Source organism: Mesobacillus stamsii, from assembly GCF_030814065.1.
Lineage (GTDB): Bacteria > Bacillota > Bacilli > Bacillales > Cytobacillaceae > Mesobacillus > Mesobacillus stamsii.
This window is the reverse complement of record NZ_JAUSUN010000003.1, coordinates 115,344-173,014: the sequence shown is the minus strand read 5'-3', so window position 1 is coordinate 173,014 and position 57,671 is coordinate 115,344. Positions and strand designations below refer to the sequence as shown.

Here is a 57,671-nt window from a genome sequence, read left to right as displayed (position 1 = left end):
TTGACAGGGGTAGTCCTGACAAAGCTTGATGGCGATACCCGAGGCGGTGCAGCACTTTCTATCCGCGCTGTGACAAATACGCCGATTAAGTTTGTAGGTCTTGGAGAAAAACTGGATGCACTGGAAGCGTTCCATCCGGAAAGAATGGCATCACGAATTCTTGGTATGGGCGACGTCCTTACACTGATTGAGAAAGCTCAGGCAAACGTCGATGAGGAAAAAGCAAAAGAACTTGAGCAAAAAATGCGCACCGCATCCTTTACCCTTGATGATTTCCTGGATCAGCTTGCCCAGGTTAAGAAAATGGGGCCGTTGGATGAAATCCTGAAAATGATGCCTGGTGCAAACAAAATCAAGGGCATGAACAATCTTCAAATTGACGAGAAACAAATCTCACATGTTGAGGCGATCATCCAATCGATGACAGGCAATGAAAAAATTCATCCGGAAATCATCAATGCTAACAGGCGCAAACGGATCGCGAAAGGAAGCGGGACCTCCATTCAGGAAGTAAACCGTCTTCTGAAACAATTCGAGGATATGAAAAAGATGATGAAACAGATGACGAATATGCAGCAAAAAGGCAAGAAAAAGGGCGGCTTGAAGTTGCCATTTAACCCTTTTTAACTTGTAAATTCAGGTATTTTCAGTCTGTAAAGAAAAAAACCTTTACAAGCTGTTTTCAATTTGGTATTATTTTATCTTGTGTGAAACTATTCGGAGGTGCTTAATTAAAATGGCAGTAAAAATTCGTTTAAAACGTATGGGAGCTAAAAAATCTCCTTTCTATCGTATTGTAGTAGCTGATTCCCGTTCACCACGTGACGGCCGTTTCATCGAGTCTGTAGGAACTTACAATCCAGTTGCTCAACCAGCAGTCGTTGAACTCAACGAAGAGCTAGTTCTAAAGTGGCTGAAAGATGGAGCTAAACCTTCTGATACAGTGCGGAACTTGTTCTCTAAGCAAGGAATCATGGAAAAATTCCACAACGCAAAACTTAGCAAATAATTGTGGACGCGCCCATGAAAGAATTAATTGAGACGATCGTGAAACCCCTTGTTGATTTTCCGGAAGATGTTCATGTGAAGGAACAGGAAGAGGATCAGCGCGTAACCTATAAGCTTTCCGTCAACAAAAGTGATATGGGCAAAGTCATCGGAAAGCAGGGCCGCGTTGCAAAGGCAATTCGAACAGTAGTCTATGCAGCAGGATCATCACAGCAAAAGAAGATTTTCTTGGAAATCGTCGAATAACAATCAATTGCGCAAGCTCATATTATAAATGATTGTTTTGGAAAAAGGGAGGGGAAACCCTCCTTTTTTCTTTGTTTAGGAAATTATAAAATAATTTAGTTATGGATAACTACTTGCGGTTTCTTAATCCAGCTCCAGCGCCTAGCCCCTCGAGTCGCTTCGGTCCGCCCAATGAAGTCAAAGAACGACTTCACTGGTCGGCCCTCCAGCGCTTGTCGGGGCTGTTCGAGGCGCTTGCGCTTTTTGTTCTTTGTTCAGAAGTTAAGGTATAATAGATACACGATATAGTAAGGATGATGGTTATCTGTGTTAAGCACCTGGAAGAGTGCTGTGAACAGGTGGGCTTTAAGGAGGGAAAGCTTTGAAGGTGCTGCAAACGATCGTTGTCAAGCAGGTACTGACAGAAGAAAGCAAAGAAAAAATCCACCGTAAATACCATTCCAAAAAGCTTCAGCTCCAGAAAGAATGCGATCAACTGAGATTTGAACGTAAGAAGCTTGAAAAATCAAAGCAGTTTTCGCCTGAAACACTGAAAAAGCATTTTGAGCAAAAAATAAAAACCCATCAGGAAAAAATCAAGCTCCTGGATTTTCAAATAGATCAATTACATATTCTTCCGCTAGGGAGTGAATGGAAAGAAACAGAGCTTCAAGGGATTGTTGAAGTGAATATCGGTGATCAATGGGAAACATTAGGAAAGACGATAATTGTAAAAGATGGCATTGTAACCGAAATACGCGAGAGGTGATAGGAAAGATGGAGAAGTTTTTTAATGTCGGAAAAATCGTCAACACTCATGGAATCCGTGGCGAGGTAAGAGTGATCTCGAGGACGGACTTTCCAGAGGAGCGCTTTAAAATTGGAAATTCGCTATTTTTATTCATGCCAGGTTGTAAGGATCCGGAGGAATTGATTATAAAAACCCACAGAACCCATAAAAATTTCAATTTGCTGACATTTGAAGGTTTGGATAATGTTAATCAGGTTGAAAGATTAAGGGGTGGGATTCTCAAAGTTCCTGAGACACAGCGCGGTGAATTGGCGGAAGACGAGTTCTATTTTCAGGATATTATCGGCTGCACGATGATGACGACATCCGGTGAAGAACTCGGCAAAGTAATCGAGATTCTCACCCCAGGTGCAAACGATGTTTGGGTCGTTAAAGGAGAGAAGAGCAAGGAAATCCTGATCCCGTATATAGAAAACGTTGTGAAAAAGGTAGACGTCAAGGAAAAGATTATTGTGATTGAGCCGATGGAAGGGCTTCTATGATGATGAACATCGATGTTCTGTCTATTTTTCCGGAAATGTTCGAGGGTGTATTGGGCCACTCCATTTTGAAAAAGGCTTCTGATAAAGGAGCGGTGCAGTACAATATCGTCAATTTCAGAGAGTTTGCTAATGACAAGCACCAGACAGTCGATGACTATCCATATGGCGGCGGTGCTGGCATGGTATTAAAGCCCCAGCCAATTTTCGATGCGGTGACATATTTAACAGAACAGGAAAAAAGCACTCCACCAAGAGTCATTCTTATGTGCCCCCAGGGGGAAAGGTATACACAGAAAAAGGCCGAACAGCTAGCACAGGAAGAACATTTGATTTTCATCTGCGGACACTATGAGGGATATGATGAACGAATTCGTGAGCACATCATTACCGATGAAATTTCGATCGGAGATTATGTCCTCACAGGCGGCGAGCTTGGGGCAATGGTCGTAATTGACAGCGTTGTTCGCTTGCTTCCCGGTGTACTGGGCAGTGAACAGTCCCATCTCCAGGATTCCTTCAGTACAGGCCTGCTCGAGCACCCGCACTATACTAGACCGGCAGATTTCCGGGGAATGAAGGTACCTGAAGTGCTCGTCTCCGGAAATCATAAGCTGATCGAAGACTGGCGGATGAAGGAAAGCATGAGAAGGACGCTGAACCGCAGGCCGGATTTACTCGAAAACGCAAACTTGACGGATCAGCAAAAAAAATGGCTCGATAAGCTGATTAACGTTAATGAATAGTATTGCAGTTAGCTCCTATTTATGGTAAGATACTTCTTGTGGCCAAAAGCAAACGTGCTATATGCCGCTTATAACAATGTTCCGCTGCAATGAAACTGTGCAAGAGCATTCGTGGGAGGAGTTGAAAACGATGCAACAATTAATCGAAGAAATCACAAAAGCACAACTTCGCACAGATCTTCCATCTTTCCGTCCTGGTGACACGGTACGTGTTCACGTTAAGATAGTTGAGGGAACTCGCGAACGTATCCAGTTGTTTGAAGGTGTAGTGATTAAGCGTCGTGGTGGTGGAATCAGTGAAACTTTTACAGTCCGTAAGGTTTCTTACGGAGTAGGCGTTGAGCGTACTTTCCCTGTCCACACACCGAAAATTGCGAAGCTTGAAGTAATCCGCCGCGGTAAAGTTCGCCGTGCAAAACTTTACTACCTGCGTAACCTGCGTGGTAAAAAAGCCCGGATCAAGGAAATTCGATAAGAATGAATGTCAAAAAGGAGCTTGCTGCCTAGCTAAGCTCCTTTTTCATTATAAAAAATTTTTTAAAAAAATCATCACCCATCGTGTTTATCGTGACTGACTTATGTAAAATAAAGCTATGTACTTAAACTACATTTATTTAGGAATGGTGGGAAAAGAATGGCCGAAAACAAGAAAAACGAACTATGGGAATGGACGAAAGCGCTTCTGATCGCTGTCTTACTAGCAGCAGTCATCCGATACTTTTTATTTGCACCCATTGTCGTGGATGGATTATCGATGATGCCGACCCTGCATGACCAGGATCGGATGATTGTTAATAAGCTAAGCTATAAAATCGGAGAGCCTGAAAGATTTGATATCATCGTATTTCATGCACCCGAGAACAAAGATTACATAAAAAGAGTGATCGGCCTTCCTGGCGATAGGATAGAATATAAAAATGACACGCTTTATGTAAATGGCAAAGCATTCGAAGAACCATACTTGGAAGAATATAAAAAAGAGGTAATTGATGGACCGCTGACGGACCCTTTCACGCTAGAAGAAAAGATTGGCACGGCAACAGTCCCTGAAGGGCATCTTTTCGTTATGGGCGATAATCGCCGTTTCAGCAAGGACAGCCGTCATATCGGCACTGTTCCATTCGAAAAGGTCTTGGGACAAACAAATATCATTTACTGGCCAATTAAGGACTTCCGTACAATCGATTAGTCCTTGGATCATCAAGATGCAAACAGATAGGAGGTGGCTGCTTTGACAATCCAATGGTTCCCAGGCCATATGGCGAAGGCACGCAGAGAAGTCACGGAAAAATTAAAGCTAGTCGATGTCATATTTGAGCTGGTAGATGCGAGAATTCCGTACTCATCGAGAAATCCGATGATTGAGGAAATCATCCAGCATAAACCAAGGATCGTTTTATTGAACAAGGCGGATATGGCCGACAAAGCAGTCACCGAGGAGTGGCTGCGCTACTATCGGCAAAAAGGGGTTACTGCACTAGCAATCAATTCACAAGCCGGGACGGGCTTAAAGCAAATTGTCCAGGAATCAAAAGTGCTGCTTAAGGATAAACTGGACCGCTTAAAATCTAGAGGGATCAAGCCAAGAGCAATTCGAGCGATGATTATCGGTATTCCGAACGCAGGGAAATCAACTTTGATCAATCGTCTAGCTGGGAAAAATATCGCCCAGACCGGAAACAAGCCGGGGGTAACGAAAGCTCAGCAATGGATCAAGGTTGGAAAAGAACTTGAACTTCTTGATACTCCGGGGATCCTCTGGCCAAAGTTTGAGGATCAGGAAGTGGGAACCAAGCTCGCGATAACAGGGGCCATTAAAGATACAATCCTTAATCTTCAAGATTTGGCTGTATATGCTTTAAGGTTCTTGGAAAAGCATTATCCTGATCGTCTTCAGGAAAGATACAAGCTTTCCGCATTCCCTGAGGATATCGTCGAACTGTTTGATGAGATTGGCGATCTCCGGGGTTGCAGAATGCCTGGCGGGTTTGTTGACTACGACAAAGTCGCAGAACTAGTAATCAGGGAAATACGCACGGAAAAATTAGGTCCTCTTTCTTTTGAACGACCACGTGACTTGTTGCGTGATGAAGCAACAGATAAATAAATTGGAAAATAAAGGTCCTGATTTCAGGTCCTTTATTTTATCTTTTTCTTGCCGATACATACTATAGACATAATTAGGGGAAAAAGGATATGAATAATTGGACAATTGCCGAAATTGATCGGCTGCTATTCAGCAATAAGAAAGTCGATAGAGAATTTATTGAGAAATGGAGAACTGACAACCGCAATGGTGTTCAAAAACTCATCGCAAAGTGGGAAAAGCAAGAAGTGCAAAAAGAACATGCCCGCAGACAATTTGTTGAGATGACTTTGTTTGAAAGAAAGTATTGGTCCGAGGGTTTCAAGCTCATCGCCGGAATCGATGAAGCCGGCCGCGGACCGTTAGCCGGTCCGGTTGTTGCTGGTGCGGTCATTTTGCCGGAGGATTTTTATCTTCCAGGTCTCAATGATTCTAAGAAACTGTCAAAAGCGAAAAGGGAAGAATTTTTTGACATCATTCATAACCAGGCTCTTTCTGTCGGAGTCGGAATCATCGAAGCAGCCGAAATTGATGAAATCAATATTCTTGAGGCAAGTAAAAAAGCAATGCTCCAAGCGACAGCCCAATTGAAAATCCTTCCTGATTTTCTGTTGATTGATGCAGTCAAGCTTGAAACACCTTATCCATTTGAAGCATTAATCAAAGGGGATGCCAGAAGCGTTTCCATAGCCGCTGCTTCGGTCATTGCAAAAGTAACTCGTGATCGGCTGATGATGGAGCTGGATGACCGATACCCGCAATATGGCTTTCAGGCTAATATGGGTTATGGAACCGCTGCGCACCTGACTGCCCTGAAAGAACACGGGGTAACAGACCATCATCGGAAAACCTTCGCTCCCGTAAGAGAGTGTATTCAGCAGACTTGGCAAAGCGGGTGAACCATGGAAACAGGAAAGCTTAAAAGTTTATTTACCGAAAAGACAGCAAAGCAGACCCAAATGACCGAATTCCGCCCAGGACAACTCATCAATGGGAAAATCATCAAGCTTTACCCTGAGCACATAGCAGAGGTGCTAATCGGAAGCCAAAAAGTGGTCGCCCAATTAGAAGTGCCGTTATCAGCTAATGAACGTTACTGGTTCCAGGTTCAGCCTGGAGAAGGAAAGATCCACTTAAAGCTGATCAGTTCAAGTGCGAATGAGAAGGACCAGCACGGAAGCATGACGAGAATCCTATCGGAATTAGGATTGCAGCCGACTAAAGAAAATCTGGATCTAGTCCGTTTTTTTATCAAGGAACAGCTTCCAGTCAATGGTGAGCTTCTTAAACTCTCATCCGAATGGTTAAAAACGGTTGAATCCAGGACTGCTGGTCAGGATGCGATCAAGATGCTGCTGACAAGGGGCATGCCTGTAACCAAGACTGTATTTGAGGCACTTTATACAACCACGAAGGAACAGTCCCTCGTAATGCTAATGGAGCAGCTTGGAAAGTCTTTGGAGGCAGCAGAAGAAACAGAGACGGTTGCAAGCCTGAAAAAACTATTGGATGAGATGCTGCCAGCAAACAGGAATAGTTCCTCTGCAGCCGTATTGAACCATCTTGCTTCAATATGGCTCGGCAGCAATGGCAAACGGAGCGAAGCCGCTTTGGATTTGCTTCAACAGTACGGAGCGATTCCGGTGAAAAGCAGTGAAAACAATGTTTTACAGCAGCTGGTATCAATTCTTCAAAATCTCGATGGAACAGAAGAAAACCTGCCAGAAGGATGGAGATTTGTAAAAACAGTCTTAACGCTCATCGAGAAGGGAAACGGTGCTTCCGCACGTCAGCTAATGGCAAGTTTCAGCCCCAAAACCCCCTTTTCTGTCGATGTCGTCGCAGACTCACTTGCGTTCATTTTTGACAGGACTAATGGCAAGGACACGAATTTGCAAACAGGACTCCTTGCCTTTAAACAGCTATTATCACACTCGAATGTCAGCGACTCCCTGCCCCTCCTACTTGCTGGGGAGGCAGACTGGGGTCAAGCAGGCTTAAAGCTGTTAGAGGCTGCAGGAAAACAGCAGCAAGCGAGTATAGGGGCTCTCCGTGCGCAGCTGGTAGCAGAAGCAGCTGTCCATGCAGAGCCAGCGCTTGCTCTTCAGGAAGAGGGAATCTCCCTTTTGTCCGATACAAAAATAAAGGGATTCCTTTCTGCTCTTGGCCTCTCGTTTGAACATCATCTAAGTGAAGTCTTAAAGGGAGGAGAGCAGGGCAAAGTACAAGTACCAGATACACTTAAATCACTGACCCTCCGCTTGTTGCATGAAGATCCTCCGCTGGCTGTCAAAGAGGCTGCAGAGCCGTTGGTAAATAAACTTACAGGCTTTCAGCTGCTGTCGCAGGAATCAGGTCCAATTCAGCAGCTCGTAGTCCAGGTCCCTTTTATTCAGGGAGGCAAGACAAGCGAACTCTCGATGCAGTGGAGCGGGAAAAGGACGGAGAATGGCAAAATAGACGCTGATTTCTGCCGTGTCCTCTTTTATCTAAATCTACAGCATCTTGACGATATTATTATCGATATGCAGGTTCAGAATCGAGTCATGAGCATTCAGGTTTTTAATGATCACCCCGAGCTTAAGAAACTGGCCGAACAAATGACACCAGTATTGAAAAACAAATTGACTAAATTGAATTATCAACTGTCTGCTGTTCATTTTCATATGCCTGGACAAGGGAAAGTGGAACGGACTGAACGCAGTCTAGCAAAATTATATGAGCAAAATGAATATAACGGGGTGGATATAAAAATATGAAAACTCCTAAGTATACAAGAAAGACAGCAGTGGCCTTAGGGTATAACGCCGATAGTGCAGAAGCCCCAAAAGTGGTAGCAAAGGGCAAGGGTCTGGTTGCTCAGCAGATCATCGAAAAAGCAAAAGAGCAAGATATCCCCATCCAGGAGGACCCATCCTTGGTAGAAGTATTATCGCAACTGGAATTGAATGACAGAATACCAGAGGAACTGTACCAAGCAGTGGCCGAGGTTTTTTCGTATATCTATCATCTCGATCAGCAAGCAGGAAAACGAAAAGCATAGTTTGTATCAGCATAAATAGTTTTTTAGAAGAATAAGAAACCACCATGGCTACGAATCCGTAGCCACCATCTACAATGAAAATGAATTTCTATTTTGATACAAAAGTATAAAATTCACTCTGGGAATTTTCTAGCTCCAGCGCCTATGAGTCTGTCCGATAAAATTTTTTTAGCGTATAATTATGTGAGAATGCTTCCTATTCATCCGTTTTATTGTATAAAAACATTCATTTTGAATAAAAATACGTGGATTTCACTCCGTCGGACAGACTCCTAGCCCCTCGAGTCGCTTGTCTAGCTGCGGCTCCTAACTCCTCGAGACGCTTCGGTCCTGCCAATGAAGTCAAAGAACGACTTCACTGTCAGGCCCTCCAGCGCTTGTCGGAGTTGAACAGTCGCCTTCGCATTTCGAATTGTCTAGTGTCGCCTCCTAGAAACGCAGAAACTTCAATTCCACCGGCAGAAGCAAAAAGCGCTTCTTCTGGCGGAGTCTCCAGTTTCTGCGTTTCTGGGCAGTCGGCTATACTTTTCGGTTTCGGTCCGACCATTGAAGTCAAAGAACGACTACAATGGTCGGCCTCCGAGGCACAGGACGTGCTAGACCCGCCAGCCACAGGACGTGGCGTTTTGGCGGGCAGCGCTTGTCGGGGCTGACCAAGGCGCCCTGAGCTTTTCTTGTAATATCAGAATTTATATTTTTGTGAAGCCGCAACACAAACCATTCTTAGCTTTAGAAGAAGCTAACCCATTATTCTAAACGAAAAAAAAGAGGCTAGCCTAGGTACTATTTATCCCCTTGGCAGCTCTTTTAACTTACCTTATAACAAACTGAACAAGAAACCGATCACGACAATTGCCCCAATGATCCATTAGAATAGTTCTTACCACAAAACATCCCCTCTATTATAATATGCTTAATACTATGACTATATTTGAAAAGATTCGGTAGTATCGATCAGATGCTTGCGCTTCACTAGCAAAACAGAAGATTAATTTTATACCAATTTTGTCAGCTGTATCCATTTAGGTTCTACATCGACAGCTTCCATAATTTTTAAAGTCGTATTTGGTTCGACAGTTAACAAGAAGGATACAAGTTTGGACAAAGTGGTTACCTCCACTGCCTTTTGACGGCTGTAAAAGTAGTCTAATCCAATTTGCTGGCAGTCTGATACAGCATTTTCTTCATGTGAAATCTTTTTCGAACCCAATAAGCTGAATTGGTGTCCTAAAAAACCAGAAACTGGAGAAAGAGGTCACCAATAAGCGGTATTGGTGTCCTAAAAAACCAAAAACTGGAGAAAGAGGACACCAATAAGCGGTATTGGTGTCCTAAAAAACCAGAAACTGGAGAAAGAGGTCACCAATAAGCGGAATTGGTGCCCGAAAAAACCAGAAACTGGAGAAAGAGGTCACCAATAAGCGGTATTGGTGTCCTAAAAAACCAGAAACTGGAGAAAGAGGTCACCAATGAGCGGTATTGGTGTCCTAAAAAACCAGAAACTGGAGAAAGAGGTCACCAATGAGCTGTATTGGTGCTAAAAATTCCTCTGAACTGGCATACACCAATGAGCGCTATAAAAAATGCCTTTTCACATAAATACACCTAGCATACGATCTCCGTTCTGATTAAGTTCCGTCTCAAGCAGGAGAAGGAAACGGCGAGTAGAAAGGTGGTTGCCACTAGGAAGTTGCCACAATCAGAAAGGCGCTTGCGCTTTCCTTGTCAACGGGTTTCCGATTTTAAAACGGTAATAGCTTGTCATCGCTGCTTTTCCCATGGAGTTTCGTTAAACTGGATACTTTTTTGAGATAAATATTTTATTTAATTCATAAAGGTAGACAATCAATATTTCATTATATAAAATGAAAGCGCAGTCTATTTTTTCAAAATTGAAATGAATGATATTTTCTATTTAGGAAAACATTTTCAGGTCGTCTTGGACGGGTTTTTCTAATAGATAGGAGGATGGGAAATGAATGTCCATGAGTATCAAGGAAAAGAAATCCTCAGAAAATATGGGGTAAAAGTACCAAATGGAAAGGTTGCTTTTACAGTGGAGGAAGCTGTTGAAGCAGCTAAGGAGCTTGGCTCATCAGTAGTAGTAGTGAAAGCTCAGATTCACGCTGGCGGAAGGGGAAAAGCTGGCGGTGTCAAGGTTGCGAAAAACCTTGATGAAGTGCGTACATATGCTTCGGAAATCCTGGGTAAGACGCTGGTTACTCACCAGACTGGTCCAGAAGGCAAGGAAGTAAAACGTCTGCTGATTGAAGAAGGCTGTGACATCAAGAAGGAGTACTACGTAGGTTTAGTACTTGACCGTGCAACTTCAAGAGTTGTCTTGATGGCTTCAGAAGAAGGCGGAACGGAAATTGAAGAGGTTGCTGAAGCAACTCCTGAAAAAATCTTCAAAGAAGAAATCGATCCTGTGCTTGGCTTGATGCCATACCAAGCTCGCCGTATCGCTTTCCAGATCAATATTCCAAAAGAGCTTATCAACCAGGCTGTCAAATTCATGATGGGCCTGTACACTGCATATATCGAAAAAGATTGTTCGATTGCTGAAATCAACCCGCTTGTTGTTACAGGTGACGGTCAGGTAATCGCTCTTGATGCGAAACTGAACTTCGATGAAAATGCTTTATACCGCCAGAAGGATGTCCTTGAGTATCGTGATCTTGAGGAAGAAGATCCAAAGGAAATCGAAGCATCGAAGTATGACTTAAGTTATATTTCTTTAAATGGAAATATTGGCTGCATGGTGAACGGTGCCGGTCTTGCGATGGCAACGATGGACATCGTCAAGCATTATAGCGGAGACCCCGCCAACTTCCTTGATGTTGGGGGCGGCGCAACTGCTGAGAAAGTAACAGAGGCATTCAAAATTATCCTTTCCGATCCAAATGTAAAAGGAATCTTTGTTAATATCTTCGGCGGCATCATGAAGTGTGATGTCATTGCTACAGGTGTTGTGGAAGCTGCCAAGCAGGTTGGCCTACAGGTTCCGCTTGTCGTTCGACTGGAAGGTACGAACGTTGATCTTGGAAAACAAATTCTAAATGAATCGGGCTTGAATATCATTGCTGCTGAATCGATGGCAGACGGCGCTGAAAGAATTGTTTCATTAGTTAAGTAGGATCGAAAGGAGAATTAGACATGAGTGTATTTATTGATAAAGCTACAAAGGTCCTTGTTCAAGGAATTACAGGTTCGACAGCCCTTTTCCATACAAAACAAATGCTTGAATATGGTACAAAAATTGTTGGGGGAACATCTCCTGGCAAGGGTGGTACAGAAGTAGAAGGCGTACCAGTATTTAACACTGTGAAAGAAGCTGTTGAAACGACTGGTGCTACTGCATCTGTCATTTATGTACCTGCACCATTTGCAGCAGATGCGATCATTGAAGCTGTGGACGCAGAGCTTGATCTGGCTATCTGTATCACCGAACATATCCCGGTTTTGGATATGGTCAAGGTGAAACGTTATATGGAAGGCAAGAAGACCCGACTGATCGGCCCTAACTGCCCTGGTGTTATTACTCCTGAAGAATGCAAAATTGGGATCATGCCAGGGTATATCCATACGAAAGGACATGTAGGGGTTGTCTCACGTTCCGGGACATTGACATACGAAGCTGTACACCAGTTGACTCAGGCTGGACTCGGCCAGTCCACAGCGGTAGGAATCGGCGGAGATCCGGTAAACGGAACAAACTTCATCGATGTTTTAAAAGCGTTCAATGAAGACCCAGACACATTTGCCGTTATCATGATTGGAGAAATCGGCGGTACGGCTGAAGAAGAAGCGGCTGAGTGGGTCAAGGCAAACATGACAAAACCAGTTGTCGGCTTCATCGGCGGGAGAACAGCGCCTCCAGGGAAGCGCATGGGGCACGCTGGAGCGATCATTTCAGGCGGAAAGGGTACAGCAGATGAAAAGATCCGCGTCATGAACGAATGCGGTATCAAGGTAGCTGATACTCCGTCTGTCATGGGTGAAACGCTGATCGGCGTATTGAAGGAGCAAGGCTTGTACGATAAATGCAAAACACATTAGGATAACCAATCAGCAGTCCCTCTGAACGGAGGGGCTGTTTGTTAATCCCAGGGGGGAAGAAAATGGACGAATTTAAAAGGAAATTGATTCAGCTTGTCCACAGTAGAAAGGCAAGCTGGAAAGAAATCTATTCTATCCTGAAATACGAGGCATCAGGGAATAGAGGGGAAGAAACTGAAAATGCCTTTAACAATCCAGCTTACACTCAACAACTCCACCGAGACCTTCAGCTTATTTCCGTTGACCGACTTCTTTATCATTACTCCTCACAAAACATCCATCTAATCACTATCTTTGACGATGAATATCCTGAGAAACTCAAGAATATCTACCAGCCTCCATGGATCCTTTTCGCAAAAGGGAATCTTTCCATGCTGAAAATAACCGACTCTCTGGCCGTTGTTGGTTCTCGAAATGCAACCGACTATGGGTATAAATCGATTGATTTTTTGTTTCCTTCATTAATAAAAAGGAATATTGTGATTGTAAGTGGCCTTGCAAAAGGGATCGATGCGCATGCTCATAAGACAGCGATCAAACTGGGTGGGAAAACAATCGGTGTGATTGCTGGTGGCTTTCAGCACTTATATCCTAAGGAAAATAGCAAGCTGGCAGAATATATGATGGAAACTCAGCTTGTCTTATCGGAATATCCTCCAGCAACCCGCCCGGAAAAATGGCATTTTCCGATGCGAAACAGGATTATCAGCGGCCTTTCAGAGGGTACACTGGTTGTTGAGGCAAGGAAAAGAAGCGGTTCCTTGATCACCGCAGATTTTGCTTTGAACGAAGGCAGAAATGTGTTTGCTATTCCTGGAAGTATTTTGACCCCGGATTCCGATGGAGTTCACTATTTGATACAGCAGGGCGCTAAACTAATAAAAAGCGCAGAGGATATTCTCGAGGAATTTTGAAGGGAACGAAAGTGACTCCAAAAATGAAATAGGCAGATTTTAGCTGATAAGTTTGTTAGAATTTACGCGATTTTGGAAGAAAATAATAATTTTAGAACAGAATTGCAATAAAAAGGTTGAAATAATTTTCATTCTGGTATACATTTTGCATCAGGTATTTCAAAATCTCTTAATTAGTTGAAATCGTTTTCTTTTAAGGTGTATTTGACAATTTCAGGATATATCAATCATAATTGATGATAATTTTATCCCTCTAAGGAGGACAAATGGATGTCAGAGTTTTTAGTAATCGTCGAATCGCCGGCTAAGGCTAAGACGATCGAGCGTTATCTTGGAAAAAAGTATAAAGTAAAGGCTTCGATGGGGCACTTAATTGATTTGCCCAAGAGCCAGATGGGAATTGATACAGAAAATAATTATAACCCAAAATATATTACCATTAGGGGCAAGGGTCCCGTACTGAAGGAATTGAAATCTGCAGCAAAAAAAGCAAAGAAAGTCTATCTCGCAGCTGACCCCGACAGGGAAGGGGAAGCAATTGCCTGGCATTTAGCACAAAGCCTTAATGTAGATGTTCATTCTGATTGTCGGGTCGTATTCAATGAGATTACTAAGGATGCCATCCAAGAATCTTTTAAACACCCGAGGGCAATCAATATGGACCTAGTAGATGCTCAGCAGGCGCGACGTGTATTAGACAGGCTGGTAGGTTACAATATTAGCCCGTTGCTTTGGAAGAAGGTAAAGAAAGGGCTGAGCGCAGGCCGAGTGCAATCCGTTGCGCTAAGGATGATCATCGATCGCGAAAAAGAAATCGCTGCTTTTGAGCCAGAGGAATATTGGTCAATCAGCGCTGAATTCCTAAAAGGGAAAGTTGGATTTGAAGCATCCTTTTATGGGATTGGCAAGGATAAAAACGAATTGAAGTCAGAGGAAGAAGTAAAAAACATCCTCAAGCAAGTGAAGGGGAATAAATTCACCGTTGATACAGTAACGAAGAAGGAAAGGAAAAGAAATCCAGCACCACCTTTCATCACTTCTTCCTTACAACAGGAAGCGGCAAGAAAACTTAATTTCCGTGCGAGGAAGACGATGATGCTTGCGCAGCAGCTTTATGAAGGAATCGATCTTGGAAAAGAAGGAACAGTCGGATTGATTACGTATATGAGAACGGACTCCACAAGAATTTCTGAACTAGCTCAGAGAGAAGCAAAAGAATATATTATTGGCGAATATGGGGAAAAATTCATCCAAACCGAGCCAAGGAAAGAGAAAAAGCAGACAAATGCCCAGGATGCTCACGAAGCGATCAGGCCAACGAGCACGATGAAAGTTCCTGATAAGGTAAAGGAATTTCTCTCAAGAGATCAGTACAGGCTTTATAAATTGATCTGGGAACGGTTTGTCGCAAGCCAAATGGCCTCTGCAATTATGGATACGATGAGCGTTGATTTAAAAAATGGGGAGATTACGTTTCGTGCGACTGGTTCAAAGGTAAAATTCGCCGGGTTCATGAAGGTATACGTAGAAGGAACGGATGACCAGGTTGAAGAGAAAGATAAATACCTTCCTGATCTGCAGGAAGGAGACGAAGTCATCAAGAAAGAGTTCGAATCGAAGCAGCATTTTACACAGCCTCCTCCAAGGTATACAGAAGCAAGACTTGTTAGGACGCTGGAAGAAATGGGGATTGGACGGCCATCAACCTATGCGCCTACTCTGGATACAATCCAGAAAAGAGGCTATGTATCCCTTGATAATAAACGATTTGTACCAACGGAACTGGGCGAGGTTATTCATGAATTGATGTTGGAATTTTTTCCAGAGATCCTTGATTTGGAATTTACAGCGAAAATGGAGGATAACCTTGACCACGTCGAGGAAGGAAAAATTAATTGGGTCAAGGTCATTGATGAATTTTATCGGGATTTTGAAAAAAGTCTTGAAATAGCGGAGAAAGAAATGCAGGAAATCGAAATCAAGGATGAACCTGCCGGCGAAGATTGTGATCTGTGCGGCTCACCAATGGTCTTTAAAATGGGGCGTTACGGAAAGTTCATGGCCTGCAGCAATTTCCCTGAATGTCGGAACACGAAGGCAATTGTCAAGGATATAGGAGTCAAGTGCCCGAAATGTGAAGAAGGAAACATCATCGAGCGAAAAAGCAAGAAACGCCGGATTTTTTACGGTTGTGACCGCTATCCAGAGTGTGACTTCCTCTCCTGGGACAAACCACTTGCAAGGAAATGCCCGAAATGTGACAATATGCTAGTCGAGAAAAAGCTTAAAAAAGGTGTCCAGGTTCAATGCACAGAATGTGATTACAAAGAAGAACCACAAAGCTAGAGTGAGCCATGAGCTCACTTTTTATGGTTGTAAGAGGCACGATTTCGTTGTCTGGCCACTCAGTACTTGTTAAGAAATACTATCGGATTCAAGGGAAAAATAAGTAAGATGAATAGATAATGGAAGCTTTAAATAAAGGCAGATGGTATAATTAGATTTTTGATCATTGTTCATGTGACATAGCCTGTCATTGGAGAAATACGCGAAGTTTAAAAAGGATACTTTTTTTATATCAATGGAGGAAATAGATATGACAGAAGCAACAGTAAATGTCGTTGGTGCTGGTTTGGCCGGAAGTGAAGCGGCTTGGCAGCTTGCTGAGAGAGGCATTAAAGTCAACCTATATGAGATGAGGCCATTGAAGCAGACACCTGCCCATCATACCGATAAATTTGCCGAGCTTGTATGCAGTAATTCTTTACGCGCGAATACGTTAACAAACGCGGTTGGAGTGTTAAAGGAAGAAATGAGAATGTTAAACTCTGTTATTATCGGAGCTGCAGATGCCTGTGCTGTTCCAGCTGGCGGTGCTTTGGCGGTAGATCGGCATGAATTTGCAGCACTTGTTACGAACCGTGTGAAGGATCATCCGAATGTTACTGTTTTTAAGGAAGAAATCACGGAAATTCCCCAAGGACCGACCGTCATTGCCACGGGGCCATTGACAAGCCCGGCTTTGTCAGAACAATTGAAACAGCTTACTGGGGAAGAATATCTTTATTTTTATGACGCGGCAGCTCCAATTCTTGAGAAAGATAGTATTGATATGGATAAGGTCTATCTTAAATCCCGATATGATAAAGGAGAAGCGGCATACTTAAACTGTCCCATGACAGAAGAAGAATTCGACCGTTTTTATGACGCTCTGATCTCCGCTGAGACAGTTCCGCTAAAGGAATTTGAAAAAGAAGTCTTTTTCGAAGGATGCATGCCGATTGAGGTAATGGCGCAAAGAGGAAGAAAAACGATGTTATTTGGCCCGATGAAGCCAGTAGGTCTAGAAGATCCCAGAACAGGGAAAAGACCATACGCCGTGGTGCAGCTTCGCCAGGATGATGCAGCCGGAACTCTTTATAATATTGTTGGCTTCCAGACACATCTTAAATGGGGACCACAAAAGGAAGTAATTCAATTGATTCCCGGTTTGGAGAACGTTGAAATCGTCCGCTACGGTGTGATGCATCGTAACACATTTATCAACTCACCTAAGGTGTTAAAAGCAACCTATCAATTCAGGAAAAGAGAAGATTTGTTTTTTGCCGGACAAATGACAGGTGTAGAAGGTTATGTTGAATCAGCAGCCAGCGGCCTGATTGCTGGAATAAATGCTGCACGTCTTGTAAAAGGTGAAGCGCCGGTAGAATTCCCGCATGAAACAGCTATGGGCAGCATGGCTAGATATATTACAACTACAAACGCGAAAAACTTCCAGCCAATGAACGCAAATTTCGGTCTTTTCCCTGATCTTCCAGATAAAATCAGATCGAAGCAGGAACGAAATGAGCAACATGCTTCCAGAGCATTGGGAACAATTCAGAACTTTGTGAAAAATTTGTAAAGTTGGTTGCGGTGGCTATACAAATATGATACTATTTAATAGCCCTTGTGAGGTGATGAGATGGAAGCAAATGTGAACAATTCTTTAAAGTTATTTATTGAATATTTACAAATTGAGAAAAACTACTCACAATATACAATTGAACATTACCAACAGGATATTAGGGGATTCTTTTTGTTCATGTCTGAACAAGGGCTTACAGGTCTGAATGATGTGGAGTATGCGGATATAAGAATTTACCTGACAAAATTGTTTGATCAGCAGCTCTCCAGAAAATCAGTTGCACGGAAAATTTCCTGCATGCGCAGCTTTTATAAGTTTTTGCTGCGTGAAAAAATGGTCGAAGACAATCCATTTTCACTTGTATCCATCCCAAAACTGGAAAAGCGGCTGCCGGATTTTTTTTATGAAGAGGAGCTTGCTCAACTGTTCGCTGCATGTGAAACCGAAACAGCTCTTGGAAAACGGAACAAAACACTTCTGGAGCTGCTTTATGCGACGGGAATCCGAGTAGGTGAGTGCAGTAACATCCAGGTGAAGGAAGTAGATTTATCGCTATCGACTGTTTTGATTCATGGAAAAAGGAAAAAGGATCGATATGTACCTTTCGGAAGTTTTGCTCAAGATGCGATGGAAGACTACATAAAGAATGGGAGACCAGACTTGCTGAACGGAAAGGATGACCACGGCTATTTGTTTGTGAATTTTCGAGGCGGGCCGCTTACAGATAGAGGGATCAGGGACGTTCTGAATAAGCTGATTGAAAAGTCTGCTCTTACCGGAAAAATCCATCCGCATAAATTACGACATTCCTTTGCGACACATATGATGAGCAACGGGGCAGATATGAGAACAGTCCAGGAACTTCTTGGCCATGCTTTCCTGTCTTCTACGCAAGTTTATACCCATGTTACAAAGGAACATTTACGCAGTATTTATTTAGCACACCACCCGAGGGCATAAGCCAAAAGGAGGACGTTAAGATGTCGGAATTCCATGCCACTACGATATTTGCTGTTCAACACAAAGGGCAATGCGCCATGTCAGGCGATGGTCAGGTTACTTTGGGCAATGCTGTAGTGATGAAACACACAGCAAAGAAGGTCCGCAAGTTGTTTAATGGGAAAGTAATTGCCGGTTTTGCAGGTTCGGTTGCTGATGCATTCACTTTGTTTGAGAAGTTTGAAGGAAAGCTGGAGGAATACAATGGCAATCTCCAAAGGGCAGCGGTAGAGCTCGCTAAACAGTGGAGGAGTGACAAAGTCCTTCGGCAGCTAGAAGCGATGCTGATTGTGATGAATGACACAGACATGCTGCTGATTTCCGGAACAGGGGAAGTAATTGAACCTGATGACGGCATTCTTGCCATCGGTTCTGGCGGCAACTATGCTTTAGCAGCAGGCCGTGCGTTAAAACAATATGCTGGGGATCATTTGACAGCAAAAGAAATCGCGAAGTCTTCATTGGAAATTGCAGCTGATATTTGTGTTTACACAAATCACCATATCATTGTGGAAGAACTGTAATGAAAGAAGGAGTGAAGAGTGTGAAACAACCAACAAATTTAACTCCGAGGCAGATCGTTGAAAAGCTGGACCAGTATATAATTGGACAAAAAGATGCAAAAAAAGCAGTGGCAGTTGCTCTTAGGAACAGGTATCGCCGTGGATTGCTCGCTGAAAATATCAGAGATGAAATCATTCCTAAGAACATCTTGATGATCGGACCTACAGGCGTTGGCAAAACGGAAATAGCAAGAAGGATGGCCAAATTGGTTGGCGCTCCTTTCGTCAAGGTGGAAGCCACTAAATTTACCGAAGTCGGCTATGTGGGACGAGATGTGGAATCAATGGTCAGGGATCTCGTGGAAACCTCGATCAGACTTGTGAAAGAAGAGAAGATGGAGAAAGTCAAGGAACCAGCAGAAGATAATGCTAATCGCCGCCTTGTCGAGCTTCTGGTTCCATCAATGAAAAAAACGGTAAATTATAAAAACCCATTGGAAATGCTCTTTGGCGGGAATCAGCAACAGCCTGAGCAAGAAACAAGCCAGTCAGAGGATATGGGTTTATTAGAAAAAAGAAAAACAATCAAGCAGAGACTCGAACAAGGAGAACTGGAAGATGAGCTGGTAACCGTTGAAGTCGAAGAACAGGCCCCCTCTATGTTTGATATGCTCCAAGGTTCTGGAATGGAACAGATGGGAATGAACATGCAGGATGCATTAGGCGGCTTAATGCCGAAAAAACGAAAGAAACGAAAACTTCCAGTACGTGAGGCGAGAAAGTTACTGATCAATGAGGAAGCACAAAAGCTGATTGACATGGATGAGGTTACTCAGGAAGCTACTTATCGAGCTGAGCAGATGGGGATCATTTTCATTGATGAAATCGACAAAATCGCCAGCAAGAATTCTGGCAGTTCCAGCGCGGACGTCTCACGAGAGGGTGTTCAAAGAGACATCCTGCCAATAGTAGAAGGGTCAACGGTTAATACAAAATATGGTCCGGTAAAAACGGATTACATCTTATTTGTCGCTGCGGGTGCCTTCCACACGGCAAAACCATCCGATTTGATACCGGAACTACAAGGTCGTTTCCCGATCCGCGTCGAATTAACTAAACTGACAGTCGATGATTTTTATCGAATTCTGGTTGAACCAGATAATGCTTTAACAAAGCAATATGAAGCTTTATTGGCAACTGAAGGTATACAAATTGAATTTTCTGACGATGCTATTCGTAAGATAGCAGAAGTCGCATATGAAGTGAATCAGAATACGGATAATATTGGAGCTAGAAGGCTGCAAACGATCCTAGAAAAGCTTCTCGAAGATCTGAGTTTTGAAGCGCCAGACATCCATATGGAAAAAGTGGCAATCACTCCACAATATGTGGAAGAAAAACTAGGCGCTATCTCAAGGAATAAAGATTTAAGCCAGTTCATCTTATAATGTTCTCGTTTTAAAGCATACTCAATAGGGTAGACAAATAAAAGCTGCCTATTGTGCTAAGGAATCGAAATTAGCTAAATAAGAAAAATAATGTTATTTTGTTTAAAGCAAAATAGGAGGAAGAAACAATGGACTTACTAACGAAAACTAGAAAAATTAATGCCCTGCTCCAAAAAGCTGCCGGGAAACCAGTAAACTTCAAAGAAATGTCAGAGACACTTAGTGAAGTAATCGAAGCAAATATTTTTGTTGTCAGCCGGAGAGGGAAACTGCTTGGCTTCGCAATTAACCAGCAGATTGAAAACGAGCGAATGGTGAAAATGCTTGAAGATCGTCAATTCCCAGAGGATTATACGAAAAACTTGTTCAACATCCAGGTGACTTCACCAAATTTGGATGTGGACAGTGAGTATACAGCATTCCCGGTTGAAAACAAAGATTTATTCAAAAGCGGATTGACTACCATCGTGCCAATCATTGGCGGTGGTGATCGCCTCGGAACCTTAATCCTAGCTCGTCTCCAAGAACAGTTCCATGACGATGATCTAATCCTCGCTGAATACGGCGCAACGGTCGTTGGAATGGAAATCCTGCGCGAAAAAGCCGAAGAGATCGAGGGGGAGGCACGAAGCAAAGCTGTCGTTCAAATGGCGATCAGTTCCCTATCCTACAGCGAACTGGAAGCAATCGAGCACATCTTTGAAGAACTAAACGGAAAAGAAGGCTTACTCGTTGCATCCAAAATCGCTGACAGAGTCGGCATCACTCGTTCAGTCATTGTAAATGCATTGCGCAAGCTTGAAAGTGCAGGCGTTATAGAATCACGTTCCTTAGGAATGAAAGGAACATACATTAAAGTATTGAACGATAAATTCTTGTTCGAACTAGAAAAACTTAAAAATAACTAAAGTTCAAAAGTCACTGAAAATTTTATCGACCAAACAAAAAAGCTGGTTCGATTCCATTTATTTGGAATTGAACCAGCTTTTTTTATAAAATAAGAACTCACCATGGCTACGAATCCGTAGCCACCATCGACATTGAAAATGAATTTCTATTTCCAAACAAAAGTATAAAATTCACTTCGAGAATTGTCCAGCTCCAGCTCCAGCCGCTCGAGTCGTTTGTCCTAGCTACGGCTCCTAACTCCTCGAGACGCTGGTGGGCAAGCCAATCATATTTTAAAGATGAGGATTATAATGTGTTATCTGATTACGGCCACGGGTTTTTACCACCTCTGCCATCTTTTGTACCACTCATTGACAAATAATTTACCATCTGTTGACTCCCCGTTTACCATAAAAACTTTACGTAACCGTTAAAGGCGTGGCAATCGCTTCTATCGGCCGTTCCAAAGACATCCTTGACACTGAGCCTCCGGCAGATATGATGTGGCAGCCATTGCCGGCATCCCCCTTAGGGCGTTCCCTACGGTCACTCGGGGGCTGCCAGCCGGACAGCCTATCATATCTGCCTACTCAGTATCAAGGACCGCTACGCTTGCCTTTTCCACTGGGATTAGACGGTCCTGGTAAATGGCCTGGCGAACGGTGGTAAATTCCTTGGCATTCCTTGGTACAAAGGATGGCATTAGTGGTACATTTCAGTGGCCGTAATCATGTTATCTGATGAAATGCCTACATAAGGGTATCTTTCCACTTGAAAGATGCCCTTATAGAGGTGGAGATGCTCGCATAAGGGTATCATTCCGCATGAAAGATACCCTTATAGAGGTGGAAATACTCGCATAAGGGTATCATTCCGCATGAAAGATGCCCTTATAGAGGTGGAAATGCCTGCATAAGGGTATCATTCCGCATGAAAGATGCCCTTATAGAGGTGGAAATGCTCGCATAAGGGTATCATTCCACTTGAAAGATGCCCTTATGGCAGTCGTTTTAGGAAAAAACCACGAAACATATAATATTTGAGGAGTTGTGATTTCCAATTTCCTGTATGGATTTAGTGAAAACCAATCAACAGCCTCGATGATCATCCAAACCAAAAAAGGACCAGGCACAGTTTGCCCGGTTTTTCTTGTAACTTTTCCAGTTCCGTTCATTTCGGTGTTTTATTTATCCTAAAAATGAATGAATAGAGAAGCATCAGTGTTACAAAAATATTTCGTTATATTTACAAAAAAATAAAACGATTAGGCAGACATATCCAGCTAAAAAAGCAAAAAATAAGCAAAAAGAAATAGGTAAGTAGACTAAAAAAACAGGGATATAAGAATGCGGATTGATTCATTCTACCTAGTTATACTAAAAACACAATCTAAAAACAGGCGTAAAATAACTACATTAAGGTTAAGTAGGTGTATAGGTCTTTTATCCTGTTTTATAAAATGAGCATTATGCATGATAAAAATTAACGGAAACTACATAGACATATTATTTCAGATTCTTTACAATTAGGGGTAGATTGACGATATTCGCCAAAGAATTACAAAATTCAGCAAAAAAATCCTGTTTTGTAAACGAGAGGTGCAAAAATGAATTTGTTTTCAAATACAATATCGACGCTCGAACATGCGCTGGACTACTCTTCAGCAAAGCAGAAAGTAATCTCGCAAAATATTGCTAATGTTGATACACCGAACTATAAAGCAAAGGATGTGTCATTCAAGGCGGTATTCCAGGATGTAATGGAACAATCCTTTGAAGCGAATAAATCGGATTCGCGACATTATGATTTCTTCAGCAGGCCAAGCCGTTTGCCTGGCATCATTAACAAACAAAACGTTAATTATAACGAAAATGGGAATAGCGTTGATTTGGATAAAGAAATGGCCGATATGGCAACAAATCAAATCTACTATAATGCAGTGACTGAGAGGATCAATGGGAAATTCAATACGCTCCAATCGGTCATTAGGGGAGGTAGGTAAGTATGACAATCTTTCATAGCATGGACACGACTGCATCTGCGTTAACAGCACAGCGTCTGAGAATGGACGTCATTTCCTCCAATATGGCCAATGTTGATTCGACAAGAGGTGTGAATGGAGAGCCTTATCGCCGGAAGATGGTTGTCATGGAGCCAAAGGAAGGCAGCTTCTCTTCATTTCTTAATAAAGCAATCGGAAATACAGACAGCTCCGGAGCTGGCAATGGAGTGAAAGTAACAAGAATCGCTGAAGACAGAGAAAATCCGCTCAAAATGGTTTATGATCCAGAGCATCCCGATGCCGATGCGGATGGCTATGTTGCCTATCCCAATGTAGATCCATTAAGGGAGATGGTCGACTTAATAAGTGCCACTCGATCATATGAAGCAAACGTGACAGTTTTTAACGCCTCTAAAGGAATGATGATGAAAGCACTTGAAATTGGAAAGTAAGGAGAGAACGCAATGAATACTGCCGGAATTAATTCAGTAACCCAAATGGTCAAGCCGTTTGAAACAAAGGGTCCTACTCCCACATCTACACCATACGAAGCGCAGAAAAGTTTTTCGTCCGTACTTAAGCAAACAATTGAAAATGTAAATGAATCCCAGCTTCAATCTGATGTGCTGACCGAAAAGTTAGCCCGTGGTGAAAATATTGACCTTCATCAGGTGATGATTGCAAGCCAAAAAGCAAGCATTACCCTACAGGGAACCCTGGAAGTCAGAAACAAAGTGATCGAAGCATACCAAGAAATGATGAGAATGCAAGTTTAATATTATTGGCTAAAAACTAATCGGTTATTAGCTGTATAAAAGAAGAGACATAATAACCGGGGGATTGAAATGAAAGAAACCGTTCAAAAGTATATACATACAATGAAGGATTTCTGGCTCGGGCGAACCAGAAAACAAAAAATAAGTATTTTGGCATCTATTTTCTTTGTTTTCGCCGTTGCTGGTCTCACCGCTATTTTTTCAACAAAGCCTTCCTTAGTGCCACTTTATAGCAATTTAACACCCGCCGAGACAGGAACAATCAAACAAAGTCTGGATGCCAGGGGCATTAAATCAGAAATAACGGATGACGGAAAGACCATCATGGTTCCCGAAGAGTCAGTCGATACGCTGAAGGTAGAACTGGCTGCTGAAGGAATTCCAAAGTCAGGAAGCATTGATTATTCCTTTTTTAGCCAGAACGCAGGCATGGGCATGACAGATAATGAGTTCAATGTGCTCAAGCTGGAAGCCATGCAGACGGAATTGGCAAATTTGATGAAAGGAATCGATGGGGTCAATGACGCCAAAGTAATGATAAACCTTCCGGAAAAAGGAATATTTGTAAGTGATAATGCCGAACCGGCTTCGGCATCCATCGTCCTCAATACGAGTCCTGGTTATCAATTCAAGGAAGAACAAATTACAGCTCTTTACCATCTAGTAGCAAAAAGTGTTCCCAATCTTCCTACTGATAATATCGTCATTATGAATCAGTTTTTTGAGTATTTTGATTTAAAAAATGAAAATAGTTCCAGTGGTGCTACATTTGCTTCACAGCATGAAATAAAGCAACAAATTGAAAGGGATGTTCAAAGACAAGTCCAAAACATGCTCGGAACACTTATGGGTCATGATAAAGTCGTTGTTTCAGTAACTGCTGATATTGATTTTACCCAAGAAAACAGGGTAGAAAACATTGTTGAACCCGTTGATAAAGAAAATATGGAAGGCATCGCCATTAGTGCACAGCGGATTACGGAGACGTTTACTGGCAACGCAAATCAGGCCGGAGGGGTTCCAGCAGGAGGCAATCCTGCTGATACGACTGGTTCCCAATATCTTGAGGGAGCGACGGGGAACGGAGATTATGAAAAAGTAGAAGAAACGATCAATAATGAAGTAAATAGAATTAAAAAAGAAATCACAGAGAGTCCTTACAAGGTGAGGGATTTGGGCATTCAGGTGATGGTAGAACCTCCGACTCCTGATGACCCAACTTCTCTTCCTCAGGATAGGAGGGATGATATAACCAAAATCCTCGGAACGATTATAAGGACGACAATTGATAAAGACGTTCTTGGAACACCGTTGACAGATGAGTTGATCAAGGAGAAGGTAGTCGTCTCTGTTCAGCCATTTAATGGGAAAATTGCTTTTGATCAACAGGTTGTCCAAAAATTGCCTTGGTGGGTATACCTTATCGGCGGATTGTTGCTTGCGGCTATCGTGACCCTGTTGCTTCTGTTCTTAAGAGCAAGAAAGAACAAAGTAGAAGAAGAGTTTGTTTATGAAGAACAGCTTGAACCAATTCATGTTCCTGATGTAAACAAGGAATTGGAAACAGAAGGTACAATGAAGAAAAAGCAGCTCGAAAAAATGGCAAAAGAAAAGCCAGAGGATTTTGCGAAGCTATTACGGACATGGATTTCTGAGGACTAGGGGGGTCAAGCAATGAGGAAAGATCAAAAAGAATTAACAGGAAAACAGAAGGCAGCCATCCTCCTGATCTCGCTTGGACCAGATGTCTCTGCTTCCATTTACAAGCATTTAAGTGAAGAAGAAATCGAGAAGCTTACACTTGAAATATCAGGTGTAAAAAAAGTGGACTCTCTGGCAAAAGAAGAAATTCTTGAAGAGTTTCATAGCATTGCGCTAGCACAGGACTATATTACCCAAGGTGGAATCGGCTATGCGAAAACGGTATTGGAAAAAGCATTAGGGACCGATCAGGCAGCGGTGATCATTAATAGATTGACTTCATCCCTGCAAGTACGCCCGTTTGATTTCGCCCGAAAAGCAGATCCTGGCCAGATTCTTAATTTTATCCAAAATGAGCACCCGCAAACAATCGCATTGGTTCTCTCTTATTTGGACTCAGCACAGGCCGGACAGATTCTTTCTGAATTGCCGCAGGAAGTACAAGCGGATATTGCCCGCCGAATTGCTGTGATGGATAGTACTTCCCCTGAAATCATAAATGAAGTGGAACAAATTCTGGAAAGAAAACTGTCAGCTACTGTTACTCAAGATTATACGCAAACAGGCGGAATCGAGGCGGTAGTGGATGTCTTGAACGGGGTAGACCGAGCAACTGAACGAACAATTCTTGATTCACTGGAAATCCAGGATCCTGAACTTGCCGAGGAAATCAAAAAGCGGATGTTCGTATTTGAAGATATTGTTACTCTTGATAATCGTGCAATCCAACGAGTAATCCGAGATTGTGAAAACGAGGATCTCTTGCTTGCTCTTAAAGTCTCAAGTGATGAAGTGAAGGAAATCGTCTATAAAAATATGTCTAAACGGATGGTAGAAACTTTCCAAGAAGAAATGGAATTCATGGGCCCTGTAAGACTGCGTGATGTCGAAGAGGCGCAATCAAGGATTGTCGCCATCATTCGCCGTCTGGAAGAAGCTGGTGAAATCGTCGTTGCCCGCGGCGGAGGGGATGATATCATTGTCTAGACTAATTAAATCCCAGTTTACTAGTAGTGATTTGCCCCCAGAAAAGAAAGTCATTTCCATTAGAATGCTAGATACTTCTACCGATGAAAAAACGGCATCTTCTGTATTCCCCCATACAGAAGATGAGAGGAAGAGAATCCTGGACGATGCTGAAATGGAAGCAAAAAGGATTGTTTCGCAGGCGATAGAGGAAGCCGAATTCACCAGGAAGCAAGTTCAATTAGAAAGGCAGGATTGGGAGGAGCAAAAGCAGATTCTTGCGGAAGAATCCAGGCAGGCTGGTTTTGACCAAGGGTATCAAGACGGCAGAAATCAAGGATACGAGGAATATCAACAGTCAATAATGTTTGCCCAACAAATCGTGCAAGCCGCAAAACAGGATTACCAGAATCATATCGATTCATCAGAAAAAGTAATTCTCGACCTTGGTGTGATAATCGCAGGCAAAATCATCGGAGAGAAACTGACAGCAGATGAAGGCTTCCTCCCGCTTGTTAAAACTGCGTTGAAAAATGCAAGGGATTATAAGGACATTCAGCTTCATGTCCATCCTAATCATTATCAGGAATTGCTTAGCCACAAAGAAGAATTAATCGCGATGTTTCCAAAAGAGATAGTCTTCTACATCTACCCAGATGATGGACTGATCGAATCCTCCTGCATAATTGAATCAGAAAATGGCAGGATGGATGCCAGTGTGGATAGCCAATTGGAGGAAATTAAGACGAAACTGTTTGAGATTTTGGAGAGTGATCTAGAGTGAAGGCTCGGGATTTATTGAATCATGTAGACTCATTAGATAGCTTCAAACGTTACGGCAGGGTGAAGCGGGTAGTCGGTCTAATGATCGAATCTCAAGGTCCGGAAAGCTCGATCGGAGATGTTTGTTTTATCCATGTAGGCGCAGCAAGGAAACGAAAAATCCAGGCAGAGGTAGTCGGTTTTAAAGATGAAAGCATTATTCTTATGCCATATACCTCGATTCATGAAATTTCTCCTGGGAGTTTAGTAGAAACTACCATGAAGCCATTAGAAGTGAAAGCTGGAATGGGGTTAATCGGGAAAGTGGTCGACTCTTTGGGAGTTCCATTGGATCAATCCAGTCTCCCAAAAGGCCTTGCCTCGGTTCTGACAGAGCAAGATCCACCTAACCCTATGAGCAGGCCACCAATCACTGAACCAATCGAAGTGGGAGTTAGATTGATTGATAGTCTGCTGACGGTGGGCAATGGGCAACGGGTAGGAATATTTGCCGGTAGTGGGGTAGGGAAAAGCACCTTGCTGGGAATGATTGCGAGAAACACTACCGCTGACTTAAATGTCATCGGACTGATTGGTGAACGAGGAAGAGAAGTACGGGAGTTTATCGAACGAGATTTAGGTCCAGAAGGTTTAAAACGTTCGATTGTCGTTGTGGCAACTTCTGATCAGCCAGCATTGATGCGGATCAAAGGAGCCTATACAGCAACTGCAATTGCAGAATACTTTCGCGACAAAGGGCTTAATGTCATGCTCATGATGGATTCCGTTACACGAGTGGCGATGGCCCAGCGGGAAGTTGGTCTTGCAGTTGGCGAGCCTCCAACGACGAAAGGCTATACTCCGTCGGTGTTTGCGATCCTTTCCAGGCTTCTTGAAAGAACAGGAACCAATGAATTTGGGTCAATCACTGGCTTCTACACAGTCCTTGTTGATGGAGATGATATGAATGAGCCGATCGCAGATACAGTCCGAGGAATCCTAGATGGTCATTTTGTAATGGATCGGGACTTGGCCAATAAAGGTCAGTATCCAGCAGTGAATGTCCTAAAAAGCATCAGCAGAGTTATGAATAATATTGTAAGCCCAGAACATCTACAGGCAGCAGAGAGATTGAGGGAATTAGTAAGCACTTATATGAACGCTGAAGATTTAATTAATATTGGGGCATATAAGAAAGGAACATCAGCTCCAATCGATGAAGCCGTCATGAGATACCCTCTTATACTGGATTTCTTGAAGCAGAGCACAAATGAAAAAGTCTCATTTGATGAGAGTGTAGAAGCATTATGGAAGCTTGTAAAGAAAGGTTGATCGTTCGATGCGTTTTCAATACAAATTTGATAAAATTCTTTCTCTCAAGTCAAGAGAAAAGGACGAGGCACAAGCGGTATACGAAGAATCAGTTAAAAACTTTGAAGATGCAGCTGAAAAACTTTATGAACTTTTAAAGAAAAAAGAGGATCTTGAGAGTTTTCAGTCAGACAGGCTTCTTGGTGGTTTACCGGTACAGGAAATACGTCACCATCAACTTTTTATCGGCAATTTGGACAAATCGATTGCCCATTTTCAAAAGGTGGTAATGAACGCGAGAAATAGAATGAACCTTCAGCAAATACAGCTCATGGAAAAGAACAAGGAAGTTAAAAAGTTTGAAAAAATCAAACAGAAAGACCACCATCAGTTTCTTGCGAATGAAAAATATGCCGAGAGCAGGATGATGGATGAAGTCTCACTTCAGCAATACATGAACCGGGAAATAAGGTGATTCAATGGCGGAGAGCATGAAGGAAAAAGGCAACCAGCGAGAGAGAAGCAAGTTTCAAAAATTTATATTTGTAGTAGCTATCCCAGTTTTATTTTCGATTGTTGTGGCTTTGGTTGCCCTCTCTTTTCTTGGAGTCAATATTTTACAAACGGCAAAGGATTTCGGCAGCAATGTTCCATTCCTCTCCTCCATGGTGAAAGTAAATAAACAGCCATCTGTCGAGGAATTTCAAAAGCAGATAGTGAGTATGGAAGCCGTGATCACGGACCGTGATGCGAAACTCAAACAACTTCAGTCCGAAATAGACAGCAAGGATACCGATCTGAAACGAATGGAACTCGAGAAAGGCCAGCTTCAGGCGCAGATAGAAGAATTGACAGCAATCAAGGAAGGGAATAAACGAGCCTTCCAGGAAATCGTCAAGACGTATGAAACGATGTCAGCTAAAAGCGCTGCATCGATTATTTCAAAAATGAAATCAGATGAAGCGATGAAAATCCTGACGAATATCAAGACGGATTCATTAGCAGCGATCCTGGAAAAGCTTCCGGCAGATGTAGCTGCGAATTACACTCAATTATTAACGAACAAGGCGGGAAGCAATTAACAGTTATTTTTTTGAAAGGAGGTGAAAAGATGGAAATTGGATCGCTTGGATCTGTTCTTAGTGTCGCAGCCGTGAAACAACCTGTATCCGGCAAGAACGAAATCAAAGACGGTTTTGCGGAAATGATGGCATCGGTGCTTTTGGAAGCAAATAGTGCAAAGAATGCGGAATCATTAGGCCAAGGTAAGAAAGAATTGCAGAGTCTTGCAGAATTGGCTGGGTTTTTAAACAAAGACTACCTGTTGGATTTAGAGGATGGACTAAAGCTGTTGGAAAAATTGATGACAGATTCAGACAATCTTTTAGGCAAGGCGCTTAGCTATTTGGGAGTCAGCATGGACCAAGTTCAGCTGTTGGTTCAGAAATGGCCGATCAATGAGGGAAACTCAGAAAATCGAGCGGAAGAGGGATTGCTGACGACTCTTACGGCTATCCTGGCTGAAATGGCGAAATTGCCCAAAAATGAACTTGCTGCCAAGCTTGATAACAATGATTTTGAGACTATTAAAGCTCTCAAACTGTATGAGCTGATGTCCAAGTCAGTCGATGGCTATCAATCTAAGCATGCAGCCTCACTGAAGCAGTCGATGCAGAAGCTGGAAGAAGGTTTGTCCAGCCTCTTAAAAACGAACAATCGAAGTAGCCTAAATGATGCCATTCAAAATCGCTTTACCCAGGTAGCAAGGGAGTTAAACCTGTTACATGAAAAAAACAGCCATTTCTCAGAAGCTACTAGTTTAACAGAAACAGGATCGGCTAGTAAGACCGATGGACAAACCGGGTCTGTTTCGTTTCTCCCGCAAATGGCACGAGCTGAACAGCTGACCTTGATGATGAATAGTCCGGAAAGACCTGTTTCTGCAGAGCAATTAATGAAACAATTTGAGTCCCTTCTCGCAAAATCTCAATTTATGACTAGCGGCGGAACCCAAAAACTATTTATTAAATTGTTTCCAGAACATCTTGGCAGCATTCGAGTAGAGTTAATCCAAAAAGACGAGACAATGATGGCCAGAATCATTACTGCTTCCGGCAGTGCAAAAGAAACGTTGGAAGCCCAAATTAATGGGCTAAAACAGGCCTTTGCTGCCCAAAACCTTGCAGTCGACAGAATCGAAGTATCTCAGCAGCAGAGCCAGCAAGAGCGTTTCCTGAATAGAGATTCCCAACAACAACAACAAGAAAGACAGCCTGACAAAAGAGAAGTAGACCAAAACGAAGAAAACGGAAACTTTACGCTTACCTTCGAGGAAGCCCTGTTAAATACTGAAGTATAGGAGCAAAAAAATGGTGAATTCAATTGATTCTTCTTATCTGCTATCGAATCTTCAAAAAGACAGAAAATTAGGTTCTGATATTCTTGGAAAAGATGATTTCTTGAAAATTCTGATGACACAGCTTCAGAATCAGGATCCGATGAATCCAATGGAGGATAAAGATTTTATTGCCCAAATGGCAACCTTTTCTACGCTTGAACAAATCACAAATATGGGAAAGTCGATTGACAGGTTTGTGCAGGCAGAACAGCAAAACAAAATGATTTCCTATAGTCAGTTCGTGGGCAAGGAGATCACATGGCATAAAGTGGAAACAACCGACGGGCAGGAGACAGTCGAACAAGGAAGCGGAAGGGTGGCATCCGTCCAGTTTAAGGAAGATATGGTAACGTTTTTACTGGAGGACGGTACAGAGCTAGAACCGGCAAATATCTCACAAATCAAGGATGTTTCAAGTGAAAATCACCTTCTGCAGGCGAGCATGCTGATTGGCAAAGCGATTACCTATTTAGATGAAAAGGAACAAGAGAAATCAGCAAATGTCCAATCTGTTTCCTTTAAAAATGGCAAAACATCTTATTTGCTGGATGATGAGAATAACACAAGCATTCTATCTTCACAAATCACCAAAATTCAATGAGATTAGGAGTGGAGTAATGGATAAAACGAATTTTCGTCCCATTCATTCACTGCCTGCTAACAGATCTTACCAAAAACCTGTGAAAACCAGCAAAGCTCAAACAGCTTTTTCCTTACAGTTGCAATCGGCCCTTCAATCAAAGACTGGTCTTACGATCAGTAAGCATGCAACTGAAAGACTGGAGCAGCGTGGAATTAATATATCCACGGAGCGCTGGAACAGGATTGAGGAAAAAGTCAGCCAGGCTAAGGCCAAAGGCGTGAATGATTCGCTTGTCCTGCTGAAAGATGCAGCATTGATTGTCAGTGCGAAAAACAACACCGTTATTACTGCGATGGGAAGGCAGGAGGCAACAGAGCAAATTTTCACCAATATAAATGGAACGATTGTAATGGAAAATTAAATTTTAAACAAGTGGCTGGACCTTCACGGAGGCCTGGGCTGTGGATCGATGGAAGCAGCCCCTAAAATCGAAAGGAGATGGACAAGCTATGCTTCGTTCAATGTACTCAGGAATCAGCGGAATGAAAAATTTCCAGACTAAACTTGATGTCATCGGCAACAACATCGCCAATGTAAATACTTACGGCTTCAAAAAAGGCCGTGTTACTTTTAAAGATACAATGAATCAAACCATCTCTGGCGCAAGCGCTGCGACCCAGAATAAGGGCGGAAAGAACCCAATGCAGGTGGGTCTTGGCTCAACAATCGCGAGTATTGATATGATTGATACTCAGTCAAGCCTGCAAACAACTGGCCGCGCCCTTGATCTTGCCATTTCTGGAGATGGCTATTTTGTAGTAAAACAGGGACAATCCCAGATGTATACCCGGGCGGGAAACTTCTACCTGGATGACAATGGTACACTAGTAACTGGGGATGGATTGAAGGTGCAGTCCTTGAATAACGGCATTCTTGAAGATATTACCGTTAACGTAAATGCGCTCCTGCCAGCTAAACAAACGACTGAACTGGTGATGAAGGGCAATCTCCCAGAGGATGCAAAGGGTTCTTCTGAATTGCTTCAGCAGTTAAAAGTTGTAGATGGGAATGGAATGGATCATGTGATTGACATGACTCTAAATCCCAATGGTGCAAATGGTGCTGCAACGGGTAATTGGACTGTTTCGTTTGTCGATAAATCGATTCCTGTCGCTGATCCAACCGCGCCGAATCCAAATATCACGACCGTAAACATACAGATCCCGACTAATACGCCACAAAATATTACTTTGAAGCTAAACGATGGATCAGGTACTGCTACTCCGTTTAACGTTGTATTGCCACTTGAGGGCTTAACTGTCGATGGCGGCAGCATGGATGCCAATGCCTACCCTGACGGCAACACCCAAGGTGCGCTCGAAAGCTTCAACATCGGTTCAACTGGTGAAATCAACGGAGTTTTTTCAAATGGGCTTGTGTTGACCCTTGGACAACTTGCGCTTGCTAAGTTCAGCAATCCTTCTGGTCTTTCCAAGGTAGGCAATAATACATTACAAGAATCCGTTAACTCTGGAACAGCGAATATCAATGTTCCTGGAGAAGGTCGTGGGTCCATCGCCGCAGGTTCACTCGAAATGTCCAATGTAGATCTTTCTGAGGAGTTCACCGAGATGATCACAGCTCAACGTGGTTTCCAGGCAAATACGAGAATCATTACGACATCTGATGAAATTCTTCAGGAGCTCGTGAACTTAAAACGATAGAGGAGAGAGGAGCAGGGCTTTTAGGGAAGTCCTTTTAGCCCTTGTGGATAATAGTGATAAAAGTGACGAAATTAAATGGAAAAACGTTCATGCTCAATTCATTATTTATTGAGACAATAGAAGCCTTTCCGGACACGACGATTACCTTAGCCAATGGTCGGAAGTATGTTGTTAAGGAAAGTGAAAAGGAAGTAGTAGGCTTTATCAAGGAATATTACCAGAGTATCGGCTTGCTTGGAAGCCGGTTGGTGGAGGAACTGGATCATGAAGAATAATAAACTGGTCATGATTATGTCAGTCATGCTGGTCGTCATCCTGCTCGTCGGAACAGTTGCCGTCGTAGCGGTAATGAAACTTAAAACTAGTGATAATACCAAAGAACCAAGTATTGAAGAGGTGCTGGCAGCTTCGGTAGATGTACCAGAGGTAACGACGAACCTTGCATCCAATGATTACATTAAAATTTCCTTCAAAATTGAAACAGATGGAAAGAAAGCAAAGGATGAACTGGAAAAGAGAGATTTTCAGGTGAAAAACCTAATTATCTATGAGCTTTCCGAGAAAAAGGCAGAAGACCTGAAAGGCAAGGAAGGCAAGATGAACCTAGAAGAAACGCTTAAAGTGAAATTAAATGAGCTGATGCAGGATGGAAAAATCAAAAAAGTATACATAACAGGTTCTCTCCTCCAGTAACAGAAGAATCATATTACCGTAATCGTAGGGAGGTGAAGAGAATGTCGGGAGATGTATTATCACAAAGTGAAATTGATGCTTTGCTATCCGCCCTGTCTACAGGGGAAATGGATGCGGATGAGTTAAAAAAAGAACAAATAGAAAAAAGGGTGAAAGTATATGATTTCAGGAGAGCGCTACGCTTTTCAAAGGATCAAATTCGCAGCCTAACCCGGATTCACGAAAACTTTGCCAGGTTGCTGACTACTTTTTTCTCTGCGCAATTAAGAACATATGTTAATATCGCGGTAGCGTCAGCAGACCAGATTCCTTATGAAGAATTCATCCGGTCGATCCCTAAGATGACGATCTTAAATGTTTTCGATGTAGAACCGCTCGAAGGCAGAATCCTCATGGAAGTCAATCCAAATATTGCCTATGCCATGATGGACCGGCTGTTAGGCGGCAGGGGGGCAAGTCACAACAAAGTGGACAGTTTGACAGAAATTGAAACAAAAATTATGTCAAACATGTTCGAAAAAGCTTTTGAAAATTTCAGGGAGGCATGGAGTTCGATTTCTGATATTGATCCCCAGTTATCAGAATTTGAAATCAATCCGCAGTTCTTGCAGATGGTTTCCCCTAATGAAACCGTCGTTGTCATTTCTTTAAATACGACGATCGGGGAAGCAAGCGGAATGATTAATATATGTATACCGCATGTAGTACTCGAACCGATCATTCCAAAATTGTCAGTAAAATATTGGATGCAATCGGACAAGAAACAAAGCTTGCCAATTGAAAATTCAGTATTGCAAAGTGAAATCCAAAAGGCTGATGTTTCCGTTACTGCAGAAATAGGATCGTCTGAAATTTCGATCCAGGATTTCCTTTCGCTTGAAATCGGCGATGTAATTGAATTAAATCAGCGGATTGACCAGCCTTTACTGATAAAAGTCGGAGATATCCCTAAATTCGTAGGACAGCCAGGGAAACTAAACAAAAAATTAGCCATTCAAGTGTTTGACACATTTAAGGGGGGAGACGATGATGGTGAGCGATGACATGCTATCTCAAGATGAAATTGATGCGCTTTTAAGAGGTACCTCTAATGGGGTGGAAGAAACAGAAAACGAGATTAATGTAGATGATTATTTTTCTTTTATGGAGAGAGATGCACTTGGTGAGATCGGAAATATTTCTTTTGGCAGCTCAGCTACAGCGTTGTCTACACTGCTAAACCAGAAGGTTGAAATTAATACACCTACGGTTACAGTTGTGCACAAATCCAAGCTAGAGGATGAGTTCCCAGATCCATATGTAGCAGTTCAGGTTCATTACACGGAAGGGTTTATCGGCAGCAATATGCTTGTCATCCAGCAAAGTGACGCAGCGATTATTGCCGACTTAATGCTTGGCGGTGATGGATTGAATCCAAGGGAGCTGCTCGACGAAATCCAGCTTAGTGCAGTTCAAGAGGCGATGAACCAGATGATGGGTTCAGCGGCAACCTCGATGTCAACCGTATTTAGCAAGAGGGTTGATATTTCGCCCCCTATTATCAATCTATTGAATGTGGCTGAAGGGGAAGGAACAGACTCGATACCTGAAGATGATTTTTTAGTAAAGGTATCCTTCTTTTTGAAAATAGGCAAATTAATTGATTCAAACATCATGCAGCTTTTGCCGGTGTCCTTTGCGAAAAGTCTTGTTGATGAATTATTGAATCCTGGGGGAACAAAAGCGGTCCAGCATGAAGAGACTGTGCTGCCAACACCGCTGGCCAGCCAGGCTCCTATTCAACAAAACAATTCATTTGAACAAGGACAGCAGCAAAATCCAATTCACCAGCAAGGTTTTCAGCAGCCGCAATATCAGCCGCAAGAGCAGATGTATTATCAGCCCCAGGCACAACAAAATATGCCACAAGGATTTGGCTATCACCCACAGCCGATGCCCCAGGGTCCACAGCACTTTGGCAGCAATGTGATGACTGGAAGCCAACCAACTGTCCAACCGGCAGTTTTTTCTAGTTTCGAAAATGTGCAAGGGCAGCACGCTGAAACAAAGAACCTTACTATGCTGCTTGATATCCCGTTACAGGTAACAGTGGAATTGGGAAGGACTAAACGCTCAGTAAGGGATATCCTTGAACTAGGATCCGGATCGATCATTGAACTTGACAAACTGGCAGGGGAGCCTGTTGATATTCTCGTGAACAATCGCTTGATTGCACAAGGGGAAGTAGTGGTCATCGATGAAAACTTCGGAGTCCGGGTTTCCGATATTATCAGCCAGAGCGATCGAATTAAAAAATTGAAATAATCAACAGGAGGAATTCCAATGGCGAACAAAATTTTAGTCGTAGACGACGCGGCTTTCATGAGAATGATGATCAAGGATATTTTGACAAAGAATGGGTTTGAGGTGGTTGCGGAAGCAGCTGATGGAGCTCAGGCACTTGAAAAATATAAAGAATTTCACCCAGATCTGGTCACAATGGATATTACCATGCCTGAGATGGATGGAATCACGTCCCTTAAAGAGATTAAAAAAATCAATCCGAATGCCAAGGTCATTATGTGTTCAGCAATGGGCCAGCAGGCGATGGTCATTGATGCCATTCAGGCGGGAGCAAAAGATTTTATCGTCAAACCTTTTCAGGCAGACCGTGTCATCGAAGCGATTTCCAAAACATTAGGATAAGGGACTTATTTATTTATTATAGAGGGTGCGGCTATTGCTAAAACTAATTCGAACTGCCTCGGCCACTCTGATCGTATTAGCTGCTTTGTTTAGTCAAGTCGCCTTGGCTGACGCAGAGCAGCTGAATAAAAGTGTTCAGGAATGCATAAAAAATCCGGATGCTTGTGATGATGGCCAGGCAAAAACCGAAGCAAATCAATCAGATAAAGCACAAGCAAATGCACAAGTAGGGGTAAGTTTCTTGGATTTCGTCCGAATGATCCTTGCTACTGTCTTTGTCATCGCTTTACTATATTTCCTTCTCAAATTCATCAATAAGCGGAGTCTATCAAATAAAAGCTCAAAGTTAGTGGAGAATCTTGGAGGGACAAGTCTGGGAGGCAATAGGTCTGTACAGATTGTGAAGGCGGGTAATCGGCTGTTCATTGTAGGAGTGGGAGAAAATATCCAGCTTTTGAAAGAAATAGAGGATCCAAAAGAGTATGATCAAGTCATTCGGGAGTATAACAGTAAAATGGAACAGCTTATCCAACCAAGCGATCTTTTGACTAAGTTACGAAAGAGAGCGAAGAAGCGTAGCCGCGATCCCCAAAGTTCCAATTTTTCCGCTTTGTTGAAGCATCAGCTGAATGACATGGCGAGCGGACGAAGGAAGATGTTTGAGGAGATGCAAAAGAAAGGGTCACAGCACGATGAATGAGTTCATGAATTTTTTCAACAGCACAGATCCAACCAGCGTATCGACATCCGTAAAACTGATGCTGTTGCTGACGGTTCTTTCGATTGCGCCTGGAATTTTGATTCTCATGACCAGTTTTACGAGAATCATCATTGTTCTTTCCTTTGTCAGAACAGCGCTTGCCACCCAACAAATGCCGCCTAACCAAGTATTGGTGGGCCTTGCAATGTTTTTGTCATTCTTCATTATGGCACCTACTTTCCAGGAAGTGAATGAACAGGCATTGACGCCTTTATTTAATGAAGAAATCAATTTGGAGCAAGCTTATGAAAGAGCATCCATTCCTTTTAAAGAGTTCATGAGCGCACAGACGAGGCAGAAGGACCTAGCTTTATTCCTTCAATACGCAAAGGCGGATACTCCTAAATCGGTACAGGAAATTCCGTTGACTGCACTGGTCCCGGCTTTTGCGATCAGTGAAATCAAAACTGCTTTCCAAATCGGATTTATGATCTTTATCCCATTTCTGGTGATTGATATGGTAGTAGCTAGTGTCCTCATGTCAATGGGGATGATGATGCTTCCGCCAGTAATGATCTCGCTGCCTTTCAAGATACTCTTGTTTGTCATGGTGGATGGCTGGTATTTAGTAGTTAAATCATTATTACAAAGTTTTTAAGCAGGTGAGAACATGACAGCAGAATCGGTAATCTCCATAGCCGAAAGAGGGATATATACAGTGTTAATGGTATCAGGACCACTGCTGTTATTGGCGCTGGTAGTAGGTTTGATTGTCAGCATCTTTCAGGCAACCACGCAAATACAGGAACAGACCTTGGCTTTTGTTCCGAAGATTGTTGCAGTCCTTATCGGTGTCATTTTTTTCGGACCTTGGATGCTAAGTTATATGCTTTCCTATGCAACCGAAATTTTTTCCAATCTTACAAGGTTTGTAGGTTGATGAAATGATAGATTTTATTCCATCTTTTCCGACCTTCTTGCTGATTTTTGTCAGGGTGACCTCCTTCTTCCTGATGATGCCGTTGTTTTCCTATCGGACAATCCCGGCAACACATAAAATTGGTCTTGGTTTCATGTTAGCGCTTATCATGTTTTCAGCGATCGATGCACCTGAGTTGAAGATTGACAGTGTCTATTTCATGTTAATCATCAAAGAGGCCATGGTTGGTTTATTCATCGGATTTATCGCAGCATTAATGATGTCTGCTATCCAGATTGCCGGAGGGTTTATCGATTTTCAGATGGGATTTGCAATTGCCAATGTCATCGACCCGCAAACAGGTGCTCAGAGTCCGTTGATGGGGCAATATTTATCGATTATCGCTTTACTTGTTCTACTGACGGTGAATGGCCATCACTTGCTGATGGACGGGATCTTTTATAGCTATAATTTTATACCGATCGATCAGTTGATGATTCCCTTTGGAAAGGAGAACGTCGCAGAGTTTGTTCTTCTTTCCTTTAATAAAATGTTCCTCATCGCTTTTCAGATGTCCCTTCCTATTGTGGGAACATTGTTTTTGGTGGATATTGCACTTGGAATCGTAGCCAGAACAGTACCTCAGCTGAATATTTTCGTTGTCGGCCTGCCGATTAAAATCGGTGTCAGCTTCTTGGTTCTCATCGCGGTAATGGGTGCCCTGATCGCGGTTACATCGGATCTTGTTTCGACCACACTCGCGACGATGCGCGGATTGATGGAAATAATCGGGGGAGCATAAAATGAATTTTTTGAAAGTCGACCTTCAATTTTTTGCTGGTGAAAAAACAGAAAAAGCTACTCCTAAAAAAAGGCAGGATGCGCGAAAAAAAGGACAGGCTGCCAAAAGCCAGGACGTTAATACGGCGATCGTCTTGCTTGCCGTTTTCCTGTATTTGATGTTTTTTGGAAAGGACATAACGGAGAGACTAATGGGAGTTCTCCGTCATGCGCTGCAAAATTATCTATTTATGGAATTGACTGCAAATAATCTAGAATCTATTGTAGTGGAAATCCTTGGTGAACTAGTCTTTTTCCTCGGTCCAGTGATGGGCGTTGCCTTGCTTGCGGGAGTAGCCGCCAATTATATGCAGGTTGGTTTTATTTTTTCCACTGAGGCAATCCAGATGAATGCCGAAAAGATCAATCCAATCAGCGGTTTTAAAAGAATTTTCTCGATGAGGGCAATTGTCGAATTGCTTAAATCGATTTTAAAGATCAGCTTCATTGGAGTCATCGCTTTTTCCGTTTTATGGGCTAGGATGGATGAAGTTTTGCTGCTTGCCAATAAAAGTGTTGGTGCGGCAATTGCGACAATTGCAGGACTAACGCTCCAAATGGGGCTTTTTGCTTCCGGAGCATTGCTATTTTTGTCATTATTGGACTTTTTGTACCAAAAATATGACTTTGAGAAAGGAATCCGCATGTCTAAACAGGACTTGAAGGATGAGTACAAAAATATCGAAGGAGACCCGCTCATCAAATCAAAGATCAAGCAAAAGCAAAGAGAAATGGCAATGCGGCGGATGATGCAAGAAGTTCCAAAAGCAGATGTAGTCATTACGAACCCGACTCACTTTGCGATCGCATTAAAGTATGACGAAGAGAAGGCTGATGCGCCGGTCGTGGTTGCCAAAGGTGTCGATTTTGTCGCCCAGAAAATCAAATGGATTGCCAAAGAGAATGAAATCATGACTGTCGAAAATCGTCCGCTTGCCAGAGCTTTATACAGTCAGGCTGAAATCGGCGATGCGATTCCTGAAGAGTTTTTTAAGGCTGTTGCCGAGATTCTGGCTTATGTATATCAAACAAAAAATAAAGTGCTGTAATTGTCAAGGTATGCAGTGTTAGGAGAGAAGAAATATGACCGGAAAAGACTTATCTGTCATCTTCGGCGTCATTTTAATAGTTGCGATGTTAATCATTCCTTTCCCAACGTGGCTGTTAAGTATCCTGATTATGGTCAATATATCAATTGCACTGCTGGTGCTTTTGAACACAATGAATATGACGGAGCCATTGCAATTTTCTGTTTTTCCTTCCTTGCTGTTAATTTTAACTTTGTTTCGCCTCGGTCTCAATGTGTCCACAACCCGTGCCATCTTGTCTCATGGAGAGGCTGGGGGGGTTGTGGAGGTATTCGGTTCCTTCGTTGTCGGTGGAAATGTTGTAGTAGGGATGGTTGTCTTCTTTATTTTAGTCATCATTCAATTTGTCGTCATTACGAAAGGGTCGGAGCGTGTATCAGAAGTTGCCGCAAGGTTTACACTTGATGCGATGCCTGGGAAACAGATGAGCATCGATGCTGATTTGAACGCAGGGATGATCTCTGAACAACAGGCACGTGAACGACGTGAAAAGGTAAGCAGAGAGTCTGATTTCTACGGAGCGATGGATGGTGCCAGCAAGTTTGTTAAAGGGGATGCAATTGCTGGGATCATCATTGTGTTGATTAACCTCATTTTCGGGATCGTTATTGGTATGATGCAGCAGGGGCTAGCAATTGGCGAAGCAGCTCAACGGTACTCCTTATTGACAGTGGGAGATGGCATAGTCAGCCAGGTTCCTGCGCTGCTGATTTCAACTGCTACCGGTATAGTCGTCACTAGGGCCGCATCTGACGGGAATCTAGGTTTCGACATCACCTCCCAGCTCACAGCTTACCCAAATATGCTTTATGTTGCCGGGGGCACCATTTTCCTGCTTGGTCTGTTCACGCCGATAACAGACTTGCTGACTATTCCGTTAGCTGGGTTGTTAGTCTATGGCGGATATGCTTTTTCCCGTGTACCGGAACCTGATCAGCAACAACTCCAGGAACTGGAAGAAGATACCCAAATGGATGAAATGAAGAGTCCGGAAAGTGTCGTCAATTTGTTAAATGTCGATCCAATTGAATTCGAATTTGGTTATGGATTGATTCCGCTGGCAGACGCCAATCAAGGGGGGGACATTCTTGACCGGATAGTTATGATTCGAAGACAGCTCGCCATTGAACTGGGGCTCGTTATTCCTGTCGTCAGGATTCGTGACAATATCCAGCTTCAGCCCAATGAATATCGGCTGAAAATCAAAGGAAACGAAATGGCAAGAGGAGAATTGCTCCTCGATCACTATCTTGCCATGAGTCCTGGCATCGAGGAAGAGTCAATTGAAGGAATTGATACGGTGGAACCAAGCTTCGGCTTGCCTGCGAAGTGGATTACGGAAGAAATGAAGGAGCAGGCCGAAATTTTTGGTTATACTGTTGTCGATCCTCCTTCAGTCGTATCCACCCACATAACGGAAGTAATCAAAGCAAATGCTCACGAACTGCTTGGTCGTCAGGAGACAAAGCAGCTAATCGATCATCTGCGGGAAAGTTATCCAATATTGGTCGAGGAAGCAACGCCTAACCCTTTGTCAGTTGGAGAAATACAAAAGGTATTAAGCAAACTGCTTAAAGAAAATGTATCAATCAGAAACCTTCCGATCATCTTTGAGACGCTTGCCGATTATGGCAAGATCACAACCGATACGGATATTCTTGCTGAATATGTCCGCCAGGCGCTTGCAAGACAAATTACCAACCAGTATTCAAAAAATGGAGATAGCCTTAAGGTCATCACATTATCTGGCAGGGTAGAAAAAATGATCGCTGACGGTGTCCAGCAAACCGAACATGGAAATTATCTATCATTGGATCCAACGGTTTCCCAGGGAATTCTTGAATCGGTTGCAGCTCAGATTGAGCAGCTGAGCATAATGGAACAGACACCGATTATTCTCTGCTCGCCAGCAGTAAGGATGTATGTCCGTCAGTTGACAGAAAGATATTTTGCGCAGATCCCGGTCTTGTCCTATAACGAGCTTGAAGCAAATGTAGAAGTCCAAAGTGTCGGAGTGGTGAATCTAGAATGAAAGTAAAAAAATATACAGCTCCATCCATGCCAGAAGCAATGAAGCAGGTCAGAAAAGAGCTTGGCAATGATGCTGTGATCCTGAATTCGCGAGTTGTTCAAACAGGGGGATTTATTGGGTTCTTCAAGAAAAACAGCATAGAGGTCATTGCCGCTATTGATCCAGACACCGAGCTTGCTTCTAAACCGGTAAACTTGGATAAATCTATGAAGGAATCTCCAACATCGATAAAAACAGAACAGCGGAAAACACAGCTATTCTCCTATAAAGACCATCCGTCATCAATAGCGGAGAAAGATTTAGTAACGGAGATATCCAAGTTGAAAGACATGTTAAAGGCAGCAGGCAACACAAGCGGAATCCCGCTCCCTGCTCCTGTAAATAAGCATCTTCAACACTTAAGGGACCAGGATGTGGACCAGTCGATTGCAGAAGAATTAACTAGTAATTTATTGGAAAAATGGTATTTAAACGGAGCATCAGCAAGTGAAGGTGCAGTAGCCGAATGGAGTGGGAAAGCTATTCAGCAAAGGATGAATGGACTTTCCTTCGGCGGGGTTTCTTTCACAAAGAAATTTGTCAATGTCATTGGCCCAACAGGCGTTGGGAAAACAACTACGCTAGCGAAAATCGCTGCAGACTGCGTATTGAAGCATCAAAAAAAGGTAGCGTTTATTACCACAGATACGTATAGGATTGCAGCAATCGAGCAGTTGAAAACATATGCGAATATTCTTCATGTGCCAATCGAGGTTTGCTATACGATGGACGATTTTAAGGAAGCAACCAGCAAGCTTGCACAATATGATGTCGTATTTATTGATACAGCAGGTCGGAATTTCAGAAATCAGAAATATGTACATGATTTGAACGGTGTCATTGATTTCAGTGAGGAAATGGAAACCTTCCTTGTCTTGGCACTGACTTCAAAACAGCAGGATATGGAGGAAATACGCAAACAATTCTCGCTCATTCCTATCGACAAATTTATCTTTACCAAACTTGATGAGACTTCCGTTTACGGTTCGATGCTGAATATGGCCGAGAAATTTTCAACCGGTATTGCTTATATGACGAATGGACAGGATGTACCCGATGATTTAATCGAAGCCAGTCCTGAAATTGCAGCAAATACCATTATTGGAGCAATCCAATATGAGTGACCAGGCGGAAAAGCTAAGAAATCGGCTCCTGTCAAATATTCCAATAAAAGAAGCAAAGACGCTTGCTGTTGTGAGCGGAAAGGGAGGGGTAGGGAAATCGAACTTTTCGCTTAACTTCTCGATTTCCTTGGCAAAGCAGGGAAATCGCGTCTTGTTATTTGATCTTGATATCGGAATGGGAAACATTGAGATATTAATGGGCAAGCATTCTGCACTGTCGATAGCTGACTTTTTTGCAGGCAAAGCATTGTTGGAAGAAGTGGTTTTTCAAGGCCCACAAGGTGTGGAATATATATCTGGAGGAACTGGCTTAAGCCAGCTGATTCGGATGGATAAGGAAAGTATCGCTCATTTTACCACAAGCTTACATGATATCCTAAGAAAATATGATTATCTTATTTTGGATATGGGAGCAGGTTTAAATGAAGAAACTCTCGCCATCCTTCTCTCCGTAAACGAAATATTCGTGATTACCACAACAGAACCGACTTCCTTGATGGATGCCTACGCTACGATGAAATACATCCACCTCGCCGATTCCAGTCTGCCATTTTATCTGGTCGTTAATAGGGCAGGCTCCGTCAAGGAAGGCCAGGAAACACTGTCAAGGATTGAGAATGTGCTCGGTAAATTTTTAGGAAGGATACCGGTTAAACTCGGGATCATACTGGAAGATAAAATCGTCCAGGAAGCGGTAAAACGGCAAATTCCTTTTGTATTGCTAAATGACCGTTCACAAGCCGCAAAAGGGATGGTCCAAATTATTGAAAAATATATCAATAAAGAGAGCTACAATGCCGAAAAGAGAGATAACAGGAGTTTTACAGCTAGATTGAAGCAATTCCTTTTCGAAAGGTAGTGGTTGAGTGGCCAAGGTAAGAGTTCTCATCGTAGATGATTCAGCTTTCATGCGAAAGCTGATCAACGACTTTCTATCTGAACACCCAAAGATAGAGGTTATTGGTTTGGCGCGAAACGGTGAGGATGCAGTCAAGAAATTTCGGGAAATGCGCCCAGATGTCATAACACTTGATATCGAAATGCCCAAACTGAATGGACTTGAGGTACTCAAAATAATCATGCAGGAACGTCCTATTCCTGTTGTTATGCTTTCCAGTATGACAAAAGAAGGAGCAGATACAACACTGCAGGCGATCCAGGCAGGTGCAGTAGATTTTGTGGCAAAGCCTTCAGGTTCAATATCCGTTGATCTACATAAAGTAAAAACAGAGCTAATCCAGAAAGTGTTGTCTGCGAGTAAAGCAAATCTAGCAAAATTAAACACATATCACAAACCAAGAGCAGACAGAAAACCACTGCCCTTAGCAACAGAAACGGAAACTAAGCCGTCTGAGGTTCTCTATAGTAGAAGATTCCATAAAGAACCAAAAAAAATCGTCTGTATTGGAACTTCGACAGGAGGACCACGGGCCCTTCAGCAAGTTTTGCCATTGCTTCCAAAAGATATCGGAGTGCCAGTGCTTGTTGTCCAGCACATGCCGCCCGGTTTTACCAAATCCCTCGCCAGCAGATTGGATTCCTTGTGCCAAATTACTGTCAAGGAAGCAGAAGATGGAGAGCTGCTGCAAAAAGGGACAGCGTATATTGCCCCAGGAGGATATCATCTGGAGGTGAAGGGAGTTGGACCAGCACTGGCTATCAGCTTAAGTCTTTCCCCACCCCGAAACGGACATCGACCTTCCGTAGATGTAATGTTCGAGTCGGTCAGTTTAGTTAAAAACTATTTGAAAATCGCTGTGATAATGACAGGGATGGGTGCGGACGGAGCTAAAGGGCTGGTTGAATTAAAAAAGAATGGCATAGTAAAAGCGATTGCCGAATCTCAAGAAACTTCGATTGTCTTTGGGATGCCAAAAGCAGCGATTGCAACGAACATGGTAGATGAAGTAGCAAATGTCGATCACATTGCGGAAACAATCATGAATTATATTTAAGGCCGGAGGTGCAGAGCACATGGAATTAAATCAATATCTTGAAGTGTTTATAGAAGAAAGTAGAGAGCATTTACAGTCCTTGAATGAACAACTGTTGGAGTTGGAGAAAAATCCAGGGAATTTGTCCATCATCAATGAAATTTTCAGATCTGCCCATACTTTAAAAGGGATGTCAGCAACGATGGGGTATGAAGATCTGGCAAGTTTGACGCATCAAATGGAAAATGTTTTGGATGCAATCCGTAATAACCGGTTGCTTACGACTCCTGAAATCATCGATGTGATCTTTATGGCTGTTGATCATCTTGAGGAAATGGTTGAATCAATTGCAGCTGGAGGAGATGGGAAGAAAGACGTTTCCGAAACAGTTGAGAAGTTGAAGGCAATTGAAAACGGTGAGACAATCTCACGTTCAGCAGATGTGGAAATTGCTGCAGCTTCCACGCTAGAAGCACCTAAATCTGCTGCTAGCTACGATGAGTTTGAACTGACTGTTTTAAAGCAATCGAAAGAGCAAGGATTTGGAGTGTATGAAATTGAAATTGGACTTCGTGATGATTGCCTGCTGAAAGCCGCACGGGTGTATATGGTGTTTGAGGTGCTGGAAAAAATCGGCGAAGTGATCAAAGCAAATCCTTCAGTTGAACAGCTTGAAGAAGAACAGTTTGAAGATGAATTTTCTGTAACGATTATCACAAAGGAAAATCCAGACGATATTAAAGGCAAGATCATGAAGGTATCCGAGGTGGTAAAAACAACGGTACATCCGGTTGATTTCAGTGAGATGAACTCAGGCGTTGCCATCAAAGCTGCTGAAAAAATAATCGGTGTAGATACATCTAAATCCTTAGATACCGATGCACGTTCAATAATTACCGGAATAGAAACAGCAGCTGTCCAGGACAGCAAAACCAGTGTTAAACAGCAAACGAACAGCAGTAAGACCATTCGTGTGAACATCGAACGGCTTGATATTCTCATGAATTTATTTGAAGAATTAGTCATCGACCGCGGACGATTAGAGCAAATCTCAAAAGAATTGGACAATGGTGAACTAACTGAAACGGTAGAGCGGATGTCCAGGATTTCAGGTGATCTGCAAAACATCATCCTGAATATGAGGATGGTTCAGGTCGAGACAGTATTTAATCGGTTCCCTCGAATGATCCGTCAATTAGCGAAGGACTTGAATAAAAAGATCAATCTTGAAATCGTTGGAGCGGAAACCGAATTGGATCGTACCGTCATTGATGAAATCGGCGACCCACTCGTGCACTTACTCAGAAATTCTGTAGACCATGGCATTGAATCACCGGAAGTTCGCCGATCTAAAGGCAAAAATGAAGAAGGAACCATTGTACTGCGTGCATTTCACAGTGGAAATCATGTGTTTATTGAAATTGAAGATGATGGAGCCGGAATCAGCAAAGAAAAAGTATTGCAGAAAGCGATCAGCAAGGGAATCATTACAGAACAATCCGCTGCAGGCTTTACAGATAAACAAGCGTATGAATTGATTTTATCATCAGGTTTTTCGACTGCTGAGACTATCTCTGATATCTCAGGTCGAGGCGTCGGACTCGATGTAGTGAAAAATACTATTGAATCTCTGGGAGGCTCTATTTCGATTGACTCCAAGGAGAATGAAGGCACCATCTTCTCGATCCAGCTTCCGCTCACCTTATCCATCATTTCGGTCATGTTAGTGGAAATCCAGAAGGAGAAATTCGCTATTCCGCTGTCTTCCATCATTGAGACGGCGATTATCAAGGACACGGAAATCTTGAATGCTCACAATCAAAAAGTGATTGATTTCAGAGGCAAGGTCGTACCGCTGCTATTCCTAAAAGATATCTTCGATGTTCCTTTTGAGGGAGCGGATGATCATTTCCATTCTGTGATCATCGTTCGTAAAGGAGACAAAATGGCTGGTTTGATTGTGGATTCCTTTATTGGCCAGCAAGAGGTAGTTCTTAAATCGCTAGGAAATTACTTAACAGATGTTTTTGCAATTTCTGGAGCAACAATTCTTGGAGATGGTCAGGTAGCATTGGTCGTTGATTGCAACGCATTAATTAAATAGATATCTTGGCAGACTGATAAAGATGATATTTTAGGAGTGGTGAAAATGGCTGAAGACTTGATTTCGGATTTGAAAGTGATCGTCTTCCAATTGAATCAAAAAGAATATGCAATTCCTGTTAGTCAGGTTAGATCGATTGAAAAGATTATCCATATCACGAGAGTGCCACATGTGAATCCATTCGTGAAAGGGGTTATCAACCTTCGGGGAGTCGTCACTCCGCTATTGGATTTACGGGTCAGGTTCGGGATGGAAGAACAAAGTTATTCAGACAGCACTCGCGTCATTATTGTTGGGGATGAGGAGAAGGAGGCAGGGCTGATTGTTGATGGAGCAAATGATGTGATTGATATTCCGTCAAGCATGATCGAACCAGCTCCAGAAGTGGTAGGCATTGCTGCAGAAGGATTTATCAAAGGTGTTGCAAATCTTCATAGAAGGTTATTAATTTTGATAGATTTGGATAAGATTCTTCTGTCCAACGTTAGAAAAGCTTTATAGGCGGAAAGGGACGGGTTATGACTTTTCTAAAAAGCATTTTGGATATACACCTGGACATATTAAAAGAGGTTGGAAACATAGGAGCCGGCCATGCTGCAACCGCCTTATCTACCATTATGAACAAAAAAATTGATATGAGAGTCCCTAGTGTCAGGGTCGTATCCTTCGACGAAGTGATGGAATTAGCAGGAGGTGCAGACAATGTGGTAGCGAGCGTATTCCTGCGGATTGAGGGGGAGGCTCCGGGGAGTATGTTTTTCATCCTTCCTCTTCCTCAGGCAGAGAAATATATCCGCCAGCTAACAAAAAACGAGACATTCTCCTTCAAGAATGAACAGGACAATGAGCTGGCATTGTCAGCACTTCAGGAATTAGGAAATATTCTATCCGGTTCCTATCTCTCTTCTTTGTCCGATTTTACAAAGTTGAGCATGTATCCTTCCGTTCCTGCTCTTAGTATTGATATGGTTGGGGCAATCGTCAGTTTTGGCCTGTTGGAACTATCACAGGTAAGTGATTACGCGATCGTGATCGATACGGCACTGGATGAAGAAGATGCCGAGTTGCCAGAAAGTGTGAGAGGGCATTTCTTTTTAATGCCCGACCCGAATTCTTTCCATATCATTTTTTCTGCTCTAGGAGTAAAGATTGATGCATAAAACAGCAGAAATCATTAAAGTTGGAATTGCCGATATGAATATTGCGAAAGTACCTGATTTGATCAGAACAACTGGCCTGGGATCCTGTGTTGGAGTGGTTTTGTTTGATCAGCGGGCAGAATTAGCTGGCTTGGCTCATGTTATGCTCCCGGATTCATCGTTTTCCCGAGCCGAACCTCTGAATAAGGCGAAATTTGCCGATACAGCAATCAAAGAACTTTTAGAAGTCATGATTCAATCAGGTGCAAAACAGGTAAGCATAAAAGCAAAGATTGCCGGTGGCGCCCAGATGTTCCAATTTTCAGGCAGCAGTGACATGATGAGAATTGGACCACGGAATGTAGAGGCAGTTTTACAGCAAATAAAAGAACTTCGCATTCCACTAATAGCCCAAGATGTAGGCGGCAATAGCGGCAGAACGATTGAATTCGATCCGAAGACCGGTTTACTGCAAATCAGGACTGTGAACAAAGGAAATAGTGTGATTTAATTTTTTGACAACTAGAAAGAGGCGTTATGCGCGTGAGGAGGTTGACAATGGTGCGAGGATCCACTTCGGAAGAACAGATTATATGGGATAAATGGATACAATCCCGAGATCCGGATGCGGGGAATATGCTGATAAAAAAATATATGCCACTTGTTTCCTACCATGTGCAAAGAATCTCCGTAAGTCTTCCAAAAAGTGTTTCTAGAGATGATTTAAGAAGCTTAGGACTGATAGGATTGTATGATGCCTTGGAAAAATTTGATCCAAACAGGGATCTTAAGTTTGATACCTATTCTTCCTTTCGGATTCGTGGGGCAATTTTGGATGGATTAAGAAAGGAAGATTGGCTTCCAAGAAGTACTCGAGAAAAAGCAAAAAAAATAGATGCAGCGATCGAGAGACTCGAACAGCGTTTCATGCGAAATGCAACCATCGGAGAAATCGCCAGTGAACTGAATATGGAGGAAACGGACATATACACAACGATAAATGAACATTTTTTCGCGAATGTCCTCTCAATAGATGAACATCCAAATGAAAATGAGGAACGTGACAATCAGTCATTTGTGATCAAGGATGAAAAAGCGGAGGTCCCTGAGGAAAAACTAGTCAAATCTGAGCTTTTGGAAGAAGTAGCTGAAAAGATTTCAAAATTGAATGATAAAGAACAACTTGTACTGAGCTTGTTTTACAAAGAAGAATTAACGTTAACGGAAATTGGGCAAGTCATGAATTTATCTACTTCAAGGATTTCACAAATACATTCAAAGGCAATTTTTAAATTGAGAAAATGGCTGGAATCAGCATGATAGAAGGCAGGAGATGGATGTGGCGACGGATTTTATAGTGAAGATTTCCAATGACAGGCTTTCAGCAGTACTAGAAATCAATAACTCAATCCACGAGATGGAACGTTCAGTATCTGTTCAGGAATTACAGAGTGTCCTCGAAAAAGAAACGATTGCGTTCGGTATTAAAATGGACATTTTAGAACAAATTTCCAAAGATCCTACTTCTATTAAAGATCCTGTCCTCATTGCGACTGGAATGCAAAAAGTAGATGGAGAAGATGCCTATTTGCGCAATGAACTTGAACAATCTAGTATGCTGGAACAGAAAGTGCTTCATTTCCGTTCCGTTATGCATATTCCTTCCGTAAAAAAAGGTCAGTTGCTGGCAAGTATTATTCCTGCTGTGAAGGGAACGCCTGGGAAGGACGTGACGGGCAGAGTCCTTCCGGCAAAGCACGGACGGCCCCTAAGAGTACGAGCAGGAAATAATGTACGATTGGAGACTGGAAAATTTTATGCTGAATGTGATGGACAGGTTAGCATCACGCAGAAATCCATTTCCGTTAATCCTGTTTATGAGGTAAAAGGGGATCTTGATCTTAAAACAGGAAATTTAGAATTTGTAGGAAATATCGTCATAAAAGGCAATGTTCCTAGCGGTTATGAGCTGAAGGCCGGCGGGGATATTATCGTCGAGGGGCTTGTGGAAGCTGCCAATCTCCAGGCAGGAGGGAATATTGTTATTAAAGGCGGAATCGCCGGAGCGATGAAGGGCAGGATTATCGCTGGCGGGAATGTATTTGCCTATTACCTTAATCAGGCAAATATCAAAGCAGGGCAGGATATCATTATTAAGTCATCCGTTCTTCACAGTAAATTGACAGCTGGAGGAAATGTAGACTGCCAAAATGGAACCATTATTGGGGGGACGATTTCGGCAGGACGGAACATTTCAGTCAAGGAATTGGGAAATGAGCTTTTTACCAAAACCGAGTTAGCTGTGGGTTGGGATCCGCTGCTGGAAAAAACGGAACAGGAAACGATTGCCGCAATCGAAACAGCAAAAGAGAACATTAGGAAACTGACAGAAATCGAGGAGAAACTCGGTGAAATTGGCAGGCGTGCAGGTTCCTTGACAGATGAGCAGAAGCAAATGATAGCAAAACAGCGAAATACAAGGCTGCAAGTGGAAGAATCCTTATTGGAACTTTTGACTAACCTCGAGTTATTGCAACTAGAGAAACAAGATCGGTTGAATTCCTGCTTAACTGTTCATGATCAAGTATTCCCCAATACGAAGATGTTTTTCGGCAAGTACACCTTCATGACAAATCAACTATACAAGAAGGTGTATTTCGGTCTTGAGAATAGTGAGATTTCGATTCATCCTATAGTAAAAGTTGAACTCTCGAACATTAGGAAGTGACAAGATGAGCCTCAAAGCAATCGAAATGCAGATTGCTCTTCCTAGGACACAGGATGCCGGCAAAATTCAAGAGCAACTCCAACAGCGGGGACAGCATCTTCAGGAACATGCCGTAAAAATGGTGACGAAGGAAGAGGATTTAACACGTAATACCGTAGTGAAAAACAACCAAAAGCAGGAAGCCCGCTTAAATAAAGAGGGTAGTCACCAAGGCGATCAAGAGCAAAAAAACAGAGAAAACCATGAGAATAAGGATGATGAGATTGTCCAGCAACACCACCCATATAAAGGGAAGGTGATTGATTACAGCGGATAGAGGGATATTTATGACCACTTTTCTACTACTCTTAACTTTAATACTGAACATGGCAACAATTTTCGCCATTATTGTATTATACTTACGGCAAAATCGACTTGTGGAAACAGAAAGAAAGCAAGAGAAAATCATCAGTGAAATCGATGAAATTTTTTCAGCATATCTATTGGAATGGAAGGAAGAGAATGATAAGTTTCTTAAGTTGATAACGAATGCCAATATGCCAGTAAATCAAGGAAAAGCGGACAAGCCTGCTGAAAAAACAGATATAGGTTCACAGAAAGACCCCGAAGCAGTAATCCGCGAAATTCAACAACCCCACACCCGTAAAGGGATCTCTTATCATGCAGCAAGACAGGCTTACCAAGCTGGTGTACCCATCAAACACTCAGAGATAGAAGGCGTGACTGCGGGTTCAGAAGAAACAAAGGAAGTTAGTTTAATGGATCAGGTCACAACAATGAAACAGCAAGGGCTGACAATCGAAGAAATAGCAAGGAAGCTGAATAAAGGGAAAACAGAAATAGAACTTTTGCTTAAATTTCGGCCAAATAGGCAGGAATAACTTGATTGTCAGTTTTATTTATGCTATATTATCTCATGGTGTTAATACACACGTTCAATGATTTGGCCAGATGGTGCTGCCGAGGCAGTCCTGGCTGAAGATGAGTTGGACGGAGGAAATCAAAACCATTAGGAGGAAACAAAATGTCAGTAATTTCTATGAAGCAACTGCTTGAAGCTGGTGTACACTTCGGTCACCAGACTCGCCGTTGGAACCCTAAGATGAAGAAGTATATCTTCACTGAGCGTAACGGCATCTACATCATCGACCTTCAGAAGACTGTTAAGAAGGTTGAAGAAGCATACAACTACGTGAAGGAGCTAGCTGGCAACGGCGGTACGGTTCTTTTCGTTGGTACAAAGAAACAAGCTCAAGATTCTGTAAAAGAAGAAGCAGCTCGTTCTGGTATGTATTATGTAAACCAACGCTGGTTGGGCGGTACATTAACAAATTTTGAAACAATCCAAAAGCGGATTTCTCGTCTTAAGAATATCGAAAGAATGTCTGAAGATGGAACTTTTGAAGTTCTTCCTAAGAAAGAAGTCGTGCAGTTGAAGAAAGAGCAAGAGCGTTTAGAAAAGTTTTTGGGCGGTATCAAGGATATGAAGGGCCTTCCAGATGCTCTTTTCATCATTGACCCACGCAAAGAGCGCATCGCTGTTGCGGAAGCACGCAAATTGAACATTCCAATCGTTGGAATCGTTGATACAAACTGTGATCCAGACGAAATTGACGTCGTTATCCCTGCGAACGATGACGCGATTCGCGCGGTTAAATTGCTTACATCTAAAATGGCTGATGCGATTATTGAAGCGAAACAAGGCGAAGAAACTACTGAAGCTGTAGAAGCTTAATTTACAAAAAGGTGATATAGGGAGGCGCCCTTTATCACCTTTTTTTAAGATGTATATATCCCAAATGATTCCATTGGAGTTTATATTGGCGAAATCTAGTTAAAATAAAGTATAGTTACATAAAACCTGAGATTTTAGGAGGATTTTTCATTATGACAATTACTGCACAAATGGTTAAAGAATTGCGCGAAAAAACTGGCGCAGGTATGATGGATTGCAAAAAGGCGCTTCAGGAAACAAATGGGGATATGGACCAGGCAATCGATTACCTGCGTGAAAAAGGAATCGCTAAGGCTGCAAAAAAAGCTGACCGCATCGCTGCTGAAGGTACCACTTATATTCTTGCAGAAGGCAACGAAGCTGTCATTCTTGAAGTGAACTCTGAAACAGACTTTGTAGCAAAGAACGAGGGTTTCCAAGTCCTTGTTAAAGAAATTGCTGAGCATTTATTAAAGAATAAGCCGGCATCGGTGGAAGAAGCGAACGCTCAAACAATGGAAAATGGCGATACTGTTGAAACTCGCATTAGCAATGCAATTGCAAAAATAGGGGAAAAGCTTTCCCTTCGCCGCTTTGAAGTGAAAGCTAAGACTGATAACGATGCATTCGGTGCATACCTTCACATGGGAGGACGAATTGCCGTACTATCTGTTTTGGAAGGAACTACTGACGAAACAGCTGCTAAGGATGTTTCTATGCACATCGCTGCATTAAACCCTAAATACGTTTCACGCGACGAAGTATCTCAAGAAGAAGTGGAGCATGAGCGTCAAGTTCTTACTCAACAGGCACTGAATGAAGGCAAGCCAGAAAATATTGTTGCCAAAATGGTTGAAGGCCGCCTTAGCAAATATTTTGAAGATGTTTGTGTTCTTGATCAGCCATTCGTTAAGAATCCTGACCAAAAAGTGCGCCAATTCGTTGAATCAAAAGGCGGAACTCTTCGTGAATTTACTCGTTACGAAGTAGGCGAAGGCATTGAAAAGCGTGAAGACAACTTTGCTGAAGAAGTAATGAACCAGGTAAACAAGAAATAATTTTTACTTGCGTATGTAATGGCAGGGAACACTACAGTGTTCCCTGTTTTTGGACATAGCTTTACTAGGGCTTTTCCTATTTATTCTTGCAAAGGAAAAGCCTGAAACTACATATGGAGGTACCCTATGACGAGTCCTAAATACAAAAGAGTTGTTTTAAAGTTAAGTGGAGAAGCGTTAGCCGGAGAACAAGGATTTGGCATCAATCCGACGGTAATCAAAAATGTTGCAGACCAGGTAAAGGAAATTGCGGAATTGGATGTAGAAATCGCTGTAGTCGTTGGCGGAGGGAATATCTGGAGAGGTAAAATCGGTGAAGAAATGGGAATGGACAGGGCGACGGCAGACTATATGGGTATGCTTGCCACTGTCATGAATTCTCTGTCATTGCAGGACAGTTTGGAACAAGCCGGAATCGAGACAAGGGTACAAACTTCCATTGAAATGCGTCAAGTTGCCGAACCGTATATCAGAAGAAGGGCAATCAGACATCTTGAGAAAAAACGCGTCGTCATTTTTGCTGCCGGAACGGGAAATCCGTACTTCTCCACGGATACTACTGCTGCATTGCGGGCTGCAGAGATCGAAGCAGATGTGATCCTTATGGCAAAGAATAATGTTGATGGTGTATACTCTGCAGATCCACGCGTTGATAAGCAAGCGACTAAATACGAAGAGCTTTCTTATTTAGATGTGTTGAAAGAAGGTCTAACTGTTATGGATTCAACTGCTTCATCGCTTTGTATGGACAATGATATTCCATTAATTGTATTCTCCATCTTGGAGAAGGGGAATATCAAACGAGCAGTAATGGGTGAAACAATCGGAACAATTGTGAGGGGGAAAAACTAATGCCAAAACAAGCAATTGCCAATGTGAAAGAAAGAATGTCAAAAGCGATCCAGGCTTTTACCCGCGAACTTGCCAGCATCCGTGCAGGCAGAGCCAATGCCTCTCTTTTAGACAGGATTCAGGTGGATTATTATGGTGCGCCCACACCCGTCAATCAGCTTGCCGGCATCTCTGTACCGGAAGCTCGTCTTTTGATCATCCAGCCGTATGATAGGTCGATCCTCGGCGAGATTGAGAAAGCTATCTTGAAATCCGATTTAGGATTGAATCCTTCTAATGATGGATCGATCATTAGAATCGCGATTCCTCAGTTAACAGAAGAACGGCGCAAAGAGCTTGCCAAACTTGTGAAAAAAGAAGCGGAAGAAGCAAAAGTTGCTGTTCGTAACATCCGCCGGGATGGCAATGAAGATTTAAAGAAGTTAGAGAAAAGTGGAGAAATCACTGAAGATGCCCATCGTGGGTATTCAGACGATATTCAGAAGCTTACAGATGAGCATATCGCTAAAATCGATCAGATTGCGAAAGACAAAGAAAAAGAGATCATGGAAGTTTAACGTCAGTGATCATCGAAACCCTCTGTTTTCCAGGGGGTTTTTTCGCTATCAAATGGGCCGCCAACGGAATAGTAGGGAAGCGGCCATTTGTCATTTTAAAAAAGTACATAAAAAGAATGAGTTTACGATAACGGTTTGAATGATAGAATATAATAATATTAGCCGTTTTATTCTGTTTTTTCTTTGAATAACATAATCTGTCTATAAGGCTGCTATTGGCCTGGAACCTGATTCAACATAATATCATGCTTTAGTCCATCCGTTTATAGAGATATCTTGGTTCTTTTTTGGTATGATAGTGGCATATGGAAATGAAAGAGAGAAGAACAGGATTACTCTATGGCTTTTCGTGAGCAGTCCAGCTTCAGCACCAAACGTTCTTAGGGAATGTCACCCCCATGATTGGTGCTAAAGATAATCTTTTAGGGGAGCTGTCACAATGTTAAATAAATTGAATCCATGGAAGAAGGATCCTAGCCCATCCGATTTCCAAGAACGTCTACTAAAAATAAAAGAACATCAAGTTCCGGCTCATATAGCGATTATCATGGATGGAAACGGACGCTGGGCTAGTAAACGCGCATTGCCGCGTGTAGCTGGTCATCATGAAGGAATGAAGGTTGTCCGAAAAATAACCAAGCTGGCCAATGAACTTGGAATAAAAACGCTGACTGTATATGCTTTCTCTACAGAGAACTGGAAAAGACCGAAATTGGAAGTCGATTTTCTCATGAAACTTCCGGAAGAATTTCTCGGCACCTTCCTTCCTGAATTGGTTGAAGAAAATGTCCGGGTTGAAATGATTGGATACATGGATAAGCTTCCCGAGCATACAAGAAAAGCCGTTGAAAAAGCGATGGATGATACAAAGGATAATACCGGCCTTGTACTGAATTTTGCGCTTAATTATGGTAGCAGGGCGGAAATTTTAGATGGTGTCAAAAGGGTCATTGAAGATGTGAGAACCGGTAAGATTTCAGAAGACGATTTAACAGAAGATGCCTTTTCCTCCTACTTAATGACAAGGGAGATGAATGATCCTGATTTACTGATCAGGACAAGCGGAGAAATCCGTTTGAGCAATTTTATGCTTTGGCAGCTTGCCTATACGGAGTTCTGGTTCACTGACGTACTTTGGCCTGATTTTAACGAAGAGCATTTAATCGAAGCAATCGAAGCATTCCAGGGCCGCCAGCGGCGTTTTGGAGGAGTTTAAAAAAGGTGTGAAAAAGTAAATGAAGCAAAGAATCATTACAGCAGTGATCGCTGCAGCTATTTTTCTTCCAATCGTTATTTTCGGAGGCTGGCCATTTATCGCAATGGTATATATAATAGCATCTATTGGATTATATGAAGCGCTGAAAATGAAGAAATTAACCCTTTACTCGATCCCGGGGTTTCTATCCCTGGTGCTATTATGGATTTTCCTGATTCCCAGCCAGTACAGCGGCTTTCTAAAGGAGATTGATTATACCAAAGTGGAAATCTTCTTTCTTGGAGTGCTTTTGCTTTTGGCTTATACGGTCATTTCAAAGAATCGCTTTTCCTATGAAGATGTTGCCTTTTCGATAATGTCTATTCTTTACGTAGGGCTTGGTTTTTACTTTTTCATTGAAACCCGAGATGCAAATCTAATCTATGTGTTTTATTCGTTATTCATCATTTGGGCTACCGATTCGGGAGCATATTTTATCGGTAGGGCAATTGGCAAGCATAAGCTTTGGCCGGAAATCAGCCCGAATAAAACAACAGAGGGCTTTTTTGGCGGTGTAGCATCGGCACTTGTCGTTGCACTTTTGTTTAGTATACTCGGTGATATGGAGGTATCAGTCATCATCCTGCTGGCAGCTACAGCCTTCTTATCTATTTTTGGTCAAATAGGCGATCTTGTCGAATCCGCGCTAAAACGCTATTATCATATAAAAGACTCAGGGAACATCCTTCCTGGACATGGCGGTATGCTGGACAGATTTGACAGTCTGCTGTTTGTTTGGCCGTTAATCCATTTACTACATTTGCTGTGATTGATTTTTACCGGTGAAAGGGGCTTAGCAAGCATGATCGGCCGGATGAATACATCTTCCCGATATTAGGAGTGAAAGAATTGTGAAAAGAATTAGCTTGTT

The 57,671-nt window shown here is 42.5% G+C and carries 63 protein-coding genes (2 of these 63 cut by a window edge); all 63 read left to right on the top strand.

The genetic code is table 11. The features are described 5' to 3' along the window. Window positions 1–627, top strand: the 3' portion of a protein-coding gene (ffh, locus tag J2S25_RS03500; protein WP_044394339.1) for a signal recognition particle protein. 726 nt of this gene lie to the left of the window's left edge; 627 of the gene's 1,353 nt are visible here — the last part of the coding sequence; its start codon lies off the left edge, out of view; it ends in the stop codon at window positions 625–627. A 109-nt stretch (window positions 628–736) separates the two neighbouring features. Next, on the top strand, window positions 737–1,009 hold the full coding sequence (rpsP, locus tag J2S25_RS03495; protein ID WP_044394340.1) for a 30S ribosomal protein S16: 273 nt from the start codon (window positions 737–739) through the stop codon (window positions 1,007–1,009). Window positions 1,010–1,023: 14 nt separating this feature from the next. Further along, the gene (locus J2S25_RS03490; protein ID WP_044394341.1) at window positions 1,024–1,254 is read left to right on the top strand and encodes a KH domain-containing protein; all 231 of its coding nucleotides are present in this window, start codon (window positions 1,024–1,026) and stop codon (window positions 1,252–1,254) included. 361 nt (window positions 1,255–1,615) lie between these two features. Next, on the top strand, window positions 1,616–2,002 hold the full coding sequence (locus J2S25_RS03485) for a YlqD family protein (protein WP_044395864.1): 387 nt from the start codon (window positions 1,616–1,618) through the stop codon (window positions 2,000–2,002). A gap of 8 nt (window positions 2,003–2,010) precedes the next feature. Continuing rightward, window positions 2,011–2,526, top strand: coding sequence for a ribosome maturation factor RimM (gene rimM, locus J2S25_RS03480; RefSeq protein WP_044395866.1), 516 nt, complete (start codon window positions 2,011–2,013; stop codon window positions 2,524–2,526). A gap of 2 nt (window positions 2,527–2,528) precedes the next feature. Continuing rightward, window positions 2,529–3,269, top strand: a complete 741-nt coding sequence (gene trmD, locus J2S25_RS03475; protein WP_307191245.1) for a tRNA (guanosine(37)-N1)-methyltransferase TrmD — start codon at window positions 2,529–2,531, stop codon at window positions 3,267–3,269. Between the two features lie 130 nt (window positions 3,270–3,399). Continuing rightward, window positions 3,400–3,744, top strand: coding sequence for a 50S ribosomal protein L19 (gene rplS / locus J2S25_RS03470; RefSeq protein ID WP_044395869.1), 345 nt, complete (start codon window positions 3,400–3,402; stop codon window positions 3,742–3,744). A 159-nt stretch (window positions 3,745–3,903) separates the two neighbouring features. Next, on the top strand, window positions 3,904–4,458 hold the full coding sequence (lepB, locus tag J2S25_RS03465) for a signal peptidase I (protein ID WP_044395870.1): 555 nt from the start codon (window positions 3,904–3,906) through the stop codon (window positions 4,456–4,458). A 42-nt stretch (window positions 4,459–4,500) separates the two neighbouring features. Then, entirely contained in the window at window positions 4,501–5,376 is an 876-nt protein-coding gene (ylqF, locus tag J2S25_RS03460; protein ID WP_044395872.1) for a ribosome biogenesis GTPase YlqF, read from the top strand. Between the two features lie 89 nt (window positions 5,377–5,465). Next, window positions 5,466–6,254 (top strand): ribonuclease HII, encoded by a 789-nt coding sequence (rnhB, locus tag J2S25_RS03455; protein ID WP_044395875.1) that lies wholly within the window; start codon window positions 5,466–5,468, stop codon window positions 6,252–6,254. Between the two features lie 3 nt (window positions 6,255–6,257). Continuing rightward, window positions 6,258–8,114 (top strand): TP0910 N-terminal domain-containing protein, encoded by a 1,857-nt coding sequence (locus tag J2S25_RS03450; protein ID WP_307191223.1) that lies wholly within the window; start codon window positions 6,258–6,260, stop codon window positions 8,112–8,114. Further along, window positions 8,111–8,398 carry an EscU/YscU/HrcU family type III secretion system export apparatus switch protein gene (locus J2S25_RS03445; protein WP_044395877.1) on the top strand — a complete coding sequence of 96 codons (288 nt, stop codon included), beginning with the start codon at window positions 8,111–8,113 and terminating at the stop codon, window positions 8,396–8,398. The genes J2S25_RS03450 and J2S25_RS03445 overlap by 4 nt, the downstream gene beginning before the upstream one ends. A gap of 1,975 nt (window positions 8,399–10,373) precedes the next feature. After that, complete coding sequence (sucC, locus tag J2S25_RS03440) at window positions 10,374–11,534, top strand: ADP-forming succinate--CoA ligase subunit beta (RefSeq protein WP_044396597.1); 1,161 nt, start codon at window positions 10,374–10,376, stop codon at window positions 11,532–11,534. Between the two features lie 20 nt (window positions 11,535–11,554). After that, the gene (gene sucD, locus J2S25_RS03435) at window positions 11,555–12,457 is read left to right on the top strand and encodes a succinate--CoA ligase subunit alpha (RefSeq protein ID WP_044396595.1); all 903 of its coding nucleotides are present in this window, start codon (window positions 11,555–11,557) and stop codon (window positions 12,455–12,457) included. A 62-nt stretch (window positions 12,458–12,519) separates the two neighbouring features. Further along, window positions 12,520–13,371, top strand: a complete 852-nt coding sequence (gene dprA / locus J2S25_RS03430) for a DNA-processing protein DprA (RefSeq protein ID WP_044396593.1) — start codon at window positions 12,520–12,522, stop codon at window positions 13,369–13,371. Window positions 13,372–13,641: 270 nt separating this feature from the next. Then, window positions 13,642–15,717: a type I DNA topoisomerase gene (topA, locus tag J2S25_RS03425; RefSeq protein WP_044396592.1), complete on the top strand. Its 2,076-nt coding sequence runs from the start codon at window positions 13,642–13,644 to the stop codon at window positions 15,715–15,717. Between the two features lie 250 nt (window positions 15,718–15,967). Continuing rightward, window positions 15,968–17,275, top strand: coding sequence for an FADH(2)-oxidizing methylenetetrahydrofolate--tRNA-(uracil(54)-C(5))-methyltransferase TrmFO (gene trmFO, locus J2S25_RS03420; protein ID WP_044396591.1), 1,308 nt, complete (start codon window positions 15,968–15,970; stop codon window positions 17,273–17,275). 60 nt (window positions 17,276–17,335) lie between these two features. After that, window positions 17,336–18,238, top strand: coding sequence for a tyrosine recombinase XerC (xerC, locus tag J2S25_RS03415; RefSeq protein WP_307191222.1), 903 nt, complete (start codon window positions 17,336–17,338; stop codon window positions 18,236–18,238). 20 nt (window positions 18,239–18,258) lie between these two features. Then, on the top strand, window positions 18,259–18,801 hold the full coding sequence (gene hslV / locus J2S25_RS03410) for an ATP-dependent protease subunit HslV (protein ID WP_044396589.1): 543 nt from the start codon (window positions 18,259–18,261) through the stop codon (window positions 18,799–18,801). Between the two features lie 20 nt (window positions 18,802–18,821). Next, the gene (gene hslU / locus J2S25_RS03405; RefSeq protein ID WP_044396598.1) at window positions 18,822–20,228 is read left to right on the top strand and encodes an ATP-dependent protease ATPase subunit HslU; all 1,407 of its coding nucleotides are present in this window, start codon (window positions 18,822–18,824) and stop codon (window positions 20,226–20,228) included. 128 nt (window positions 20,229–20,356) lie between these two features. Next, window positions 20,357–21,136, top strand: a complete 780-nt coding sequence (codY, locus tag J2S25_RS03400) for a GTP-sensing pleiotropic transcriptional regulator CodY (RefSeq protein ID WP_044396587.1) — start codon at window positions 20,357–20,359, stop codon at window positions 21,134–21,136. Window positions 21,137–22,722: 1,586 nt separating this feature from the next. Then, the gene (gene flgB, locus J2S25_RS03395; RefSeq protein ID WP_044394470.1) at window positions 22,723–23,118 is read left to right on the top strand and encodes a flagellar basal body rod protein FlgB; all 396 of its coding nucleotides are present in this window, start codon (window positions 22,723–22,725) and stop codon (window positions 23,116–23,118) included. Between the two features lie 2 nt (window positions 23,119–23,120). Further along, window positions 23,121–23,570, top strand: coding sequence for a flagellar basal body rod protein FlgC (flgC, locus tag J2S25_RS03390; RefSeq protein ID WP_044394469.1), 450 nt, complete (start codon window positions 23,121–23,123; stop codon window positions 23,568–23,570). 45 nt (window positions 23,571–23,615) lie between these two features. Further along, complete coding sequence (gene fliE, locus J2S25_RS03385; RefSeq protein ID WP_307191244.1) at window positions 23,616–23,894, top strand: flagellar hook-basal body complex protein FliE; 279 nt, start codon at window positions 23,616–23,618, stop codon at window positions 23,892–23,894. A 69-nt stretch (window positions 23,895–23,963) separates the two neighbouring features. Beyond that, window positions 23,964–25,556: a flagellar basal-body MS-ring/collar protein FliF gene (fliF, locus tag J2S25_RS03380; protein WP_307191221.1), complete on the top strand. Its 1,593-nt coding sequence runs from the start codon at window positions 23,964–23,966 to the stop codon at window positions 25,554–25,556. Window positions 25,557–25,568: 12 nt separating this feature from the next. Continuing rightward, the gene (gene fliG / locus J2S25_RS03375) at window positions 25,569–26,582 is read left to right on the top strand and encodes a flagellar motor switch protein FliG (RefSeq protein WP_044394468.1); all 1,014 of its coding nucleotides are present in this window, start codon (window positions 25,569–25,571) and stop codon (window positions 26,580–26,582) included. Continuing rightward, complete coding sequence (gene fliH / locus J2S25_RS03370; protein WP_307191220.1) at window positions 26,575–27,345, top strand: flagellar assembly protein FliH; 771 nt, start codon at window positions 26,575–26,577, stop codon at window positions 27,343–27,345. The genes fliG and fliH overlap by 8 nt, the downstream gene beginning before the upstream one ends. After that, window positions 27,342–28,655, top strand: a complete 1,314-nt coding sequence (fliI, locus tag J2S25_RS03365) for a flagellar protein export ATPase FliI (protein WP_044394466.1) — start codon at window positions 27,342–27,344, stop codon at window positions 28,653–28,655. Before fliH ends, fliI begins: the two co-directional genes overlap by 4 nt. 7 nt (window positions 28,656–28,662) lie before the next feature. Continuing rightward, the gene (gene fliJ, locus J2S25_RS03360) at window positions 28,663–29,109 is read left to right on the top strand and encodes a flagellar export protein FliJ (protein WP_044394465.1); all 447 of its coding nucleotides are present in this window, start codon (window positions 28,663–28,665) and stop codon (window positions 29,107–29,109) included. Window positions 29,110–29,113: 4 nt separating this feature from the next. After that, entirely contained in the window at window positions 29,114–29,716 is a 603-nt protein-coding gene (locus J2S25_RS03355; RefSeq protein WP_307191219.1) for a MotE family protein, read from the top strand. A gap of 29 nt (window positions 29,717–29,745) precedes the next feature. Next, window positions 29,746–30,993: a flagellar hook-length control protein FliK gene (locus J2S25_RS03350; protein WP_307191218.1), complete on the top strand. Its 1,248-nt coding sequence runs from the start codon at window positions 29,746–29,748 to the stop codon at window positions 30,991–30,993. A gap of 10 nt (window positions 30,994–31,003) precedes the next feature. Next, window positions 31,004–31,633 (top strand): flagellar hook assembly protein FlgD, encoded by a 630-nt coding sequence (flgD, locus tag J2S25_RS03345; RefSeq protein ID WP_307191217.1) that lies wholly within the window; start codon window positions 31,004–31,006, stop codon window positions 31,631–31,633. 16 nt (window positions 31,634–31,649) lie between these two features. Then, the gene (locus tag J2S25_RS03340; RefSeq protein WP_044394461.1) at window positions 31,650–32,036 is read left to right on the top strand and encodes a TIGR02530 family flagellar biosynthesis protein; all 387 of its coding nucleotides are present in this window, start codon (window positions 31,650–31,652) and stop codon (window positions 32,034–32,036) included. 88 nt (window positions 32,037–32,124) lie between these two features. Further along, window positions 32,125–33,339 (top strand): flagellar hook protein FlgE, encoded by a 1,215-nt coding sequence (locus J2S25_RS03335; RefSeq protein ID WP_439117483.1) that lies wholly within the window; start codon window positions 32,125–32,127, stop codon window positions 33,337–33,339. 53 nt (window positions 33,340–33,392) lie between these two features. Beyond that, complete coding sequence (locus tag J2S25_RS03330) at window positions 33,393–33,614, top strand: flagellar FlbD family protein (RefSeq protein ID WP_307191215.1); 222 nt, start codon at window positions 33,393–33,395, stop codon at window positions 33,612–33,614. Further along, complete coding sequence (gene fliL, locus J2S25_RS03325) at window positions 33,604–34,032, top strand: flagellar basal body-associated protein FliL (RefSeq protein ID WP_044394460.1); 429 nt, start codon at window positions 33,604–33,606, stop codon at window positions 34,030–34,032. The genes J2S25_RS03330 and fliL overlap by 11 nt, the downstream gene beginning before the upstream one ends. A gap of 41 nt (window positions 34,033–34,073) precedes the next feature. Next, window positions 34,074–35,075: a flagellar motor switch protein FliM gene (fliM, locus tag J2S25_RS03320; protein ID WP_044394459.1), complete on the top strand. Its 1,002-nt coding sequence runs from the start codon at window positions 34,074–34,076 to the stop codon at window positions 35,073–35,075. Further along, window positions 35,062–36,336, top strand: a complete 1,275-nt coding sequence (fliY, locus tag J2S25_RS03315) for a flagellar motor switch phosphatase FliY (protein WP_044394478.1) — start codon at window positions 35,062–35,064, stop codon at window positions 36,334–36,336. The genes fliM and fliY overlap by 14 nt, the downstream gene beginning before the upstream one ends. Window positions 36,337–36,354: 18 nt before the next feature. Beyond that, window positions 36,355–36,717 (top strand): response regulator, encoded by a 363-nt coding sequence (locus J2S25_RS03310; protein WP_044394458.1) that lies wholly within the window; start codon window positions 36,355–36,357, stop codon window positions 36,715–36,717. Between the two features lie 25 nt (window positions 36,718–36,742). Then, entirely contained in the window at window positions 36,743–37,417 is a 675-nt protein-coding gene (locus J2S25_RS03305; RefSeq protein WP_431305971.1) for a flagellar biosynthetic protein FliO, read from the top strand. Then, window positions 37,410–38,075: a flagellar type III secretion system pore protein FliP gene (gene fliP / locus J2S25_RS03300; protein ID WP_044394457.1), complete on the top strand. Its 666-nt coding sequence runs from the start codon at window positions 37,410–37,412 to the stop codon at window positions 38,073–38,075. Before J2S25_RS03305 ends, fliP begins: the two co-directional genes overlap by 8 nt. 12 nt (window positions 38,076–38,087) lie before the next feature. Next, window positions 38,088–38,357: a flagellar biosynthesis protein FliQ gene (gene fliQ, locus J2S25_RS03295; RefSeq protein WP_044394456.1), complete on the top strand. Its 270-nt coding sequence runs from the start codon at window positions 38,088–38,090 to the stop codon at window positions 38,355–38,357. Between the two features lie 4 nt (window positions 38,358–38,361). Next, a complete protein-coding gene (gene fliR / locus J2S25_RS03290) occupies window positions 38,362–39,138 on the top strand; it encodes a flagellar biosynthetic protein FliR (RefSeq protein ID WP_307191214.1) in 777 nt (258 codons plus the stop codon). 1 nt (window position 39,139) lies between these two features. Beyond that, window positions 39,140–40,225: a flagellar biosynthesis protein FlhB gene (flhB, locus tag J2S25_RS03285; protein WP_044394454.1), complete on the top strand. Its 1,086-nt coding sequence runs from the start codon at window positions 39,140–39,142 to the stop codon at window positions 40,223–40,225. 34 nt (window positions 40,226–40,259) lie between these two features. Then, a complete protein-coding gene (gene flhA, locus J2S25_RS03280; RefSeq protein ID WP_307191213.1) occupies window positions 40,260–42,296 on the top strand; it encodes a flagellar biosynthesis protein FlhA in 2,037 nt (678 codons plus the stop codon). Further along, window positions 42,293–43,459, top strand: coding sequence for a flagellar biosynthesis GTPase FlhF (flhF, locus tag J2S25_RS03275; RefSeq protein ID WP_307191212.1), 1,167 nt, complete (start codon window positions 42,293–42,295; stop codon window positions 43,457–43,459). Before flhA ends, flhF begins: the two co-directional genes overlap by 4 nt. After that, window positions 43,452–44,318: a MinD/ParA family protein gene (locus J2S25_RS03270; RefSeq protein WP_044394451.1), complete on the top strand. Its 867-nt coding sequence runs from the start codon at window positions 43,452–43,454 to the stop codon at window positions 44,316–44,318. The genes flhF and J2S25_RS03270 overlap by 8 nt, the downstream gene beginning before the upstream one ends. 7 nt (window positions 44,319–44,325) lie before the next feature. After that, on the top strand, window positions 44,326–45,414 hold the full coding sequence (locus tag J2S25_RS03265) for a protein-glutamate methylesterase/protein-glutamine glutaminase (protein ID WP_307191211.1): 1,089 nt from the start codon (window positions 44,326–44,328) through the stop codon (window positions 45,412–45,414). 19 nt (window positions 45,415–45,433) lie between these two features. Beyond that, window positions 45,434–47,497 (top strand): chemotaxis protein CheA, encoded by a 2,064-nt coding sequence (locus J2S25_RS03260; RefSeq protein ID WP_044394450.1) that lies wholly within the window; start codon window positions 45,434–45,436, stop codon window positions 47,495–47,497. Window positions 47,498–47,542: 45 nt separating this feature from the next. Beyond that, a complete protein-coding gene (locus tag J2S25_RS03255; protein WP_307191210.1) occupies window positions 47,543–47,998 on the top strand; it encodes a chemotaxis protein CheW in 456 nt (151 codons plus the stop codon). A gap of 17 nt (window positions 47,999–48,015) precedes the next feature. Next, on the top strand, window positions 48,016–48,657 hold the full coding sequence (locus J2S25_RS03250; RefSeq protein ID WP_044394448.1) for a chemotaxis protein CheC: 642 nt from the start codon (window positions 48,016–48,018) through the stop codon (window positions 48,655–48,657). After that, window positions 48,650–49,147, top strand: coding sequence for a chemotaxis protein CheD (locus J2S25_RS03245; RefSeq protein WP_044394446.1), 498 nt, complete (start codon window positions 48,650–48,652; stop codon window positions 49,145–49,147). The genes J2S25_RS03250 and J2S25_RS03245 overlap by 8 nt, the downstream gene beginning before the upstream one ends. Window positions 49,148–49,194: 47 nt before the next feature. Continuing rightward, window positions 49,195–49,956: a FliA/WhiG family RNA polymerase sigma factor gene (locus J2S25_RS03240; protein ID WP_044394445.1), complete on the top strand. Its 762-nt coding sequence runs from the start codon at window positions 49,195–49,197 to the stop codon at window positions 49,954–49,956. Between the two features lie 13 nt (window positions 49,957–49,969). After that, on the top strand, window positions 49,970–51,364 hold the full coding sequence (locus J2S25_RS03235) for a flagellar assembly protein A (RefSeq protein ID WP_307191209.1): 1,395 nt from the start codon (window positions 49,970–49,972) through the stop codon (window positions 51,362–51,364). Window positions 51,365–51,368: 4 nt separating this feature from the next. Continuing rightward, entirely contained in the window at window positions 51,369–51,680 is a 312-nt protein-coding gene (locus tag J2S25_RS03230; RefSeq protein ID WP_044394443.1) for a hypothetical protein, read from the top strand. 10 nt (window positions 51,681–51,690) lie between these two features. Further along, complete coding sequence (locus J2S25_RS03225; protein ID WP_044394442.1) at window positions 51,691–52,245, top strand: hypothetical protein; 555 nt, start codon at window positions 51,691–51,693, stop codon at window positions 52,243–52,245. Between the two features lie 143 nt (window positions 52,246–52,388). Further along, window positions 52,389–53,099 carry a 30S ribosomal protein S2 gene (gene rpsB, locus J2S25_RS03220; RefSeq protein WP_041967225.1) on the top strand — a complete coding sequence of 237 codons (711 nt, stop codon included), beginning with the start codon at window positions 52,389–52,391 and terminating at the stop codon, window positions 53,097–53,099. A gap of 152 nt (window positions 53,100–53,251) precedes the next feature. Then, a complete protein-coding gene (gene tsf, locus J2S25_RS03215; RefSeq protein ID WP_044394441.1) occupies window positions 53,252–54,136 on the top strand; it encodes a translation elongation factor Ts in 885 nt (294 codons plus the stop codon). A 126-nt stretch (window positions 54,137–54,262) separates the two neighbouring features. Continuing rightward, on the top strand, window positions 54,263–54,988 hold the full coding sequence (pyrH, locus tag J2S25_RS03210; RefSeq protein WP_044394440.1) for a UMP kinase: 726 nt from the start codon (window positions 54,263–54,265) through the stop codon (window positions 54,986–54,988). After that, window positions 54,988–55,545 (top strand): ribosome recycling factor, encoded by a 558-nt coding sequence (frr, locus tag J2S25_RS03205; protein ID WP_044394439.1) that lies wholly within the window; start codon window positions 54,988–54,990, stop codon window positions 55,543–55,545. The genes pyrH and frr overlap by 1 nt, the downstream gene beginning before the upstream one ends. Window positions 55,546–55,984: 439 nt before the next feature. After that, entirely contained in the window at window positions 55,985–56,761 is a 777-nt protein-coding gene (gene uppS / locus J2S25_RS03200; RefSeq protein ID WP_044394438.1) for an undecaprenyl pyrophosphate synthase, read from the top strand. A gap of 19 nt (window positions 56,762–56,780) precedes the next feature. After that, window positions 56,781–57,569 (top strand): phosphatidate cytidylyltransferase, encoded by a 789-nt coding sequence (locus J2S25_RS03195; protein WP_044394437.1) that lies wholly within the window; start codon window positions 56,781–56,783, stop codon window positions 57,567–57,569. Between the two features lie 82 nt (window positions 57,570–57,651). Continuing rightward, window positions 57,652–57,671: the start of a 1-deoxy-D-xylulose-5-phosphate reductoisomerase gene (locus J2S25_RS03190; RefSeq protein ID WP_307191208.1), read on the top strand. The gene runs 1,123 nt beyond the window's last position; 20 of the gene's 1,143 nt are visible here — the first part of the coding sequence; its start codon is at window positions 57,652–57,654; its stop codon lies off the right edge, out of view.

What these genes read in the sequence shown, in the direction of transcription:
- rpsP (WP_044394340.1), top strand. Translation starts at nt 737, where the DNA reads ATGGCAGTAAAAATTCGTTTAAAACGTATGGGAGCTAAAAAATCTCCT.
- J2S25_RS03490 (WP_044394341.1), top strand. Translation starts at nt 1,024, where the DNA reads ATGAAAGAATTAATTGAGACGATCGTGAAACCCCTTGTTGATTTTCCG.
- rimM (WP_044395866.1), top strand. Translation starts at nt 2,011, where the DNA reads ATGGAGAAGTTTTTTAATGTCGGAAAAATCGTCAACACTCATGGAATC.
- trmD (WP_307191245.1), top strand. Translation starts at nt 2,529, where the DNA reads ATGAACATCGATGTTCTGTCTATTTTTCCGGAAATGTTCGAGGGTGTA.
- rplS (WP_044395869.1), top strand. Translation starts at nt 3,400, where the DNA reads ATGCAACAATTAATCGAAGAAATCACAAAAGCACAACTTCGCACAGAT.
- lepB (WP_044395870.1), top strand. Translation starts at nt 3,904, where the DNA reads ATGGCCGAAAACAAGAAAAACGAACTATGGGAATGGACGAAAGCGCTT.
- rnhB (WP_044395875.1), top strand. Translation starts at nt 5,466, where the DNA reads ATGAATAATTGGACAATTGCCGAAATTGATCGGCTGCTATTCAGCAAT.
- J2S25_RS03450 (WP_307191223.1), top strand. Translation starts at nt 6,258, where the DNA reads ATGGAAACAGGAAAGCTTAAAAGTTTATTTACCGAAAAGACAGCAAAG.
- J2S25_RS03445 (WP_044395877.1), top strand. Translation starts at nt 8,111, where the DNA reads ATGAAAACTCCTAAGTATACAAGAAAGACAGCAGTGGCCTTAGGGTAT.
- sucC (WP_044396597.1), top strand. Translation starts at nt 10,374, where the DNA reads ATGAATGTCCATGAGTATCAAGGAAAAGAAATCCTCAGAAAATATGGG.
- sucD (WP_044396595.1), top strand. Translation starts at nt 11,555, where the DNA reads ATGAGTGTATTTATTGATAAAGCTACAAAGGTCCTTGTTCAAGGAATT.
- dprA (WP_044396593.1), top strand. Translation starts at nt 12,520, where the DNA reads ATGGACGAATTTAAAAGGAAATTGATTCAGCTTGTCCACAGTAGAAAG.
- topA (WP_044396592.1), top strand. Translation starts at nt 13,642, where the DNA reads ATGTCAGAGTTTTTAGTAATCGTCGAATCGCCGGCTAAGGCTAAGACG.
- trmFO (WP_044396591.1), top strand. Translation starts at nt 15,968, where the DNA reads ATGACAGAAGCAACAGTAAATGTCGTTGGTGCTGGTTTGGCCGGAAGT.
- xerC (WP_307191222.1), top strand. Translation starts at nt 17,336, where the DNA reads ATGGAAGCAAATGTGAACAATTCTTTAAAGTTATTTATTGAATATTTA.
- hslV (WP_044396589.1), top strand. Translation starts at nt 18,259, where the DNA reads ATGTCGGAATTCCATGCCACTACGATATTTGCTGTTCAACACAAAGGG.
- codY (WP_044396587.1), top strand. Translation starts at nt 20,357, where the DNA reads ATGGACTTACTAACGAAAACTAGAAAAATTAATGCCCTGCTCCAAAAA.
- flgB (WP_044394470.1), top strand. Translation starts at nt 22,723, where the DNA reads ATGAATTTGTTTTCAAATACAATATCGACGCTCGAACATGCGCTGGAC.
- flgC (WP_044394469.1), top strand. Translation starts at nt 23,121, where the DNA reads ATGACAATCTTTCATAGCATGGACACGACTGCATCTGCGTTAACAGCA.
- fliE (WP_307191244.1), top strand. Translation starts at nt 23,616, where the DNA reads ATGGTCAAGCCGTTTGAAACAAAGGGTCCTACTCCCACATCTACACCA.
- fliF (WP_307191221.1), top strand. Translation starts at nt 23,964, where the DNA reads ATGAAAGAAACCGTTCAAAAGTATATACATACAATGAAGGATTTCTGG.
- fliG (WP_044394468.1), top strand. Translation starts at nt 25,569, where the DNA reads ATGAGGAAAGATCAAAAAGAATTAACAGGAAAACAGAAGGCAGCCATC.
- fliJ (WP_044394465.1), top strand. Translation starts at nt 28,663, where the DNA reads ATGCGTTTTCAATACAAATTTGATAAAATTCTTTCTCTCAAGTCAAGA.
- J2S25_RS03355 (WP_307191219.1), top strand. Translation starts at nt 29,114, where the DNA reads ATGGCGGAGAGCATGAAGGAAAAAGGCAACCAGCGAGAGAGAAGCAAG.
- J2S25_RS03350 (WP_307191218.1), top strand. Translation starts at nt 29,746, where the DNA reads ATGGAAATTGGATCGCTTGGATCTGTTCTTAGTGTCGCAGCCGTGAAA.
- flgD (WP_307191217.1), top strand. Translation starts at nt 31,004, where the DNA reads ATGGTGAATTCAATTGATTCTTCTTATCTGCTATCGAATCTTCAAAAA.
- J2S25_RS03340 (WP_044394461.1), top strand. Translation starts at nt 31,650, where the DNA reads ATGGATAAAACGAATTTTCGTCCCATTCATTCACTGCCTGCTAACAGA.
- J2S25_RS03335 (WP_439117483.1), top strand. Translation starts at nt 32,125, where the DNA reads ATGCTTCGTTCAATGTACTCAGGAATCAGCGGAATGAAAAATTTCCAG.
- fliL (WP_044394460.1), top strand. Translation starts at nt 33,604, where the DNA reads ATGAAGAATAATAAACTGGTCATGATTATGTCAGTCATGCTGGTCGTC.
- fliM (WP_044394459.1), top strand. Translation starts at nt 34,074, where the DNA reads ATGTCGGGAGATGTATTATCACAAAGTGAAATTGATGCTTTGCTATCC.
- fliY (WP_044394478.1), top strand. Translation starts at nt 35,062, where the DNA reads ATGGTGAGCGATGACATGCTATCTCAAGATGAAATTGATGCGCTTTTA.
- J2S25_RS03310 (WP_044394458.1), top strand. Translation starts at nt 36,355, where the DNA reads ATGGCGAACAAAATTTTAGTCGTAGACGACGCGGCTTTCATGAGAATG.
- fliP (WP_044394457.1), top strand. Translation starts at nt 37,410, where the DNA reads ATGAATGAGTTCATGAATTTTTTCAACAGCACAGATCCAACCAGCGTA.
- fliQ (WP_044394456.1), top strand. Translation starts at nt 38,088, where the DNA reads ATGACAGCAGAATCGGTAATCTCCATAGCCGAAAGAGGGATATATACA.
- fliR (WP_307191214.1), top strand. Translation starts at nt 38,362, where the DNA reads ATGATAGATTTTATTCCATCTTTTCCGACCTTCTTGCTGATTTTTGTC.
- flhB (WP_044394454.1), top strand. Translation starts at nt 39,140, where the DNA reads ATGAATTTTTTGAAAGTCGACCTTCAATTTTTTGCTGGTGAAAAAACA.
- flhA (WP_307191213.1), top strand. Translation starts at nt 40,260, where the DNA reads ATGACCGGAAAAGACTTATCTGTCATCTTCGGCGTCATTTTAATAGTT.
- flhF (WP_307191212.1), top strand. Translation starts at nt 42,293, where the DNA reads ATGAAAGTAAAAAAATATACAGCTCCATCCATGCCAGAAGCAATGAAG.
- J2S25_RS03270 (WP_044394451.1), top strand. Translation starts at nt 43,452, where the DNA reads ATGAGTGACCAGGCGGAAAAGCTAAGAAATCGGCTCCTGTCAAATATT.
- J2S25_RS03260 (WP_044394450.1), top strand. Translation starts at nt 45,434, where the DNA reads ATGGAATTAAATCAATATCTTGAAGTGTTTATAGAAGAAAGTAGAGAG.
- J2S25_RS03255 (WP_307191210.1), top strand. Translation starts at nt 47,543, where the DNA reads ATGGCTGAAGACTTGATTTCGGATTTGAAAGTGATCGTCTTCCAATTG.
- J2S25_RS03250 (WP_044394448.1), top strand. Translation starts at nt 48,016, where the DNA reads ATGACTTTTCTAAAAAGCATTTTGGATATACACCTGGACATATTAAAA.
- J2S25_RS03245 (WP_044394446.1), top strand. Translation starts at nt 48,650, where the DNA reads ATGCATAAAACAGCAGAAATCATTAAAGTTGGAATTGCCGATATGAAT.
- J2S25_RS03240 (WP_044394445.1), top strand. Translation starts at nt 49,195, where the DNA reads ATGGTGCGAGGATCCACTTCGGAAGAACAGATTATATGGGATAAATGG.
- J2S25_RS03235 (WP_307191209.1), top strand. Translation starts at nt 49,970, where the DNA reads ATGGATGTGGCGACGGATTTTATAGTGAAGATTTCCAATGACAGGCTT.
- J2S25_RS03230 (WP_044394443.1), top strand. Translation starts at nt 51,369, where the DNA reads ATGAGCCTCAAAGCAATCGAAATGCAGATTGCTCTTCCTAGGACACAG.
- J2S25_RS03225 (WP_044394442.1), top strand. Translation starts at nt 51,691, where the DNA reads ATGACCACTTTTCTACTACTCTTAACTTTAATACTGAACATGGCAACA.
- rpsB (WP_041967225.1), top strand. Translation starts at nt 52,389, where the DNA reads ATGTCAGTAATTTCTATGAAGCAACTGCTTGAAGCTGGTGTACACTTC.
- tsf (WP_044394441.1), top strand. Translation starts at nt 53,252, where the DNA reads ATGACAATTACTGCACAAATGGTTAAAGAATTGCGCGAAAAAACTGGC.
- pyrH (WP_044394440.1), top strand. Translation starts at nt 54,263, where the DNA reads ATGACGAGTCCTAAATACAAAAGAGTTGTTTTAAAGTTAAGTGGAGAA.
- frr (WP_044394439.1), top strand. Translation starts at nt 54,988, where the DNA reads ATGCCAAAACAAGCAATTGCCAATGTGAAAGAAAGAATGTCAAAAGCG.
- uppS (WP_044394438.1), top strand. Translation starts at nt 55,985, where the DNA reads ATGTTAAATAAATTGAATCCATGGAAGAAGGATCCTAGCCCATCCGAT.
- J2S25_RS03195 (WP_044394437.1), top strand. Translation starts at nt 56,781, where the DNA reads ATGAAGCAAAGAATCATTACAGCAGTGATCGCTGCAGCTATTTTTCTT.